The sequence below is a fragment of the Variovorax sp. Soil_C_12 genome (genome assembly GCF_057657375.1).
In genome coordinates, this window is sequence record NZ_JBDGIO010000014.1 from 112,591 (window position 1) to 167,532 (window position 54,942).

At 68.8% G+C, this 54,942-nt stretch carries 51 protein-coding genes and 1 pseudogene (2 of these 52 cut by a window edge); 27 read left to right on the forward strand and 25 right to left on the reverse strand.

Annotated elements, in window-relative coordinates; translation table 11 throughout:
• From AC3A6X_RS28785 to AC3A6X_RS28815, 7 genes are all read right to left on the reverse strand, one after another.
• A protein-coding gene (locus AC3A6X_RS28785; RefSeq protein ID WP_487845358.1) for a GAF domain-containing protein crosses the window boundary here: on the reverse strand, nucleotides 1-1,626 show its start. Its footprint begins 2,622 nt before the window's first position; 1,626 of the gene's 4,248 nt are visible here — the first part of the coding sequence; its start codon is at nucleotides 1,624-1,626; its stop codon lies off the left edge, out of view.
• Between the two features lie 118 nt (nucleotides 1,627-1,744).
• The gene (locus AC3A6X_RS28790; RefSeq protein WP_487845359.1) at nucleotides 1,745-3,196 is read right to left on the reverse strand and encodes a flavin-containing monooxygenase; all 1,452 of its coding nucleotides are present in this window, start codon (nucleotides 3,194-3,196) and stop codon (nucleotides 1,745-1,747) included.
• A 25-nt stretch (nucleotides 3,197-3,221) separates the two neighbouring features.
• A complete protein-coding gene (locus tag AC3A6X_RS28795; RefSeq protein WP_487845360.1) occupies nucleotides 3,222-4,253 on the reverse strand; it encodes a methionine synthase in 1,032 nt (343 codons plus the stop codon).
• A gap of 775 nt (nucleotides 4,254-5,028) precedes the next feature.
• Entirely contained in the window at nucleotides 5,029-6,264 is a 1,236-nt protein-coding gene (locus AC3A6X_RS28800) for a M20 family metallopeptidase (protein ID WP_487845361.1), read from the reverse strand.
• Nucleotide 6,265: 1 nt separating this feature from the next.
• Entirely contained in the window at nucleotides 6,266-8,068 is a 1,803-nt protein-coding gene (gene uraD, locus AC3A6X_RS28805) for a 2-oxo-4-hydroxy-4-carboxy-5-ureidoimidazoline decarboxylase (protein ID WP_487845362.1), read from the reverse strand.
• A 1-nt stretch (nucleotide 8,069) separates the two neighbouring features.
• Nucleotides 8,070-9,023, reverse strand: coding sequence for an allantoinase PuuE (puuE, locus tag AC3A6X_RS28810; protein ID WP_487845363.1), 954 nt, complete (start codon nucleotides 9,021-9,023; stop codon nucleotides 8,070-8,072).
• Nucleotides 9,024-9,032: 9 nt separating this feature from the next.
• A complete protein-coding gene (locus AC3A6X_RS28815; protein WP_106557178.1) occupies nucleotides 9,033-9,710 on the reverse strand; it encodes a GntR family transcriptional regulator in 678 nt (225 codons plus the stop codon).
• Between the two features lie 74 nt (nucleotides 9,711-9,784).
• On the opposite strand from AC3A6X_RS28815, the gene uraH reads away from it, so the two are divergent.
• The gene (gene uraH / locus AC3A6X_RS28820; protein ID WP_487845364.1) at nucleotides 9,785-10,147 is read left to right on the forward strand and encodes a hydroxyisourate hydrolase; all 363 of its coding nucleotides are present in this window, start codon (nucleotides 9,785-9,787) and stop codon (nucleotides 10,145-10,147) included.
• On the opposite strand, the gene AC3A6X_RS28825 is transcribed toward uraH, so the two are convergent.
• Nucleotides 10,132-10,665, reverse strand: a complete 534-nt coding sequence (locus AC3A6X_RS28825) for a hypothetical protein (RefSeq protein WP_487845365.1) — start codon at nucleotides 10,663-10,665, stop codon at nucleotides 10,132-10,134. The two genes, uraH and AC3A6X_RS28825, sit on opposite strands and share 16 nt — an antisense overlap.
• A gap of 53 nt (nucleotides 10,666-10,718) precedes the next feature.
• Here AC3A6X_RS28825 and xdhC point away from each other — a divergent pair, with 53 nt between their 5' ends.
• From xdhC to AC3A6X_RS28850, 5 genes are all read left to right on the forward strand, one after another.
• Complete coding sequence (xdhC, locus tag AC3A6X_RS28830; RefSeq protein ID WP_487845366.1) at nucleotides 10,719-11,534, forward strand: xanthine dehydrogenase accessory protein XdhC; 816 nt, start codon at nucleotides 10,719-10,721, stop codon at nucleotides 11,532-11,534.
• A 183-nt stretch (nucleotides 11,535-11,717) separates the two neighbouring features.
• Nucleotides 11,718-12,926, forward strand: a complete 1,209-nt coding sequence (locus AC3A6X_RS28835) for a urate hydroxylase PuuD (protein ID WP_487845367.1) — start codon at nucleotides 11,718-11,720, stop codon at nucleotides 12,924-12,926.
• Nucleotides 12,927-12,978: 52 nt separating this feature from the next.
• A protein-coding gene (locus AC3A6X_RS28840; protein ID WP_487845368.1) for an IS5 family transposase occupies nucleotides 12,979-13,742 on the forward strand; the annotation gives its coding sequence in 2 pieces (ribosomal slippage) (nucleotides 12,979-13,294 and nucleotides 13,294-13,742; 765 coding nt in all).
• 66 nt (nucleotides 13,743-13,808) lie between these two features.
• On the forward strand, nucleotides 13,809-15,137 hold the full coding sequence (locus AC3A6X_RS28845; RefSeq protein ID WP_487845369.1) for a glycerate kinase type-2 family protein: 1,329 nt from the start codon (nucleotides 13,809-13,811) through the stop codon (nucleotides 15,135-15,137).
• Nucleotides 15,138-15,392: 255 nt separating this feature from the next.
• Nucleotides 15,393-16,388 carry a substrate-binding domain-containing protein gene (locus AC3A6X_RS28850; RefSeq protein ID WP_487845370.1) on the forward strand — a complete coding sequence of 332 codons (996 nt, stop codon included), beginning with the start codon at nucleotides 15,393-15,395 and terminating at the stop codon, nucleotides 16,386-16,388.
• Between the two features lie 4 nt (nucleotides 16,389-16,392).
• Here AC3A6X_RS28850 and AC3A6X_RS28855 read toward each other — a convergent pair whose 3' ends face one another.
• The gene (locus AC3A6X_RS28855) at nucleotides 16,393-17,295 is read right to left on the reverse strand and encodes a LysR family transcriptional regulator (RefSeq protein ID WP_487845371.1); all 903 of its coding nucleotides are present in this window, start codon (nucleotides 17,293-17,295) and stop codon (nucleotides 16,393-16,395) included.
• 113 nt (nucleotides 17,296-17,408) lie between these two features.
• Here AC3A6X_RS28855 and AC3A6X_RS28860 point away from each other — a divergent pair.
• The 4 genes and pseudogenes from AC3A6X_RS28860 to AC3A6X_RS28875 all read left to right on the forward strand — a co-directional run.
• A pseudogene (locus AC3A6X_RS28860) lies at nucleotides 17,409-17,969 on the forward strand (aldolase/citrate lyase family protein); the annotation flags it as partial.
• 40 nt (nucleotides 17,970-18,009) lie between these two features.
• Entirely contained in the window at nucleotides 18,010-18,333 is a 324-nt protein-coding gene (locus tag AC3A6X_RS28865) for an HpcH/HpaI aldolase/citrate lyase family protein (protein ID WP_487845436.1), read from the forward strand.
• Complete coding sequence (locus AC3A6X_RS28870; protein WP_487845433.1) at nucleotides 18,330-19,361, forward strand: tripartite tricarboxylate transporter substrate binding protein; 1,032 nt, start codon at nucleotides 18,330-18,332, stop codon at nucleotides 19,359-19,361. Before AC3A6X_RS28865 ends, AC3A6X_RS28870 begins: the two co-directional genes overlap by 4 nt.
• Nucleotides 19,362-19,369: 8 nt before the next feature.
• Complete coding sequence (locus AC3A6X_RS28875; protein ID WP_487845372.1) at nucleotides 19,370-20,584, forward strand: CaiB/BaiF CoA transferase family protein; 1,215 nt, start codon at nucleotides 19,370-19,372, stop codon at nucleotides 20,582-20,584.
• Nucleotides 20,585-20,626: 42 nt separating this feature from the next.
• Here the strand turns inward: AC3A6X_RS28875 and AC3A6X_RS28880 are convergent, their stop codons facing one another.
• Entirely contained in the window at nucleotides 20,627-21,343 is a 717-nt protein-coding gene (locus AC3A6X_RS28880; protein ID WP_487845373.1) for a TetR/AcrR family transcriptional regulator, read from the reverse strand.
• Between the two features lie 108 nt (nucleotides 21,344-21,451).
• Here AC3A6X_RS28880 and AC3A6X_RS28885 point away from each other — a divergent pair, with 108 nt between their 5' ends.
• The 9 genes from AC3A6X_RS28885 (at nucleotide 21,452) to AC3A6X_RS28925 (ending at nucleotide 30,553) form a co-directional block, all read left to right on the forward strand.
• Entirely contained in the window at nucleotides 21,452-22,477 is a 1,026-nt protein-coding gene (locus tag AC3A6X_RS28885) for an HlyD family secretion protein (RefSeq protein WP_487845374.1), read from the forward strand.
• Entirely contained in the window at nucleotides 22,477-24,231 is a 1,755-nt protein-coding gene (locus tag AC3A6X_RS28890) for an ATP-binding cassette domain-containing protein (protein ID WP_487845375.1), read from the forward strand. Before AC3A6X_RS28885 ends, AC3A6X_RS28890 begins: the two co-directional genes overlap by 1 nt.
• A 76-nt stretch (nucleotides 24,232-24,307) precedes the next feature.
• The gene (locus tag AC3A6X_RS28895) at nucleotides 24,308-25,429 is read left to right on the forward strand and encodes an ABC transporter permease (RefSeq protein WP_487845376.1); all 1,122 of its coding nucleotides are present in this window, start codon (nucleotides 24,308-24,310) and stop codon (nucleotides 25,427-25,429) included.
• An 11-nt stretch (nucleotides 25,430-25,440) separates the two neighbouring features.
• Nucleotides 25,441-26,571, forward strand: coding sequence for an ABC transporter permease (locus AC3A6X_RS28900; RefSeq protein WP_487845377.1), 1,131 nt, complete (start codon nucleotides 25,441-25,443; stop codon nucleotides 26,569-26,571).
• A gap of 13 nt (nucleotides 26,572-26,584) precedes the next feature.
• Nucleotides 26,585-28,093, forward strand: a complete 1,509-nt coding sequence (locus AC3A6X_RS28905) for an efflux transporter outer membrane subunit (RefSeq protein ID WP_487845378.1) — start codon at nucleotides 26,585-26,587, stop codon at nucleotides 28,091-28,093.
• Between the two features lie 32 nt (nucleotides 28,094-28,125).
• A complete protein-coding gene (locus AC3A6X_RS28910; RefSeq protein ID WP_487845379.1) occupies nucleotides 28,126-28,509 on the forward strand; it encodes a hypothetical protein in 384 nt (127 codons plus the stop codon).
• 98 nt (nucleotides 28,510-28,607) lie between these two features.
• Complete coding sequence (locus tag AC3A6X_RS28915) at nucleotides 28,608-29,054, forward strand: SRPBCC family protein (protein WP_487845380.1); 447 nt, start codon at nucleotides 28,608-28,610, stop codon at nucleotides 29,052-29,054.
• Between the two features lie 6 nt (nucleotides 29,055-29,060).
• A complete protein-coding gene (locus tag AC3A6X_RS28920) occupies nucleotides 29,061-29,840 on the forward strand; it encodes a hypothetical protein (protein ID WP_487845381.1) in 780 nt (259 codons plus the stop codon).
• Nucleotides 29,834-30,553 carry an aspartyl/asparaginyl beta-hydroxylase domain-containing protein gene (locus AC3A6X_RS28925; RefSeq protein WP_487845382.1) on the forward strand — a complete coding sequence of 240 codons (720 nt, stop codon included), beginning with the start codon at nucleotides 29,834-29,836 and terminating at the stop codon, nucleotides 30,551-30,553. The genes AC3A6X_RS28920 and AC3A6X_RS28925 overlap by 7 nt, the downstream gene beginning before the upstream one ends.
• 15 nt (nucleotides 30,554-30,568) lie before the next feature.
• On the opposite strand, the gene AC3A6X_RS28930 is transcribed toward AC3A6X_RS28925, so the two are convergent.
• The 5 genes from AC3A6X_RS28930 to AC3A6X_RS28950 all read right to left on the reverse strand — a co-directional run bounded on the left by AC3A6X_RS28930 (nucleotide 30,569) and on the right by AC3A6X_RS28950 (nucleotide 36,748).
• Nucleotides 30,569-31,009, reverse strand: a complete 441-nt coding sequence (locus AC3A6X_RS28930; protein ID WP_487845383.1) for a CBS domain-containing protein — start codon at nucleotides 31,007-31,009, stop codon at nucleotides 30,569-30,571.
• Between the two features lie 44 nt (nucleotides 31,010-31,053).
• On the reverse strand, nucleotides 31,054-32,109 hold the full coding sequence (locus AC3A6X_RS28935; protein WP_309963716.1) for a 2-oxoacid:ferredoxin oxidoreductase subunit beta: 1,056 nt from the start codon (nucleotides 32,107-32,109) through the stop codon (nucleotides 31,054-31,056).
• The gene (locus AC3A6X_RS28940) at nucleotides 32,106-33,962 is read right to left on the reverse strand and encodes a 2-oxoacid:acceptor oxidoreductase subunit alpha (protein ID WP_487845384.1); all 1,857 of its coding nucleotides are present in this window, start codon (nucleotides 33,960-33,962) and stop codon (nucleotides 32,106-32,108) included. The genes AC3A6X_RS28935 and AC3A6X_RS28940 overlap by 4 nt, the downstream gene beginning before the upstream one ends.
• 121 nt (nucleotides 33,963-34,083) lie before the next feature.
• Entirely contained in the window at nucleotides 34,084-35,916 is a 1,833-nt protein-coding gene (locus AC3A6X_RS28945; RefSeq protein ID WP_487845385.1) for an FAD-dependent oxidoreductase, read from the reverse strand.
• Nucleotides 35,917-36,058: 142 nt separating this feature from the next.
• Nucleotides 36,059-36,748 (reverse strand): winged helix-turn-helix transcriptional regulator, encoded by a 690-nt coding sequence (locus tag AC3A6X_RS28950; RefSeq protein ID WP_487845386.1) that lies wholly within the window; start codon nucleotides 36,746-36,748, stop codon nucleotides 36,059-36,061.
• 110 nt (nucleotides 36,749-36,858) lie between these two features.
• On the opposite strand from AC3A6X_RS28950, the gene AC3A6X_RS28955 reads away from it, so the two are divergent.
• Nucleotides 36,859-37,734 carry a class I SAM-dependent methyltransferase gene (locus tag AC3A6X_RS28955; RefSeq protein WP_487845387.1) on the forward strand — a complete coding sequence of 292 codons (876 nt, stop codon included), beginning with the start codon at nucleotides 36,859-36,861 and terminating at the stop codon, nucleotides 37,732-37,734.
• Between the two features lie 22 nt (nucleotides 37,735-37,756).
• On the opposite strand, the gene AC3A6X_RS28960 is transcribed toward AC3A6X_RS28955, so the two are convergent.
• The 3 genes from AC3A6X_RS28960 to AC3A6X_RS28970 form a co-directional block, all read right to left on the reverse strand.
• On the reverse strand, nucleotides 37,757-39,517 hold the full coding sequence (locus AC3A6X_RS28960; protein WP_487845388.1) for an adenylate/guanylate cyclase domain-containing protein: 1,761 nt from the start codon (nucleotides 39,515-39,517) through the stop codon (nucleotides 37,757-37,759).
• A gap of 68 nt (nucleotides 39,518-39,585) precedes the next feature.
• Entirely contained in the window at nucleotides 39,586-40,725 is a 1,140-nt protein-coding gene (locus AC3A6X_RS28965) for a patatin-like phospholipase family protein (RefSeq protein ID WP_487845389.1), read from the reverse strand.
• A gap of 14 nt (nucleotides 40,726-40,739) precedes the next feature.
• Nucleotides 40,740-41,687, reverse strand: coding sequence for a LysR family transcriptional regulator (locus AC3A6X_RS28970; protein WP_487845390.1), 948 nt, complete (start codon nucleotides 41,685-41,687; stop codon nucleotides 40,740-40,742).
• Nucleotides 41,688-41,808: 121 nt separating this feature from the next.
• On the opposite strand from AC3A6X_RS28970, the gene AC3A6X_RS28975 reads away from it, so the two are divergent.
• The 4 genes from AC3A6X_RS28975 to AC3A6X_RS28990 are packed head-to-tail and all read left to right on the forward strand — an operon-like array spanning nucleotide 41,809 to nucleotide 45,356.
• On the forward strand, nucleotides 41,809-42,969 hold the full coding sequence (locus AC3A6X_RS28975; protein ID WP_487845391.1) for a CaiB/BaiF CoA transferase family protein: 1,161 nt from the start codon (nucleotides 41,809-41,811) through the stop codon (nucleotides 42,967-42,969).
• Between the two features lie 11 nt (nucleotides 42,970-42,980).
• Nucleotides 42,981-43,970, forward strand: a complete 990-nt coding sequence (locus AC3A6X_RS28980; protein ID WP_487845392.1) for a hydroxymethylglutaryl-CoA lyase — start codon at nucleotides 42,981-42,983, stop codon at nucleotides 43,968-43,970.
• Nucleotides 43,967-44,347 (forward strand): VOC family protein, encoded by a 381-nt coding sequence (locus AC3A6X_RS28985; RefSeq protein ID WP_309963731.1) that lies wholly within the window; start codon nucleotides 43,967-43,969, stop codon nucleotides 44,345-44,347. The genes AC3A6X_RS28980 and AC3A6X_RS28985 overlap by 4 nt, the downstream gene beginning before the upstream one ends.
• Before the next feature lie 40 nt (nucleotides 44,348-44,387).
• Complete coding sequence (locus AC3A6X_RS28990; protein ID WP_487845393.1) at nucleotides 44,388-45,356, forward strand: Bug family tripartite tricarboxylate transporter substrate binding protein; 969 nt, start codon at nucleotides 44,388-44,390, stop codon at nucleotides 45,354-45,356.
• A 30-nt stretch (nucleotides 45,357-45,386) separates the two neighbouring features.
• Here the strand turns inward: AC3A6X_RS28990 and AC3A6X_RS28995 are convergent, their stop codons facing one another.
• The gene (locus AC3A6X_RS28995; RefSeq protein ID WP_487845394.1) at nucleotides 45,387-45,707 is read right to left on the reverse strand and encodes a hypothetical protein; all 321 of its coding nucleotides are present in this window, start codon (nucleotides 45,705-45,707) and stop codon (nucleotides 45,387-45,389) included.
• Nucleotides 45,708-45,877: 170 nt separating this feature from the next.
• A complete protein-coding gene (locus AC3A6X_RS29000) occupies nucleotides 45,878-47,722 on the reverse strand; it encodes a tannase/feruloyl esterase family alpha/beta hydrolase (protein ID WP_487845395.1) in 1,845 nt (614 codons plus the stop codon).
• Between the two features lie 195 nt (nucleotides 47,723-47,917).
• On the opposite strand from AC3A6X_RS29000, the gene AC3A6X_RS29005 reads away from it, so the two are divergent.
• Nucleotides 47,918-48,409, forward strand: coding sequence for a PTS sugar transporter subunit IIA (locus tag AC3A6X_RS29005; protein ID WP_487845396.1), 492 nt, complete (start codon nucleotides 47,918-47,920; stop codon nucleotides 48,407-48,409).
• A gap of 45 nt (nucleotides 48,410-48,454) precedes the next feature.
• Here the strand turns inward: AC3A6X_RS29005 and AC3A6X_RS29010 are convergent, their stop codons facing one another.
• The gene (locus AC3A6X_RS29010; RefSeq protein WP_487845434.1) at nucleotides 48,455-50,572 is read right to left on the reverse strand and encodes a TonB-dependent siderophore receptor; all 2,118 of its coding nucleotides are present in this window, start codon (nucleotides 50,570-50,572) and stop codon (nucleotides 48,455-48,457) included.
• A 195-nt stretch (nucleotides 50,573-50,767) separates the two neighbouring features.
• Between AC3A6X_RS29010 and AC3A6X_RS29015 the strand changes: the two genes are divergently transcribed.
• On the forward strand, nucleotides 50,768-51,187 hold the full coding sequence (locus tag AC3A6X_RS29015) for a surface-adhesin E family protein (RefSeq protein ID WP_487845397.1): 420 nt from the start codon (nucleotides 50,768-50,770) through the stop codon (nucleotides 51,185-51,187).
• Between the two features lie 20 nt (nucleotides 51,188-51,207).
• Here the strand turns inward: AC3A6X_RS29015 and AC3A6X_RS29020 are convergent, their stop codons facing one another.
• On the reverse strand, nucleotides 51,208-51,465 hold the full coding sequence (locus AC3A6X_RS29020) for a hypothetical protein (protein ID WP_487845398.1): 258 nt from the start codon (nucleotides 51,463-51,465) through the stop codon (nucleotides 51,208-51,210).
• 116 nt (nucleotides 51,466-51,581) lie between these two features.
• On the opposite strand from AC3A6X_RS29020, the gene AC3A6X_RS29025 reads away from it, so the two are divergent.
• Nucleotides 51,582-52,997: an 8-oxoguanine deaminase gene (locus tag AC3A6X_RS29025; protein ID WP_487845399.1), complete on the forward strand. Its 1,416-nt coding sequence runs from the start codon at nucleotides 51,582-51,584 to the stop codon at nucleotides 52,995-52,997.
• A 36-nt stretch (nucleotides 52,998-53,033) separates the two neighbouring features.
• Here the strand turns inward: AC3A6X_RS29025 and AC3A6X_RS29030 are convergent, their stop codons facing one another.
• The 3 genes in view from AC3A6X_RS29030 to AC3A6X_RS29040 are tightly spaced (each overlapping or abutting the next) and all read right to left on the reverse strand, a layout consistent with a single transcriptional unit that may run on beyond the window.
• Nucleotides 53,034-53,636 carry an SCO family protein gene (locus tag AC3A6X_RS29030; RefSeq protein ID WP_487845400.1) on the reverse strand — a complete coding sequence of 201 codons (603 nt, stop codon included), beginning with the start codon at nucleotides 53,634-53,636 and terminating at the stop codon, nucleotides 53,034-53,036.
• The gene (locus tag AC3A6X_RS29035) at nucleotides 53,633-54,103 is read right to left on the reverse strand and encodes a c-type cytochrome (protein WP_487845401.1); all 471 of its coding nucleotides are present in this window, start codon (nucleotides 54,101-54,103) and stop codon (nucleotides 53,633-53,635) included. Before AC3A6X_RS29035 ends, AC3A6X_RS29030 begins: the two co-directional genes overlap by 4 nt.
• A protein-coding gene (locus AC3A6X_RS29040) for a galactose oxidase early set domain-containing protein (RefSeq protein ID WP_487845402.1) crosses the window boundary here: on the reverse strand, nucleotides 54,103-54,942 show its 3' portion. It continues 1,068 nt past the right edge of the window; 840 of the gene's 1,908 nt are visible here — the last part of the coding sequence; its start codon lies off the right edge, out of view; it ends in the stop codon at nucleotides 54,103-54,105. The genes AC3A6X_RS29035 and AC3A6X_RS29040 overlap by 1 nt, the downstream gene beginning before the upstream one ends.

Here is a 54,942-nt window from a genome sequence, read left to right on the forward strand (position 1 = left end):
CTGCCTGGTTTCGTTGAACAGGCGCACGTTCTCGATGGCGATCACCGCCTGGTCGGCGAAAGTCTGCACCAGGGCGATCTCCGCCGGCGCAAAAGGCCGCACCTGGTTGCGCAGCAGCGCGATCACGCCGATCGATTGGCCGTCGCGAAGCATCGGCACCGCCAGCACCGTGCGAAAGCCATTGCGCGCCTGGAGCTCGCGCACGTCCGGATATTCGGTGTCGAGCAGGGGAGCGACGTCTTCGACATGCACGCGGCGGCGCTCCAGGAACGCACGGCCGGCGATCGAGCTGGTGCGCAGCGGCAGTTCTACGCCCACCGAGTCGTTGTACGCCGGCCCATAGCTCGTCATCGCGCGCAGTCGCCGATCGACGGCCAGCCATACCCGGCTGCCGTGGGCGTGGCACAGCATGCCGGCACGCTCGGCCACCGTGTCGAGCACAGGCTGCACATCGGTTGGCGAGTCGCTGATGACGCGCAGCACGTCGCTGATCGCGGTCTGGTAGTCGAGGGACTCGCTCAGCTCGGCAGTGCGTTCCTCGAGTTTGTGCAGCGCCTCCTGGGTCGCGTTGAACAGCCGGGCGTTCTCCAGCGCCACGCCCGTGCTTGCCGCCACTGTTTCGAGCAGCCGGACCTCGTTGCTGCCGAAGGCGTATTCGCGCTCGTGGTTCTGCAGCACCATGGCGCCCAGGGCGCGGTCGCTGCCGATGATGGGGACGGCAACGATCGAATGCGCCCAATCGGTTCCCGGTGCCGGGCGCATGCCGAGCCGCGTTTGTTCCTCGCGCGTGTTGATCACGCCGGTGCTGCGGGCGCGGAGAATCCGTTCCGCCGCTTCGCCCGGCTTCAACGGGCGCGCCGGCGGCAGCGGCAGCGGCACGTTGTGCTCGTAGCGGTACAGCGCCTGGACCGTGTCGGTCTTGTCGTCCCACCACATGATGTTCACGTCGCCGGTGGCAAACACTTCCCGCAGCTTGTCACCCACCAGGTTGATGATGGCCTGAAATTCCAGCCCGGCCGCCATGCCCAGCTGGATGCCGTTGATGACCGTGAGTTCGCTGGCGCGCTGCGCGAGCTCGGCCGTGCGCTCGGTCAGCTTGCCTTCCAGGCCTTCACGGCAGCGGATGTTGACCAGGGCCACGCAGGCCTGGTTCGCGAGCATGGCCAGCAGGTCGCGATCCGCATCATGGAAGCGGCCGACCGCGCCTTCGATGTCGGCGTAGAGGTAGCCGATCAGCTTGGGCCGCGCGATCAGCGGAGCGATCAGGCACGAGCGCTGGGCGGCGGGCTCGGCGCCATCGGGCCCGTGCCGCAGGCTTGCAGCGCGGGTGCGGCGGGTTTCGACGAGCCAGGGTCCGATGGCGGCAAGCAGGCCGGCGGCGTCTTCGCCCGGCGGCAGCATCGAGGCGACGATGCGCTGGCCATCGTCGGAGTCGAGCACCAGCAGCACGCGCTGCGCGCCGCTGAGCGCGGTCGCCTCGCCGATCAGGAGCTCGTGCAGCTCACGCTCGCTGCGCACGCCACCGAGGCGCAACCCGGCGCGGACGAGGCGCTCCAGGGGTTCGCGCCGGTGGGTGTCGGCGCGCGGCGCGTGCATCGAGGGTGGCCGGGATCGGGACCTTGCCATGGGGCACCTGCCTCCTGCGATCGGGGTGGACCGGGGGTGATGCGCGAGTGGCGCACACGGAGTGCAGTCTACGGCGAAGCGGCGAGCGGTTGTGAGGTCTCGAGGCCGGTGCTGCAAGTCAGGCCGAGAAGCGCATCACCCCGTCATCCAACGCCGCGAAGCGCAGGCTCATCAGGTCGGACAGATAGTCCTGGTTCAGTTTCCACGGCCTCTTCGCGCCCTGCCTGGGCAACTGGTCCATCGCGCGCTGGAAGTAGCCCGACGAGAAATCGGTCCAGGGCGCGAGCGGCAGGGCGCGCGGGTCGAGATGCGGCCGGCACTGTCGCGCGCCGGTGCGCTGCATGTGCCGCAGCAATCGGCACACGAAGACACTGGCCAAGTCTGCCTTCAGCGTCCACGAGGCATTCGTGTAGCCGAAGATCGACACCAGGTTCGGCACGTCGCCGAACATCAGCCCCTTGTAGCTGACCAGTTCCGAGCCGACCAGCGGCCGGCCGTCGACGCTGAACTCGAACGCGCCCAGCGGCCGCAGCTTCAGGCCGGTGGCGGTGACCACCAGGTCTGCCTCCAGCTCAGCGCCGCCCGCGAGTTGCAGACCGCGTTCGGTGAAGCGCTCGATGCGGTCGGTGACGATGCTCGCCCGTCCCGCGCGGATGGCCTTGAACAGGTCGCCGTCGGGCACCAGGCACAGGCGCTGCTCCCAGGGGTTGTAGCGGGGCGTGAAGTGCGTGGCGATGTCGTAGTCCGGCCCGAGCTGGCGGCGCACCAGCTTGATCATCATCGACCGCGCCGCCTGCGGGCGACGCCGACACAGGCGGAAGATGTACATCGCGAGCAGCAGATTCTTCCAGCGCGTGATCGCATGCCCCGCCCCAGCGCCCGCGACGCGCTGAAGCCAGCGCGCCACCGGATCCGCCGACGGCCGCGAGAGCACGTAGCTCGGCGAGCGCTGCAGCATGGTCACGTGCGCGGCCCGCTCGGCCAGCGCGGGAACCAGCGTGACCGCGGTGGCGCCGCTGCCGATCACCACCACGCGCCGGCCGGCGTAGTCGATGTCGGCGGGCCAGTGCTGCGGATGAACGATGCGGCCGGCGAAGCGCTCGCGGCCTTCGAACTCGGGCGTGTAGCCCTCGGCATCGTCGTAGTAGCCGATGCACATCAACAGAAAGGTGCAGCGCAGGCGCAGCGGCTCGGCGGCATCGCGCTCGATGTCCACGGTCCAGGCGGCTTCGGCGGACGACCACGCAGCCCGGCGCAGCCGGTGGCCGAAGCGGATGCGATCCTCGATGCCGTGCTCGCGCGCGGTGTCGCGCAGGTACTGGAGGATGGCCGGCCCTTCGGCGATGGCCTTGTCCCCGGTCCACGGCCGGAATGAATAGCCCAGCGTGTACATGTCGGAGTCGGAGCGCACACCCGGGTAGCGAAAGAGGTCCCAGGTGCCGCCGAGCGCCTGGCGCGCCTCGATGATGGCGAAGCTGCGGTCGGGGCATCGCTTCTGCAGGTGGCAGGCGGCGCCGATGCCGGACAGGCCGGCGCCGACGATCAGCACATCGACGGTTTCGTCGGCCATGCGGGCGCTCCCGGGCCGTGGGGCTTCAGCCGTAGCGCCGGCGCGCGAGCGCGGCGCCCTCGGCCAGCGCCTGCAGCTTCTTCAGCGCGATGGCCCGGTCCATCGGCGCGAGGCCGCAGTTGGTGCAGGGCAGGAGCCGCTCCTTCGGCACGTGCTGCAGCGCCTTGCCGATGGTGTCGGCCACTTGCTCGGGCGTCTCGACCTCATCGCTCGCCACGTCGATGACACCGACCATCACGTCCTTGCCCTCCAGCAGGCGCATGAGCTGCGGCGGCACGTGCGAGTGGAAGCACTCCAGGCTCACCTGGTCGATGCGGCTCTTCGCGAGCGCCGGAAACACGGCCTCGTACTGGCGCCACTCCTCGCCGAGCGAGGCCTTCCAGTCGATGTTGGCCTGGATGCCGTAGCCATAGCAGATGTGGACCGCGGTGGTGCATCGCAGCCCCTGCGCGGCGCGTTCGAGCGCCCGCACGCCCCAGTCCGCGGCCTCCTTCAGGTAAACGTTGAAGGCCGGCTCGTCGAACTGCACGATGTCGATGCCGTCGGCTTCGAGGGCCAGCGCCTCCTGGTTCAGCAGCTCGGCGAAGGCCATCGCCAGCGCCACCCGGTCGCCGTAGTGGCGGTCGGCCACGGTGTCGACGATGGTCATGGGGCCCGGCAGGGTGAACTTGGTGCGGCGCTGCGTGTGGGCGCGCAGCAGCTGCGCCTCCGCGGCATGCACGCGGCCCGCGAGGCGCAGCGGCCCCACCACCTGCGGCACCATCGCGTCGTAGCGGTTGTCGCGGATGCCCATCTTCACCTTGTGCTCGAAGTCGATGCCCTCGACCCGTTCGAGAAAGCCGTGGACGAAATGCTGGCGCGACTGCTCGCCGTCGCCGATCACGTCGAGGCCGGCATCTTCCTGGGCCTTGATCCACAGCAGCGTGGCGTCGGCCTTGGCCTGGGCGAGCTCGGCGCCTTCGGGCTTCCAGGTCGGCCAAAGCTTGCGGGTTTCGGCCAGCCAGGCGGGCTTGGGCAGGCTGCCGGCGATGGTGGAGCTGAAGAGGGGTCGGGACATGAGGGCACCTCGCGGAGGATGACGGTGCGAGGGTAAGTCAATTCCGGATGACCAGCGCGCTGGCCCGTCGCCGGGCTGCTTGTTCAACAGGCAATCCGGCCGCAGGCCTTGCGGGACAAGGCTTGCGCGAGTTGTTCCGGCGCTTTTCCACAAAGTTGTCCCCGGTTCTGGGGGACAGCAGCGCACTTGCGTGGTGGACGTCTGCTTGCGCGCTGCAAAGGCGCCCACGGGTCCGCTGCGGCGCGCCGCTGTGGCGGTCGTCGCTTCGCGCCGACTTCCCTGCGATGCTCACGCAGCCGGCCTGCCGCAGAACTCCCTGCGTTCACTTCGTTCCAAGCGCTGGACAAGTAGTGCCGTTATCCCAGCCGTCCCCAAGCGCTGAATGCGTGGGGCCGGGGCCGGTTTTGGTGTCGGTCTTGGTGTCGGGTTGGGATTGGGTTGGGGTTGGTATTCAGGTCAACCCCAACGTGTCCTCCGCGGAAGGTGGTCTGCGGGCCGGGCGAATTCTGGGGCGGTGAGGAGCGCAGCCTGGGGGCGGGCGCGCCTGCCGAAGGACAGGCGCGCTTCGTTGTCTAGCTCGCCGCGGCTGTTTGAGCGTAGCGCGCCGAAGGAGCGCGTAGCGAGTTCCGCGGCGCCGCCCCCGGGCGAGCACCGCAACGGAGTCGGCGCGACGCGCCGACCGCCCCAGTATGAGCCTGGACCGCAGACCGCCTTCCGCGGCGCGCAGGCTGCATCAACACTTGCGCGCCAATGCAGCTTCACCGATGAGTCCGCCTCAGGCCAACAGATCCTTAAGCGTACGCGCGATGACCTTGGTCGCGCGCCGCAGGTCTTCCAGCACCACGCGCTCGTCGCTGCGCTTGGCGTGCGACTCGAGCACGCTGCGCGGGCCGGCGCCGTAGATCACGCCGGGAATGCCTGCCTCGCCGTAGAGCCGCACGTCGGTGTACAGCGGCGTGCCCATGGCCTTGATCGGCTCGCCGAAGACCTGGTGGCCGTGCTTCTGGATCGCCTCGACCAGCGGCTTGTTGCCCGGCAGCGGCTTCATCGAATTGGCCAGCAGCAGGCGCTTGATCTCGACGGTGATGCCCGGCAACTGCGCGGCGGCGTCGGTGATCACCTGGCGGATGGTGGCCTCGACCTCGGCCGGATGCTCCTCGGGGATCATGCGGCGGTCGAGCTTGAAGACCACCTTGCCGGGCACGACGTTGGTGTTGGTGCCGCCCTCGATGCGGCCCACGTTGAGGTAGGGGTGCGTGATGCCCTCGACCTTGGACGTGACCTGCTGGTAGAGCGTGTTCTGCGCATAGAGCGCGTTGAGGACGTGCACCGCGCCCTGCAGCGCATCGACGCCGGTGGTGGGCACGGCCGCGTGCGCCATCTTGCCGTGTACCGTCACCTCCATCTGCAGGCAGCCGTTGTGCGCCGTCACCACCTCGTAGCTGAAGCCGGCCGCAATCATCAGGTCGGGCTTGGTAAGGCCTTGCTCGAGCAGCCAGCCCGGGCCCAGCAGGCCGCCGAACTCCTCGTCGTAGGTGAAGTGCAGCTCGACGCTGCCCTTCGCCGGCTTCGCCACCGCCTCGAGGGCGCGCAGCGCGAAGGTGAAGCTCGCGAAGTCGCTCTTGCTGACCGCCGCGGCGCGGCCGTAGAGGCGGCCGTCCTCGATCTCGCCGCCGTAGGGGTCGTGCGTCCAGCCTTCGCCGGGGGGCACCACGTCGCCGTGAGCATTCAGCGCCACTGTCGGACCGGCCTCGCCGTACTTGCGCCGCACGATCAGGTTGGTGATCGATTCGAGACCGTAGTCCTTCACCTCCTGCGCCGGCACCGGATGCTTCTCGGCCACGAAGCCGAAGGTTTCGAGCAGCTCGGCGGTGCGCTCGGCATGCGGCGCGTTGTTGCCGGGCGGTGTGTCGGTGGGCACGCGCACCATCTGCTGGAGGAAGCGCACCTCCTCGTCGAAGTTGGCATCGATCCAGGCGTCGAGCTTGTCGTAGTCGGTGGTCGTCGTCATGTCAGTGCGCCTTCTCGTTGGCCAGGTTGTCCAGCAGCAATTGGAAGGCTTCCACCGCCAATTGCATGTCGTTGTTGGTGCTCGATTCGAGCGGGTTGTGGCTGATGCCCGAATTGATGCCGCGCACGAAGAGCATCGCCTGGGGCATCACTTCGTGCAGTTTCATCGCGTCGTGGCCGGCGCCGCTGGGCATGCGGTAGAGCGGCACGCCGAGCGCATCGACCGCCTGCTCCCAGCGCTGCTGCCAGGCCGGCGCGCTGGGCGCGGCCGAGGCCTTCATGCTTTCCTCCAGCGTGTAGCGCACGCCGCGGCGCTCGCAGATGGCCTTGAGCTCGGCGATCACGTCGGCCGCCAGCGCGTCGCGTTGCGGGTTGTTGGGTGCGCGCATGTCCAGGCTGAACTTGCAGCAGCCCGGCACCACGTTGATGGAGCCGCTGGGCACTTCGAGCATGCCGACGGTGGCGACCGAGTCGCCGTCCTTCGCGGCGCGCTGCTCGGCGAAGAGGATCAGTTCGGCCACCGCGGCGGCGGCATCGCGGCGCCGGGTCATCGGCGTGGTGCCGGCGTGGCTGGCCATGCCGATCACCTCGCCCACGTAGCGCACGCCGCCGTTGATCGAGGTCACGATGCCCAGCGGGAGGTCGAGCTCGGTCAGCACCGGGCCCTGCTCGATGTGTACTTCGACGAAGCCCAAATACTTGGACGGGTCGCGCTGCAGCTTCGGGATGTCTTCCTCCTTCAGGCCGGCCGCCGCGCGCGCCTCGCGCATGGTGATGCCGTCGGCGTCCTTCTGGTCCAGCCACTTCGGGTCGAAGTGGCCGGTCAGTGCGCCCGAGCCCAGGAAGGTGGCCTTGTAGCGCTGGCCTTCCTCTTCCGCGAAGCCGACGACCTCGAAGGCATAGGGCAGGCGCCGGTTCTGGCGCTTGAGCTCGCGCACGCAGGCGATCGGCACGAAGATGCCCAGCCGGCCGTCGTACTTGCCGCCGTTGCGCACGGTGTCGTAGTGCGAGCCGGTGAGCAGCGTCTTGGCGCCGGGCGTCGCGCCAGTCCCCGGGACGAAGCCCTCGGCTTCGTAGCGGCCCACCACGTTGCCGACCGCATCGATCTGAACGCTGTCGAAGCCGGTCTCGCGCATCCAGCCCGCGATCTGCTGCGCGCAGGCGCGGTGCGCGTCGGTCAGATAGGTGACGGTGAGCTGGCCCTTCTCGGCATAGCCCGGGTCGGTGTGCTGCGACAGCTGTTCCTGCCAGTCCCACACGTCGTTGCCGAGCGCGGGCGTCACGCCGAACTTGTCGTCCAGCCGGATCTCCGCAATGCGGTGGATGTTGCGCAGCGCCTCGCCGCGCTCGAAGTCGGCGGGATGGTGCAGCCGGCGCTCGAAGGTGTCGATGATCTCGCGCTTGGAAAGGCCCGTGCCGCGCGGCCCGCGCACCGCGAGGATGAAGGGGAAGCCGAACTTCGCGTTGTAGTCGGCGTTGAGCTGCTGGATCTTCGCGAACTCCTCCGGCGTGCAATCCGTGAGGCCGGCCTTGCCTTGCTCGTGGGTCGACTCGGCCGTCAGCGTCTTGCTGACCATGGCCTTGCCCGCGAGCTCGGGGTGGGCGCGGATCAGGCCCAGCTGTTCCTCCTCCGTGGCCTTGGAGACCGCCTGCACCAGCGCATGCTTGAGATGCGCCAGCGAGCGGAACGGCCGCGCCGCGGCGGCGCGCTGCGCGATCCACGGCGAATGCTCGTAGGTGCCGTCGAGCAGGGCCGCGACCTGGTCGGGCGTGGCGGCGTTCAATTGTTCGATGCTCAGGGCCATGTCAGGCTCCCTTCTGGTCGGTGTAAGGATGCGCGGCCTTCCAGTGACGCGCGATGTCGAGCCGGCGGCAGACCCACACGCGATCGTGCTTCGCGATGTGATCCAGGAAGCGCTGCAGCGCCGTGATGCGGCCGGGGCGTCCGAGCAGCCGGCAGTGCATGCCGATGCTCATCATCTTGGGTGCCTCGTCGCCCTCGGCGTAGAGCGCGTCGAAGCTGTCCTTCATGTACTGGAAGAAGGGGTCGGCATGCGAGTAGCCCTGGGGCAGCGCGAAGCGCATGTCGTTGCAGTCCAGCGTGTAGGGGACGATGAGCTGAGGCACCACAGAGCCGTCGGTCTTCTGCACCTTCATCCAGAAGGGCAGGTCGTCGCCGTAGTAGTCGCTGTCGTACTCGAAGCCGCCGTAGTCGGCCACCAGGCGGCGGGTGCGGGGGCTGTCGCGGCCGGTGTACCAGCCCAGGGCCCGCTCGCCGGTGAGCTTTTCGATCGCTTCCATGCCCAGGCGCATGTGCTCGCGCTCGGCGGCCTCGTCCATGTTCTGGTAGTGGATCCAGCGCCAGCCGTGGCAGGCGATCTCGTGGCCCAGCTCCTTGAAGGCGGCCGTGAGCTCGGGATAGCGCTCCAGCGCCATGCCGACGCCGAACACGGTGAGCGGCAGGCCGCGCTTCTCGAACTCGCGCAGGATGCGCCAGACGCCGGCACGCGAGCCGTACTCGTAGATGCCCTCCATGCTGATGTGCCGGTCCGGGAAGCTCGCCGGGTTGAACATCTCGGAGAGGAATTGCTCCGAACCCGCGTCGCCATGCAGCACGCAGTTCTCGCCGCCTTCCTCGTAGTTGAGGACGAACTGCACCGCGATGCGCGCGCGCCCGGGCCACTGGGCATGGGGCGGGTTGCGGCCGTAGCCGACCAGGTCGCGCGGGTAGGGCAGGGTGGTGTCGTAGATGGTGCTCATGGAAGGGTCTCAGGCGGCCAGGGCGACCGAGATGTCATGGGTGGGGACCTTGCGGTCGAAAACGAGATTGGCCTCGACGTTCAGCAGGTGCTCGGTCATCAACCGCACCGCGCGCTCCTCGTCCTTCGCGGCCAGCGCCTTCACGATGTCGGCGTGCTCGTCGTTGGAGTGCTCGGCCGCCGTCGCGCTCTGGTACATCAGCGTGATGAGGGCGCAGCGCGAGATCAGCTCGCCGAGGATCTGCGCCAGCACCTGGTTGCCCATCAGCTCGGCCATGCGGACGTGGAAGTCGCCCAGCAGCTCGGTGCGCCCCGAGATGTCTTCCCCCGAGACCGCGGCCTTCTCGAGCGCCACGTGCTCCTTGAGCGCCTTGATCTTCGCCGGCGTGACGTTGCGCACGAACTCGCGCGTCATCTCGGCCTCCAGCATGCGGCGCACGGCGAAGACCTGCTTGGCCTCGTCGACCGCGGGCGCCGCCACGAAGGCGCCGCGTGCGGGCTCCAGCCGGATCAGCTTGTTCTGCGAGAGCTGGAACAGCGCCTGCCGCACCAGGGTGCGCGAGACGCCGAAGTGATCGGCCAGCTTCTGCTCGGCCAGCTTGCTACCCGGCTGCAGCCGGTGCTCCACGATGGCCTTGGTGAGCGCATCGACGATCGCGCGGGTGGTGGTCGAATCCATGGTTTTCATGATAGACCCAAAGCCGAGAAGTGTATACACTTTTGTCGACCGGAATTTCCCCAATGCCTTGAAGGAGCATCACCATGGGCCTCAGCACCCACGTCCTCGACACCATGCACGGCGGCCCCGCGGCCGGCATGGAGGTCGCGCTTTACACCACCGACGGCACCGGCGAGGACGCGCGCGCCACGCTGGTCCGGCGCTTCACGCTGAATGCGGACGGGCGCAGCGACGGTCCGCTCTACGGCGACGGCGCGCTGAAGACGGGCACCTACCGCCTGGTGTTCGACGTGGCGGGTTATTTCAAGTCACGCGGCGTGACGCTGCCCGAGCCGAACTTCCTGAACCGCGTGACGCTGGACTTCGGCGTGGCGAACGCCCACCAGCACTACCACGTGCCGCTGCTGGTCAGCCCCTGGAGCTACTCCACTTACCGCGGGTCCTGAAACTGCGAGAGCTGTCCTTCGGTCAGCGTGTCGAGCTGGAAATGCCCGCTCTTGTCCCACAGCCAGGTGTCCGTCCAGGTCAGCTTGCCGATGCGGCTCGCGGCCGGGTAGGGCGCGGCCGCCAGCACGGTGCGCTCGATCTCGGCGATCACCTCGGGCGCATGCTTGGGCGCTCGCATCCAGTTCATGCTGGTCACGCGGCCGTTCGCGTCGAGGCTGACCGAGAGCGTGCCGATGGCGTAGAGCAGCGGCGGCAGCTTGCCGGCGTAGATACGGTTGCCGTTGCGTGCGTAGATATGGCGGGCGGCGTCCTGCTTGTACTCGCGCGGCGTGCCGGCGTTCGAGGGGCGCGGAGTGGCGCCGGCGCCCTGGGCCGGCACGGCCGTCGCGTCGCTGAGCTGGCCGGGCACGGAGCCCGTCGATCCTGGAAGTCCGCCGCAGCCGACGAGGCCCAGGGCTGTGGTCAAGGCGGCCGCGAAGGCGCGGCGAAGGGGCGTGGCAAGCAGCGTGAAGGTCATGCGGAGATTTATACCGTGGCAGCATGGCCCTGGAGCAACCGGAGGTATCGCGGATGAACGGCCTGGTCGACGAACTGCTGGCGCGCCTCGCGCGTGGCGAGGAGGGCGTGCTGGTGCGCGTCGTGCGCACGCAGGGCTCGGCGCCGCGCGAGGCCGGCACCTGGATGGCGGTGTGGGCCGAGGGCCTCACCGCCACCATCGGCGGCGGGCAGCTCGAGTACCAGGCCACCGACGAGGCGCGCGGCTGGCTCGCGGGCGGCGCGGCGATCGAGGGCGTGCGCCGCTACCCGCTGGGCCCGACCCTGGGCCAGTGCTGCGGCGGCGTGGTCTTTCTTTCGTACCAGCGCATCGCGGCGGCCGATGCCAAGTCGCTGCAGACCGAACTGCTGGCGCACCTGGAACCGGTGGCCCTCTTCGGCGGCGGCCATGTGGGCGCGGCGCTGGCGCGGCTCCTGTCCACGCTGCCCTTCAAGGTGCGCTGGATCGACAGCCGCGACGGCGTGTTCCCCGATGCGCTGCCGGCCCAGATCGAGACCGAGCATTCCGACCCGGTGCAAGACGCGGTGGCGCAGCTGGAGCCCGGCTCGCGCGTGCTGATCATGAGCTTCAGCCATGCCGAGGACCTGGACATCGTGATCGCCTGCCTCAAGCGCCTGCGCGCGCGCGAAGACCTGCCCTACGTGGGGTTGATCGGCAGCAAGACCAAGTGGGCCACCTTCGGCCACCGGCTGGAGGCGCGCGGCTTCACGGCGCAGGAGCTGGCGCGCATCACCTGCCCGATCGGCGTACAGGGCATTACGGGCAAGGAGCCCGAGGTGATCGCGGTGGCCGTGGCGGCACAGCTTTTGCAGAGCCTGTACCGCGTGTGAGGGCGGATCAGGGTTTTCCTGCAAGCCTGCGCCGCAAAAAATCCTCGAATCCATCGCCAAAAGTGTATACACTCCAGTCCACAAGCCGCAGCGGAGCGAGGCCTTTTCAGGGGCCTGCGTTCGCGGCCCTTTCTCTGCTTACAGCGCCCGCAGTGGTGAGCAGTCCAAACCAAGGTTGAGCACATGGAAAGCTACTACCTCGACTGGGCCAATCTGCTGCTGCGCTGGGTCCACGTCATCACCGCCATCGCGTGGATCGGCGCCTCCTTCTACTTCGTGATGCTGGACAACAGCCTCGAGAAGCCGCAGGACCCCGAGTCCCTCGACAAGGGCGTCGGCGGCGAGCAGTGGGCGGTGCACGGCGGCGGCTTCTACAACATGCAGAAGTACGCGCTGGCGCCCAAGAAGCTGCCGGACCACCTGCACTGGTCCTACTGGGAAAGCTACTCCACCTGGATCACCGGCTTCGCGCTCTTCACGATGTCCTATCTGTGGAACGCGAGCACCTACCTGATCGACAAGTCCAAGATGGACTGGCAGCCCGGCGCCGCCATCGGCGTGGCGCTGGCCTTCTTCGTCGTCTTCTGGATGGTCTACGACGCCATCTGCCAGATCTTCGGCCAGCGCAAGAACGGCGACACCATCGTCGGCGTGCTGGTGGCGGTCTTCATCGCCTTCGCCACCTGGCTGGCCTGCCAGTGGTTCGCCGGCCGCGCCGCCTTCCTGCTGGTGGGCGCGATGATGGCCACGACCATGAGCGGCAACGTGTTCTTCTGGATCATCCCCGGCCAGCGCAAGAACGTGCAGGCGCTGCGCGAGGGCCGGCCGGTCGACCCGATCCACGGCGCGCGCGGCAAGCAGCGCAGCGTTCACAACACCTACTTCACGCTGCCGGTGCTGTTCGCGATGCTGAGCAACCACTACAGCTTCACCTACACGCACAAGTACAACTGGATCGTGCTGCTGCTGATCATGCTGGGCGGCGCGGCGATCCGGCAGTTCTTCGTGGTGCGGCACCGCTTCAAGCTGGGCAATGCGGGCAACCCGCTGCCCTACGCGATGGTCGGCGTCGTGGTGCTGGGTTTGTCGATCGTCTGGATGCGGCCCGAGCCCGCCGCCGCGCCGATGGCCAGCGCCGCCGCGTCGCAGAAGGTGGCCTTCGGCGACGTCAAGAAGGTGCTGGAGCAGCGCTGCTACATGTGCCACGGCGCCCAGGTGCAGATGAAGAACGTGCGCCTCGACACGCCCGACCAGGTGGCCGCGCATGCGCAGGGCGTCTACCAGCAGGCGGTGGTCACCAAGATCATGCCGATGAACAACTCCACCGGCATGACCGATGCAGAGCGCGCGCTGATCGCCAAGTGGTTCGAGGGCGGCGCGAAGACCAACTAGGGCGTGTTAACACTAATTGAGTTGACCATGGATGACGAGAGATACTTCATGCATGGAGATCACTCAAGCCCAGTTTGCCCAGATCGAGCACTGCTTGCCGCTGCAACGCGGCAATGTCAGTCTGTCGAATCTGAGTGTGTTGAACGCCATCCTGTATGTCGCCGAGCACGGCTGCAAATGGCGCGGCCTGCCCAAGCGCTTCGGCAACTGGCACACCATCTATACGCGCATGAACCGCTGGTCCAAAAGCGGCGTGTTGGACCGTGTATTCGAGGAGCTTCAAAGAGCCCAGGTGGTGCGCATCCGCATCGAGGCGGTGTCGCTGGACAGCACCATCGTGAAGGTGCATCCAGATGGCACGGGGGCGCTAAAAAAAACGGCCCCCAGTCCATCGGCAAATCCAGAGGCGGGTGGAGCACCAAGATTCATATGGTTGCCGCGGATGCTCGAACGGCCGTAACGTTTTCCTTGTCGCCTGGCCAGGCGCACGATGCACCTGCCGGGCGTGCACTGCTCAGCCGCCTGGGCGCGCCGGATCGGCCGCTTCATCTGCTCATGGACCGCGCCTACGAAGGCAACGAGACGCGGCAGCTCGCGCTCGATCTGGGCTTTATCCCCGTCGTGCCGCCTGTGAAGACGCGAGTCGAACCTTGGGAGTACGACCGCGAGATGTACAAGCGCCGCAATGAGGTGGAGCGACTGTTCCGGCGCCTGAAGGGCTATCGCCGCATCTTCTCCCGCTTCGAGAAGCTCGACGTGATGTTCGTTGGCTTCATCAGCTTCGCGCTGATCGCCGACGGGCTTCGTTTGTGTTAACAGGCCCTAGCACGCTCGGGCGCCGCGGCAGGCCGTGGACAATCGGGCAACGGAGACCGAAACCCCATGAACGCATCCCAAGCCCTGCCCGATCCCCACGCCGCGCCGCGCGACTTCCTCGAACAGCTCTACCGCATCGCGGTCCGGCGCGCGCTGCCGCTGGACAGCATGGGCGCACACCTGCCCCAGCCGCCCAAGGGCCGCACCCTGGTGCTCGGCGCCGGCAAGGCCGGCGGCTCGATGGCGCAGGCGCTGGAGGCCCTGTGGCCGGCCGATGCGCCACTTTCGGGCCTGGTGGTCACGCGCTACGACCACATCCCGCCGCGGCCCGAGGGGCTGGCAAAGCGCATCGAGATCGTCGAGGCCGCGCATCCGGTGCCGGACGAAGCCGGGCTCAAGGCGGCCGAGCGCATTCTTGCGTTGACGCATGGCCTCACGGCCGACGACCTGGTGCTGTGCCTCATCTCCGGCGGCGGCTCGGCGCTGCTCACGCTGCCGGCCGAAGGGCTGACGCTGGCGGACAAGCAGCGCATCAACAAGCAACTGCTCGAATCGGGCGCGCACATCGGCGAGATGAATTGCGTGCGCAAGCATCTGTCGCGCATCAAGGGCGGCAGGCTGGCCGCCGCCTGTGGTCCGGCGAAGGTGGTGACGCTCACCATCAGCGACGTGCCCGGCGACGACCCGGCCGTGATCGCCAGCGGCCCCACCGTGCCTGACGCGACGACTTGCGCCGATGCGCTGGCCATCCTCGACCGCTATCGCATCGAAGTGCCGCCGGCCGTGCGGGCGCAGCTCGACAGCGGCGCGCTCGAAACGCCCAAGCCCGACGACGCCATCTTCAAAGGCCATGTGACGCACCTGATCGCCACGCCGCAGCAGTCGCTCGAAGCCGCGGCCGCAGCAGCGCGCGCGGCCGGCATCGAGGCCCACATCCTCAGCGACGAGATGGAAGGCGAGTCGCGCGAGGTCGGCAAGGTGCATGGCGCGCTGGCGCGCGCGGTCGCGCTGCGCGGTGCGCCCTTTGCGAAGCCCTGCGTGATCCTGTCGGGCGGCGAGACCACGGTCACCATCCGGCCGCGCCAGCCCGGCCAGGCCAAGGGCCGCGGCGGCCGTGCCGGCGAGTTCTGCCTCGGCCTCGCGGGCGCACTGGCGGGACAGGAGAAGGTGTGGGGCCTGGCCGCTGATACCGACGGCATCGACGGCGTGGAAGACAACGCCGGCGCCTTCGTCACGCCGGACACCCTGGCGCGCGCCGAGGCGGCGGGCCGCAAGTTGGCGGATCACCTGGATCGCAACGATGCCTATGGGTACTTCGATGCGATCGGGGATCTGTGCGTGACGGGGCCGACGCATACCAACGTCAACGACTTTCGGGCGTTGCTGGTGCTGTAGCCGCCGGCTGGCGGCACGACGACAGGAAAGAATTGTGACGCGCGCTGCATCGCGCAGAAGCCACAGTTGAATCCGCCCTGATTGTGGTGACATTTCGCGGCGACAGGCCCGAGGATCGCGCAAACGATTGATCGAGTGCGTTCACAATTCGCGCGCTCATTGATCGGTTAACTGCAACGCGCGCCAGCGAAATCCGCTTCCCCGAACACGCCCCGCGAGCTATCGTTTCGGCCCAACTACGTGGGAGCGATAGAGATGATTCAGAAGGCATTGGCCGCATTCATGGCCGTGGCATTCATGGTGGCCGGCAGCAGCGCAGCCGCTCAGGACAAGAAGACCATCGTCACGGTCGTCAAGGTGAGCGGCATTCCCTGGTTCAAGCGGATGGAAGAGGGCGTCAAGGCGTTCGGCGAGTCTTCGCCTGGCGTCAGCACCAGCCAAGCCGGGCCGTCAGAAGCTGTCGGCGCGCCGCAGGTCAAGCTGATCGAAGAAGTGATCGCCAGAAAGGTCGACGCGATCGCCATCGTGCCGACGGACCCAGCGGCCATCGAAGAGGTGGCAAGGCGGGCCATGCAGAGCGGCATCGTCGTGGTGACCCACGAGGCCGACAACCAGAAGAACACCATGGCCGACATCGAGGCCTTCGACAACGCCGCCTTCGGCGCCGGCCTGAACGAGCGCATGGCCCAGTGCATGGGCCACGCCGGCAAGTGGACGTCCTTTGTCGGCACCCGCGGCAGCCGCACCCATGTGCAGTGGACCGATGGCGGTGCGGCCAACGCCAGGAAGCACGCAGGCATGCTTCTGGTGGATGCCCTGAACGAATCCAACGACGACGCGGACAAGGCGTACGAAAAGGCCAAGGAAATCCTGAAGAAGCACCCCGACATCAAGGGCTTCCAGGGCTCGGCGTCGAGCGACGTCGTCGGCATCGGCCGCGCTATCGAAGAGGCCGGGCTGCAGGGCAAGACATGCGTCTACGGCACGGGCCTGCCCAGCCGGACGGCCAGGCTGCTCGAATCGGGCGCGGTGAAAGGCATCGGCTTCTGGGACCCGAAGAACGCCGGCCTCGCGATGAATCGGGTGGCGAAGCTGCTGCTCGACAAGAAGCCCATCACCGACGGGATGGACCTGGGCGTGCCGGGCTACGACAAGGTGATCGTCAGAAAGGGGGCGGGCGGCGGATTACTGATCATCGGCAAAGCCGACGTGATTGCCGACAAGAGCACCTACAAGTCCTACCCCTTCTGAGCATTCAACGCCCCCCACGCCTCGCCCGCCCCGCAGCCACCGGAAACAAGGCCATCGCCTCCTCCCGCATCGCCTCCACCAGCCGCAGCCTGAGCGAGGCGCGCGACCAGATCAGTCCGACACGCCGCGGCTCGAAGGGCAAGGGCAGGGGGATGCGCACCAGGTTGAGTCCTTCGGGCCAGGGCCGGATCCAGTCCGGCACCAGCGAGATCCCGAGCCCCCGGTCGACCATCACCGCGATGGGCCCCAGCGCATTGAGCTCGAAGCGCTCGCGCGGCTTGATGCCTGCCTTGCGCAGGTACTGGTCGGCCAGCCGGCCGCCCCATTGCGTTCGGTCGTAGCGAATGAGCGGCTGGCTCATCAGGAGTTCGTGCGGGTCGGCGTTCGCCCATTTGGCTGGCGCCAGGACCACCAGCGGCTCCTCGCGCAACAATTGCCAGCCCAGGGTCTTGGGCAATGCCACCGGCGACTGCAGGACGATGGCCGCGTCGAGCTCGCCGCGCTGCACGGCCGGGTGCATGTCCACCGAGTAGCCGGGCTGGACATACACGTTCACGCCCGGGTAGCGCTTCACCAGCGCGGCCAGGATGTCCGGCACCATGCCGAGCAGCGCATTGGTGCCGGCGCCCAGGCGCAGGTCGCCCGAGAGCGTCGCGTCGTTGGCGACCGTGCGCAGGTCGGTCACCTGGGTCAGCCGCTCGCGGGCGCGCTCGACGATGCGGTCGCCCGGCTCCGTCGGCGTGACCGTGCGGCCCATGCGCTTGACCAGCGGCGTGCCCATCTCGCGCTCCAGAGCGCGCACCTGTTGGCCCACGGCTGCCGGCGTGAGGTTGAGCCGGCGTGCGGCTTCAGCCATCGAGCCGTGCTCCACGACGGCCACGAAGCTCTTGAGGAAGTCGGTGTTCAAGGCGCGCCCTTTGGAAAAATAAAGAAAAACTACCTTCTGAAGATAGCACCAGCCGGTTTTTTCTTTCGATTTCGGCGCGCAGACTCTGCTTCAATTCTTGAGGAGAAAACACAATGCGCAGCAAGCTTTTCATCCCCGGCTCGCGTCCGGAGCTCTTTGCCAAGGCCTTGTCGGGCCCCGCCGCCGCGTTGTCCTTCGACCTCGAGGATGCAGTAGTCGAAGAGCGCAAGGTCGAGGCGCGCAGCCAGGTGAGCGAACTCCTGCGCTCGCCGGCGGCAGAGGCCACGGGCAAGACGCTGATCGTGCGGGTCAACGCCATCGACACCGCGCATTTCGAAGCCGACGTGGCCGCTGTCGCGTGTGATGGCCTGCACCTGTTGAACCTGCCCAAGGCCGAGTCCGTCGAGCAAGTCCGGGCCGCAATAGCTGCGCTCGAGGCGGCCGAGCGCGCCAACGGCGTCACCCGGCCCGCGCGGCTGTTGCTCAACGTGGAATCGGCGCGTGGCCTGCAGCAGGCCGCTGCCATGGCGCAGGCGCACACGCGCGTGGCCGGCCTGCAGCTGGGCTTGGGGGACTTCTTCGAGCCGCTGGGCATCATGCGCCGCGACGCGGCCAATGTGCATGCCGCGATGTTCGCGATGCGCATGGCGGCGGCACAGGCTGGTGTTTTCGCATACGACGGGGCCTTCCCCGACGTGCACGACGCGCAGGGCTATGTGGCCGAAGCCAGGATGGCGCCGGCTCGGCTATATCGGCAAGAGCTGCATTCATCCGAGCCAGGTATCGCTGGCGCACCAGGTGTTTCGCCCGTCGCAGACGGAAATCGAGCGCTCGCAGCGCATCGTCGAGGCGGCGCGCCACGCGCAAATCCGCGGCGCTGGTGCCTACATGGTGGACGGGCAGATGGTGGACGGCCCCTTCGTGCGCGGTGCCGAGAGCGTGCTCGCGCATGCACGACGGCTCGGGTTGCTGTCCGAGCGTGGCGCGTCGGCCGATGTGCCAATGCGGTTCGCAAATTGGAAACTGGAGACTGCATGAGGCGCGCGCGCCCCTTGCCTGGCCCCTTGCCTGGCCTCTTGCGCCCTTCCCCCTTGCGCCGGCGCTGCATCGCAGGTGCACTGGCAACGCTGCTTGGCGCCGCGCCCTTCTGCGCCGTTGCGTTGGCGCAGGAGGCGTGGCCCTCGCGCCCGATCACCGTGGTCGTGCCTTATCCGGCCGGCGGCTCGAACGACGTTTTCGCGCGCGCAGTGGGAAGGCGCCTGTCGGAAGCGCTTGGCCAGCCGGTGCTGATCGACAACAAGCCCGGCGCGGGCGGCACGCTGGGCACCGGCATCGTGGCCAAGGCGCCGCCCGACGGCTACACGCTGGCCGCCGTGTCCTCCAGCTTCGTCACGAACGCCGCGGTACAGCCGCGCCTGCCCTTCGACCCCGTCGAGAGCTTCGCCCCTGTCGCGATGATGGCGAAGGGGCCCTTCATCGTCGCGGTGCGCTCCGACCTGCCCGCGAATACGCCCGCACAGCTGCTGGCGCTGGCCAGGCAGCAGCCCGGCAAGCTCAACTACGCCTCCTCGGGCCCGGGCAGCACCAACCAGTTCGCGACCGAGCTGCTGAAGGCCAGCGCGGGTGTGTTCATCACCCACATTCCCTACCGCGGCATGGCGCCCGCAACCACCGATCTCATGGGCGGCAGTGTCGACTTGCTGATCGCGAGCGGCTCGTCGCTGCAGCCGGCACTGCGCTCGGGCAAGGCGCGCGCGATCGCAGTCACGAGCGCAAAGCCTTCGCACACGGCGCCCGATCTGGTGCCGATGGCCGAGGCCGATCCGGGCTACAGCTTCGCCGTCTGGTGGGGCATGCTGGCGCCGGCCGGCACGCCGCCCGGGGTGGTGCAGCGCCTGAACAGCGAAATCAACAGGATCGTCGACGGACCAGAAATGAAAGCCTTTCTGCTGCGCGAGGGCGCCGAGCCCGCGGGCTTGACGCCGGCGCAGTTCGCCGCGCAGATCCAGCGCGAAATCCCCTACTGGCAGAAGGTGGCCAAGGACACGGGCATCTCGCCCGAATGACACGCCCGATGACGACCCACCAGGCAGAAGAGGCGCAGCAGCGCGGTCCGCTCACCGGCATCCGCGTGCTCGACCTCAGCGCTTACATCGCCGGGCCCTACGGATGCACGCTGCTTGCGGACATGGGAGCCACCGTGCTCAAGATCGAGCCGCCCACCGGCGACAACCTGCGCAAGTACCCGTCCACGCTGGATGCCGAGAGCCGCGCCTTCATCGGCGTCAACCGCAACAAGAAGGGTCTCGCGCTGGACCTGAAGAAGCCCGAGGGCCTGGAAGTGCTGCACCGTCTGCTGGCGCAGGCCGACGTGCTGGTCCACAACTTCAGGCCCGCCGTGCCGCCGCGGCTGGGCATCGACTACGAACAGTTGCGCGAGCGCTACCCCGCGCTGGTCTATTGCGCGGTGACTGGTTATGGCGAGGAGGGCCCGCTCAAGGACAAGGCCGGCTACGACCAGGTGCTGCAGAGCATGACCGGCATGTGCGCCATGCAAGGCAAGGCGGGCGGGCCGCCGGAGATTGCGTACGGCTCGGTGGTGGACTATTACGCCGCCTCGATGCTGGCCATGGGCGTGAGTGCGGCGCTTGTGGAGCGCGCACGCAGCGGGCGCGGGCAGTACGTGGGGGTCTCGCTCCTGCGCAGTGCGCTGGCCATGCAGTCGGCACGCCTGGTGTGGGCGGAGGGTGAGAAGCGCGAGGTCTCGCGCGACATGCGCTCGGGAGGCGTGAGCGGCCTGCATCCGACGCGCGAGGGCTACCTGTACCTGTCTGCCAACACCGCGCATTTCTGGGCCGCGTTGTGCGAACGCACCGGCCTGCACGCGTTGGCGGTCGATCCGCGCCTGGACACGGTGCGCAAGCGCGCGCAGCATGCGCAGGAGATCGTGCCGCAGCTGCGGTCCGCGCTTCAGCGGCACAGTGCGCTGGAATGGGAAACGATCTTCGGCGAGGCCGTTCCCTGCGCAGCGGTGCGCGCCGTCGAGGACATGTTCTCGCACGAGCAGGTGCTCGCCGAGCAAATGGTGGCGGAGTTCAGCCATCCGGAAGTGGGGGGCTATCGCGGCTTCGCCAAGCCCGTCAAGTTCGGCAGCACGCCGGGGCCGAAGCCTTTTGCGTCGCCAGGCTTCGGCCAGCATGCGGCGGACATCCTGGCTGCGCATGGCTATGAAGAAGAGGAAATTGCGCGGCTGCGTGCGTTGGAGGTGTTGCCGGGGCGGATGGTGTGAGGCGTGTGCGCACCGGCGCGCCTTCTTCAAGCGCCCGGTGGCTCACCCCCGCCCTCTCCCAGAGGGAGAGGGAGCAGGAGTCGCCCGATGCGCCTTCGCCATCGCCTCCAACCCCGCCAGCACATAGCGCATCAGGTCCTCGAACATCACCTCGCTGTCCTTCGCCATCGCGGGCAGCACCTTGCGCGGTATCTCCTTCGGTGCCACCAGCATCACGATGCAGGGCAGCACCGAGAACACCAGCGCGCGCTGGACGGCAGGATGGTCCGGCGGCAGCTCCAGGATCTGCGCGATCAGCCCGAGCAGCAGCTTCGCCTTGGGCTTGACCGCCTTCTCGACCAAGGCCGGCGCCAGCGCCCCCGGCGACATCACCTCGCGCAGTACCACGCGAAAGCCCCAGGGTGCGCTCTCGCGCGAAGAGGGCGCCAGCATGTGACCGAGCAGCGCGCGCAGCTTGTCGCGCGGATCGCCGAGCGCGCGCGTCATCTCGACCAGTTCGTCCACGCTCACGATCTGCCGGTGCGCCTCGATCAGCACCTCCTCGTACAAGGCCTCGCGGCTGCCGAAGTGGTAGTTGATCGACGCCATCGGCGTGCCGGCGCGCTCGCAGATCTCCTTGCTGGTGGCGTCGGCATAGCCGCGCTCGGCGAACACCTGGCCGGCGGTCTGCAACAGTAGCGCGCGGGTGGCGGTGCCGTCCGGACGCGGTGCGCGCGCAGTGCGCGCGGCGGGAGATTTCTTGCGAGAGGCTGTGGGCATGGCGAGGGAAAGGGATCGTCCGGAACTCGGGATTAGTTTGAATTTAAATTCAAATTCGTTAAGATCCAGTCTACTGCATCGACGACACCCTGGCGAGAAAGCCCATCCATGAACAAGAAACCCCTCATCCTCGGCGGCATCGTGATCGTGGCGGCGCTCGCAGCGGCCGCGTGGTACTTCAACCGCCCACCCGCGGACGCATCGAGCCTCGTGCTTTACGGCAATGTCGATCAGCGCCAGGTCTCGCTGGCCTTCAACGGCAGCGATCGCATCGGCAAGCTCGACGTGGAGGAGGGCGACCACGTCAAGGCCGGCCAGGTGCTCGGCGAGCTCGACACCCGCACGCTGAAGCTGCGCGCCGCGCAGGCCCAGGCGCAGATCGGCGTGCAGGAGCAAGCCCTGCTGCGCCTGAAGAGCGGCAGCCGCCCGGAAGAAGTCGCGCAGGCCCGCGGCAGCGTGGCCGCCGCCCAGGCCGATGCCGACTTGGCAGCGCAGCAGCTGGAGCGCTTGCAGGGCATCCGCCAGACCACGGCCGGCCGCGCCGTCAGCCAGCAGGACCTGGACAGCGCCCTGGCCCGCCGCAAGGTCGCGCAGGCGCAACTGGAGAACGCGCGCAAGGCCCAGCAGCTGGTGGTGACCGGCCCGCGCAAGGAAGACATTGCGCAGGCCCAGGCCCAGCTCGAGGTGGCGCGCGCCGAGCTCGCGCTGCTGAACCGCCAGCTCGAGGAGGCCGAGCTGCGCGCCCCCATCGACGCCGTGGTGCGCGCCCGCCTGATGGAGCCCGGCGACATGGCCTCGCCGCAGCGTCCCGTCTACACGCTCGCCATCACCGACCCGAAATGGGTGCGCGCCTATGTGGCCGAGGCCGACCTCGGCCGCGTCAGACCCGGCATGGCCGCCACGCTGAGCATCGACAGCCAGCCCGGCCAGCCCTTGTCCGGCAAGGTGGGCTACATCTCCTCCGTCGCCGAGTTCACGCCCAAGACCGTGCAGACCGAGGAGCTGCGCAGCAGCCTGGTCTACGAGATCCGCGTGCTGGCCGATGACAAGGAAGATCGCCTGCGGCTGGGCATGCCCGTGACCGTGCGCCTCTCGCTGGGCGGCAACGCGACGCCCGTCGCCGCGGGGCGCTGATGAATGCCGCCATGCCCGCGCTCGTGGGCCACGGGCTGCACAAGCGCTTCGAGCTCAAGGGCACGAAGCACACGGTGCAGGCCCTCGCCGACGTGTCGCTGGACATCCCCGCCGGCACGCTCAGCGCGCTGGTCGGCCCCGACGGCGCCGGCAAGACCACGCTGCTGCGCCTCGCGGCCGGCCTGATGCGCGCCGACCAGGGCACGCTGCAGGTGCTCGGCATCGACGTTGCGGCCGACCCGCAGGCCGTGCAGGACCGCATCAGCTACATGCCGCAGCGCTTCGGCCTTTATGAGGACCTGAGCGTGCAGGAGAACCTCGACCTCTACGCCGACCTGCACGGCGTGCCGAAGAAGGAGCGCACCGAGCGCTATGCGCGCCTGATGGAGATGACCGACCTCGGCCGCTTCACCGCGCGCCCCGCGGGCAAACTCTCCGGCGGCATGAAGCAGAAGCTGGGCCTGGCCTGCACGCTGGTGCGCTCGCCCCAGCTGCTGCTGCTCGACGAGCCCACCGTGGGCGTGGACCCGCTCTCGCGCCGCGAGCTGTGGGAGATCGTGCAGCAGCTGGTCGACGACGAGCGGCTCAGCGTGATCGTCAGCACCGCCTACCTCGACGAGGCGGAGCGGTGCTCACGGGTCTTCGTGCTGCACGAGGGCCGCCTGCTCGCGCAGGGTGCGCCGCAGGCGCTTCGCGACAAGGCGCGCGATCTCTGCTTCATCGCGAAGCCGCCGCAGGGCACGCCCGCGCGCACCCTGCAGGCGAAGCTGCTGGACGCGCCGGCCACCATCATCGATGCCGTGCCGCAGGGCGGCGAGGTGCGCCTGATCCGCCAGCCCGCGGCTGACGCGCAAGCGCTGGCCGCGTTGCTCGACGGCGCCCCCTGCGAGCCCGTGCCCGCACGCCTGGAGGACGGCTTCATGGTGCTGCTTCGCGCCCAGCAGCAGCAGAAGAGCGCGGCACCGAGCGCGACGGCCGCCGGCGTGACGGTCCCGGGCGATGCCGACGAAACCGTGATCGAGGTCAAGGACCTGGTGCGCACCTTCGGCGACTTCACCGCCGTCGCCAGCACCAGCTTCAGCGTGCGCCGCGGCGAGATCTTCGGCCTGCTGGGCCCCAACGGCGCGGGCAAGACCACCACTTTCCGCATGCTGTGCGGCCTTCTGCCCGCGAGCAGCGGCTTCCTGCAGGTGGCCGGCGTCAACCTGCGCCATGCGCGGGCGCAGGCGCGCGCACGCATCGGCTACGTCTCGCAGAAATTCGCGCTCTACGGCAACCTCACCGTGCAGGAGAACCTCGAGTTCTTCGGCGGCGCCTACGGCCTGCGCGGCGCGCGACTGCGCGAGCGCATGCAGGCCGTGCTCGAGCAGTTCGAGCTGCGGGGCCAGGAGCAGTCCGCCAGCGGCCTGCTGCCCGGCGGCTTCAAGCAGCGCCTGGCGATGGCCACCGGCCTGCTGCACGAGCCCGAGATCCTGTTCCTCGACGAGCCCACCAGCGGCACCGATCCGCTCGCGCGGCGCGAGTTCTGGCGCCGCATCACCGCGCTGGCCGAGGCCGGCGTGACGGTGATCATCACCACCCACTTCATGGAAGAAGCCGAGTACTGCGACCGCATCGTGATCCAGGACGCCGGCCGGCTGCTCGCCATCGGCACGCCGCAGGAGGTGCGGCAGCAGGCGGGCCGCGCGCCGGACATGGAAGAGGCCTTCATCGGCATCGTGACCCAGTCGCGCGAGCGGAGGGCTGCGGCATGAGCAGCGTTCAATTCAGGAGCCCTGACTTGCTCCCTCTCCCGCTTGCGGGAGAGGGAGCAAGACCGGAGCCTGGCCAATGAGCGGATTCCATACACGCCTCGCCGCCCTCACGCGCAAGGAAACGCGCCAGCTGCTGCGCGACCCGAGCAGCATCGCCATCGGCGTCCTGCTGCCCATCATCCTGATCCTGATCTTCGGCTTCGGCCTCTCGCTGGACGTGAAGAACGCACCCCTGGCGGTGGTGATGGAGGACAGCTCGCCCACCGCGATGGACGCCATCGCCGGCCTGCAGCTCACGCCCTACATCTCGCCCGTGATGCTGGGTTCGATGCACGACGCCGAGCTGCTGATGCGCGAGCGCCGGGTCGACGGCATCGTGCGCGTGCCCGGCGACTTCTCGCGCCGGCTGGCGGCCGGCGATGCGCGCATCCAGTTGCTGGTGCACGGCGCCGACGCCGGCCGCGCCAGCATCGTGCTGCGCTACGCGACGGCAGCGCTGCAGCAGAACGCGCAGCGCCAGGCCGACCGCGGCCAGCCGGCAGCCGCCATCGGCCGCGTGAGCGTCGAGCAGCGCCTGTGGTTCAACACCGCCAACACCAGTACCTGGTACCTGGTGCCGGGGCTGATCGTGCTGATCATGACGCTGGTCGGAGCCTTCCTCACGGCACTGGTGATGGCGCGCGAATGGGAGCGCGGCACGCTGGAGGCGCTGTTCGTCACGCCCGTGCGCCCGGTCGAGATCCTGCTGGCGAAGATCATTCCCTACTTCGGCGTCGGCATGGTCGGCCTGGCGCTGTGCCTGCTGGCCGCGCGCTTCCTCTTCGAGGTGCCGATGGTCGGTTCGCTCGCGCTGCTGGTGCTGTGCGCCATGCTCTACATGCTGGTGGCGGTGGGCATCGGGCTTGTGATCTCCGCGGTCACGCGCAACCAGTTCCTGGCCAGCCAGGTCGCGCTGCTCGCGAGCTTCCTGCCCTCGCTGATGCTGTCGGGCTTTCTCTTCGACCTGCGCAACGTGCCCACCGCCGTGCGCGTGGTGGGGCAGGTGCTGCCGGCCACCTACTTCATGGAGCTGATCCGCACGCTCTTCCTGGCCGGCGACGTCTGGCCGCTGGTGCTGCGCAACGGCGCCATCCTCATCGCCTATGCCGTGCTGCTGCTCGGCGTGGCGCGTGCAACGACTCGCAAGACGCTCGACTGAGGCCGACCGCCATGAACGCTTCCCTCGTCGACACCGTGCTGCGCATTCTCAACCTGTGCCGCAAGGAATTCCTGGCGGTCCTCAAGGACCCGGCCAGCCGCGCCATCCTGATCGTGCCCGCGCTCATGCAGAGCCTGCTCTTCGGCTATGCCGCCACCTACGACCTCAACCAGGCCGATTACGCGCTGCTGGACCAGAGCCACAGCGCGGCCTCGACCGCACTGGTCGCGAGGCTGGACGGCACAGGCGTCTTCCACCGCGCTGCGACACTGCGCACGCCGGCGGACATCGAGCGCGTCATCGATGCGCAGGACGCCCTGTTCGTGCTCCACATCGGCCCGCGCTTCGAGCAGCAGCTGCAGGCCGGCGAAGAGGCTGCCGTCCAGCTCATCGTCGATGCACGCAACTCCAACACCGCCGGCTCCGCTGCCGGCTACGTGAGCGCGGTGGTGGCCGACTTCAACGCGCAGTGGCGCCTGCAGCACGGCGGCGCGCAGGCGCCGGTGCGCATCGACTCGCGCGCCTGGTACAACCCCAACCTCGAGACCCGCTGGATCCTGATGCCCGGCATGATCGCCGCGCTCAGCATGCTGCAGACCCTGCTGCTCACCGCGCTCTCGGTCGCGCGCGAGCGGGAGCAGGGCACCTTCGACCAGCTGCTGGTCACGCCGCTCACGCCCACCGAGATCATGATCGGCAAGGCCGTGCCGCCGGTGCTGATCGGGCTGGTGCAGTCCACCATCGTGCTGGGCGTCACCTTGCTGTGGTTCAAGGTGCCGATGGCCGGCTCCTTTCTCACGCTCTATGCGGGCCTGCTCTGCTTCACCATCGCCAGCGTGGGCATCGGGCTGTCGATCTCGGCGGTGTCGGCCAACATGCAGCAGGCCATGCTGTACACCTTCGTGCTGATCATGCCGCTGATGCTGCTGTCGGGCCTGACCACGCCGGTGCGCAACATGCCCGAGGCGCTGCAGATCGCAACGCTCGCCAACCCGCTGCGCTTCGCCATCGACCTGGTGCAGCGCGTGTACCTCGAGGGCGTGGGCCTGCTCACCGTCTGGCACAACCTCATCCCCCTGGTCGTCATCGCGGCCATCACGCTGCCGCTGGCGGCCTGGCTGTTCCGCCACCGTCTTGTCTGAAAGAGAGCGCGACATGAAGAAACCGCAACGCTCCTCCACCTTGATGTTCCGCTGCGCGCCCCTGCTCGCAGCGTTGATGCTGGCCGGCTGCGCCGTCGGGCCGGACTTCAAGGCGCCCGCGCCCGAGGCGCCGGCCGATTTTTCGGCCTGGCATGGCGGCTCGGCCGAGCTGCTCGATGCGCAGGCGCGCGATGCAGAAGGTACGCCCCTCGGCTGGTCGGCCTTCGGCGACCCGGTGCTCGATGCGCTGATGGCGAAGACACTCGCCGCCAACCACGACCTGCAGACCGCCGCGCTGCGCTTTGCCCAGAGCCGCGTGCAGCGGCAGCAGGCCGAGGCGCAGCGCGGGCCGCAGCTCAATGCCAGCGCCGCCGTCGCGCGCCAGCGGCAGAGCGAGGTCGGCTCCGGCACGCGGCTGATCGATGCGCTCAACCCCTCGAACCGCGAGCAGCTGATCGGCGCGCTGAGCGAGCCGCACAACCTCTACCAGGCCGGCTTCGATGCCTCGTGGGAGCTCGACCTCTGGGGCCGCGTGCGGCGTGCCGTCGAGGCGGCCGATGCCGACGTCGCGGCCTCTCAGGCCATGCTCGCGCAGGTGCAGCTGGCCGTGCAGTCGGAGCTGGCGCGCAACTATTTCGAGCTGCGCACGGCGCAGCGGCAATTGCGCATCGCGCGCGCCGACATCGCCGCGACCGAGGAGACGCTGACGCTCGTGCGGGCACGCGCCGACGGCGGCCTGACGACCGATCTCGACGTGCGGCGGCAGGCGGCCCAGGCGGCGGATCTGCGCGCGCGGCTCCCGCAACTGCTGACCCAGGAAGCGCAGGCCGGCAACCAGATCACACTGCTGCTCGGCGAACGGCCCGGCGCGCTGCAGGCGCAGCTCGCGGCGCCTGCCGACGGGCCTGCAGGTGCCTTGCCCGACCTGTCACCAGGCCTGCCTTCCGAGGTGGCGCTGCGCCGCCCCGACATCCGCCGCGCGCAGGCGCAACTGCATGCGGCCACCGCGAACATCGGCGTGGCCGTGGCCGACCTGTACCCGCGCATCACGCTCGGCGCGAATTTCGGCTTCGAGTCGGTGGGAAGCCGCAACTTCGGCGAGTGGGGGAGCCGGCAGTGGTCCATCGGGCCGAGCCTGCAATTGCCGATCTTCGATGGCGGAAGGCGCCGCAGCACCCTGACCCTGCGCGAGCTGCAGCAGCAGGAAGCGGCCGTGGCCTACCAGCAGACCGTGCTGAAGGCCTGGCACGAGATCGACGATGCGCTGAGCGCCTATGCCGCAGAGCGGCAGCGGCATCTGCAGCTCGCCGACAAGGAGCGGCAGAGCCGGGATGCGTGGGAGCTGGCGCGGGTGCGCTACGCGCATGGGCTGACCGATTTCCTGGTGCAGCTCGACGCGCAGCGCACGTTGCTGCAGGCGCAGCGGGACCAAGTGGACAGTGGAGGGCGGCTCGCGATGGATCTGGTGATGCTGACCAAGGCGCTGGGCGGGGCCGGGGACCCGAACCCCGTGCGGCCCTAGTGCGATCGGCTCTCTGGCATGCTGCCTCTTGCATGAACCTGGACCCCTTCGTCAGCGTCGATGGAATCCTCTTCTCGGTCTCGCGCGAGGAGATCGTGAAGACGCGAGGCCAGCCCGTGAGCACAGGCCGGAACGGCGTCGGGCTGAACGAGCTCGACTACCAGTCGGTGGTCTACCGGTTCCAGGACGGCGGGAGGCTGGAAGAGATCACCCTGCAGGCGCGGGTGGTGAACTTCGGCAATGTCGCGGTGCCCTTCGATGCGCTGGCGTCCTTCGTGCGGCGTGAGGATCCGGGCGTGTTCGAGCGGGCGGGCTTTGTCGTCAGCCCGCGCTTCGGCCTGGCCTTCGATCCGGATGAGCCCTTGTGGGTGACGGCGCTTGCGGCGCATTGCATCGATGACTGGCGGGCTCTGTGAAGCGCATCCTCTGGCAGGATTCGCGGTTTCCTGGTCCTTGCGCTGCAGTGGGATCATTCGTAGGCTCCCAGACTTTCGGAATCGAAAGGAGTATTTCCATGGGCACCAACACAGTCAGACTGCATCGAGTCATTGCCGCGAAACCGGAAAAGATCTATCGGGCCTTCCTCGACGCCGACGCCAAGGCGCGTTGGCTGCCGCCCAATGGCTTCACGGGGAAGGTTCACAGCATGGATGCCAAGGTGGGCGGCAAGTACAAGATGTCGTTCACGAACTTCACCACGGGCAAGAGCCACGCGTTCGGTGGTGAATACCGCGAGCTCGTGCCCAATGAACGGCTGCGGTACACCGATGTGTTCGACGATCCGAACCTGCCCGGAGAGATACAGGTCACGGTCACGCTGAAGCAAGTCTCGGTCGGTACCGAGCTGAACATCGTCCAGGAAGGACTGCCTGACGTGATTCCCCTGGAAGCGTGTTATCTGGGCTGGCAGGAGTCGCTGCTGAACCTGGCGAGGCTGGTCGAACCAGAGATCAACGACTAGCCCCGGATGACCACCCTGTCCCCTTCGCCGCATCATGTGCGAGACGTCCTTGTGTCCTACTTCTGGAGCGGCGATGCCATCCGCAGTCGAAGCGTGAGCGATGTCGTGCTCTCAGGCACCGTCGATGTGCCTGTGCCGCCTGCAAGGCTGTCGGCGGATTGGGAAAGGGAGACATCGATGCGCCTGGGCCTGGAGCCCGGGGACGTCGAGCCATTGCCGTTGGCGCGAGCGCGTGCGCGCTGGCCGGATTACAGGCAGTGCGTACGCGCGGTGTCCGATTGGACGCGCACGCTTGGCCTGCAGGAGGTGCTGGCCTCCAGCGACGTCGCCCTTATGGCTTGCCGAGGCGCGAAGTACCACCACGACGGCGCGCACTATGGCGGCGCGGTCTTTTGCAATCTCTTCCTGAGCGAGGACAAGGGACTGGACTTGCACTTTCCCGCCGCAGGTCATCGAATTCCCCTTGCCAGGGGCACCGCCGTGATCTTCGATACGGGCCAGCCGCACGCCGTCATCAGGCGCCACAGCAGCAGCTTCGATGTGGCCGACTTCGGGCCCGACCAGGATTGCACCCAGGTGTTCCTGACCTGGGAGCTGCCTGTCGAACATGCCGATGTCGGGCGCGTGCTTGGGGTCGACTTCGACATCGACCCTTCGCCCTCGTTGCAACTCGATGAAGAGCAGGTCTGGTTGAACGGCGCACAGGCTCGCGTATGCCCGGATTCTGGTCGTTGGTTCTCAACCAACGGATCGATGAAAGTCACAACCCCAAGAAGCCCATGCTGAGGAACCTGCCCGCCCGCATCCTGTTCCGCACGCTCATGGCCGCCGAGCGCATGAACAGGCGCCATTCCCTGCTCGGCGATCAACCCTTCTTCGCGTCCGGCGACCTGCCCTGGCCCCGGCTTCTGGAGGCTCGAACCCCCGAGATCCGCGCCGAACTGGACGCCTTGCTCAAGGACGTCCAGAGGCTCCCGAGCTTCCAGGACATTTCGCCGGAACAGGCGACGCTGACCAGCGACGCCGGCTGGAAGACCTTCTTCTTCAAAGGCTACGGCGTCGACTTCCCCAAGAACATGCAGCGCTGCCCGCGCACCGCCGAGGCGCTGGCGCTCATTCCCGGCATGAAGACCGCCTTCTTCTCCATCCTCGCCCCCGGCAAGGTCATTCCCGAGCATCGGGGCCCCTACAACGGCGTTCTCAGGTATCACCTCGGCCTGCGCGTTCCGGCATCGGACGAGACTTGCGCCATTCGCGTCAACGGGATCCTGAGGAACTGGTCCGAAGGCGAGTCGCTGGTCTTCGACGACACCTTCATGCACGAGGCCTGGAACCGGACGCCGCATTGGCGCATCGTTCTTTTCGTGGATTTCCTGCGGCCCTTGCCGCTCGTGCCCCGCCTGGTCAACAAGCTCATGATGGAGGTCATGCAGCGCACGGCCTTCGTGAAGGTCGCGGTGAAGAACCAGGCGCGGTGGGAAGACGGGTTCTACAGCTAGCGCGCCGCCAGGGGTCTACCCCAACACGTCATTCACCTGCGCATTGAATTCCGCCTGCCCCAACGCCACCCCGATCTCCCTCGGCAGCGCATCCCGCACCGAAAACACCCCCAGGATCTTCTTCCCCGACACCAGCGGCAGGTGCCGGAACCCCCGCTCGAGCATCAGCACCACCGCATCCGACACCAGCGTCTCCGGCGACACGCAGATCGGGTTGGGCGTCATCACCTCGCGCACCGCCGTGTGATCCGGATCGAGCCCCTTTGCCAGCACCCGCGTCATCAGGTCGCGCTCGGTGAGGATGCCCAGCAGGATGTCCGGGGGCTCCATGATGAGCACGCTGCCGCAGTTGGCGCGGGTCATCACGCCTGCCGCATCGCGCACGCTGGCGTGCGGGCCCAGGCTGAGCACGTGCTTGCGCGATATGGACTGAAACACAGTACGTTCTTCCGCCATGGCCCATCCTCCAGCAAAAGCGGCATGTTGCGACGAGGCCGCGCTTAGCGCAAGGAGGCGTTGAGTTTTTCAAGCGCCGCGCCGCCGGGGCAGAGCTCGCCGGGCCCCAGCTGGTTGAGCGGCCGGGCGCTGGTGTTGAGCGCCGTGTGCAGATCGGTCGCCAGCGGGTCGACGTAGAGCAGCCCGGTCACCACCTCGCCCATCTCCTGGTGCCGCTGCATGTACGCCATGGCGGCATGGCGGTCTCCGGGGTTGTAACCCGCGTGCAGGCTGCGCAGCCGCAGCAGGGTGCCGTCGTGCTGGCGCACATCCATCACCTCGCCGGGCGCCATGTCCACGCTGATCTCGTCGCGGCTGTGGATGAAGTCGATGCGGCTCACCGCCTCGTTGTGTTCGCGCACGTAGTCGTAACTTTTGGTACTGCCGGGGTGGTTGTTGAAGGCCACGCAGGGGCTGAGCACATCGATGAAGGCGGCGCCGCCGTGGCTGATGGCGCCCTTGATCAAGGGCACGAGCTGCGCCTTGTTGCCCGAGAAGCCGCGTCCGACGTAGGTGGCGCCGAGCTGCAGCGCCATGGCGACCAGGTCGACCGGGCTGTCGGTGTTGATCGCGCCCTTCTTGCTCTTGGAGCCCTCGTCGGCAGTGGCGGAGAACTGGCCCTTGGTGAGCCCGTAGACGCCATTGTTTTCGACGATGTAGGCCATTCGCACGCCGCGCCGCATGGCGTGGGCGAACTGGCCGAGGCCAATGGAGGCCGAGTCGCCGTCGCCCGAGACGCCCAGGTAGAGCAGGTCGCGGTTGGCCAGGTTGGCGCCGGTCAGCACGCTGGGCATGCGGCCGTGCACGGTGTTGAAGCCGTGCGAGGCGCCGAGAAAATAGTCCGGCGTCTTGGAGCTGCAGCCGATGCCCGAGAGCTTGGCCACGCGGTGCGGCTCGATGTCCAGCTCCCAGCAGGCCTCGATGATCGCGGCCGAGATCGAGTCGTGGCCGCAGCCGGCGCACAGGGTGGAGATCTTGCCCTCGTAGTCGCGGCGCGTGTAGCCGACCTTGTTGGTGGCCAGCGTGGGGTGGCGCAGCTTGGGCTTGGCCAGGTAGGTCATGCGGTCTCCTTGGTGTCGCTGCCGGCGCCCGGCGCCTGCTTGCGCACATGCCCAGCGATCGCCTCGGTGACGAAGCGCGCCGTGATGGGCGTGCCGTCGAAATGCAGCACGCGCACCAGCCGGGCCGGGTCGATGTCCAGCTCGTTGATCAGCAGGCTGCGCATCTGGGCGTCGCGGTTCTGCTCGACCACGAAGACCTGCCGGTGCCCGGCCAGGAACTGCACCACGCTCTCCGGAAAGGGAAAGGCGCGCAGCCGCATCGCGTCCAGGTGGATGCCGCGGGCCTCGAGCGCTTCGAGCGCCTCGTGCATGGCCGGGCTGGTCGAGCCGAAATAGATCACGCCCAGGTCGGTGGGCTGCGCGGCCGGCCGCAGCACGGGCTGCGGCACCATCGTGGCGGCGGTCGCGAACTTCTTCAGCAGCCGCTCCATGTTGTAGATGTAGTCGGGCCCGCGCTCCGAGTAGCGCGCGTAGGCGTCGCGGGTGGTGCCGCGGGTGAAGAAGCTGCCCTTGGTCGGGTGCGTGCCGGGCAGGGTGCGCCAGGGGATGCCGTCGCCGTCCACGTCCTTGTAGCGGCCGAAGTCGCGGCCTGCTTCCAGCTCCTCGGCCGTCATGACCTTGCCGCGGTCGTAGGCGCGGCTCTCGTCCCATTCGAAGGGCGCGCACAGGCGCTGGTTCATGCCGATGTCCAGGTCGGTCATCAGGAACACGGGGGTCTGCAGCCGGTCCGCCAGGTCCAGCGCGGCGGCGGCGTGCTCGAAGCACTCGTGCGGGTCCTCCGGGAACAGCAGGACGTGCTTGGTGTCGCCGTGCGAGGCGTAGGCGCAGCACAGGATGTCGGCCTGCTGGGTGCGGGTGGGCATGCCGGTGGAAGGCCCGCCGCGCTGCACGTTGATGAGGGTGACGGGGATCTCGGCGAAATAGGCCAGCCCGATGAACTCGGCCATCAGCGAGATGCCCGGGCCCGAGGTCGCGGTGAAGGCACGCGCGCCGTTCCAGCCGGCCCCCACCACCATGCCGATCGAAGCCAGCTCGTCCTCGGCCTGCACGATGGCGAAGCGGTTCTGGCCGGTGGCCGGGTCGACGCGGAACTTGGCGCAGTATTTCTGGAAGGCCTCGGCCACCGAGGAGGAGGGCGTGATCGGATACCAGGCCGCGACCGTGGCGCCGCCGTACACGCAGCCCAGCGCCGCGGCGCTGTTGCCGTCGACGAAGATGCGCTTGCCCACGCGGTCGGCGCGCCGCACCCGCAGGCCCACCGATGCGTTCAGGTGCTCGCGCGCGAAGTCGCAGCCCAGGTGCAGGGCCTGCACGTTGGAGGCCAGCAGCCTTTCCTTGCCCCTGTACTGCTCGCCGAGCAGCTTCTCGACCACCTCGGGCTCGATGCCCAGCAGGATGGCCAGCGCGCCGACGTAGACGATGTTCTTGAACAGCTGGCGCTGGCGCGGGTCGTGGTAGACGGCGTTGCAGATCTCGGTCAGCGGCATGCCGATGACGCGGATGTCCTCGCGGAACTTCGAGGGGGGCAGGGCGCGCGTGCTGTCGTAGAACAGGTAGCCGCCGGGCACCAGCTCGGCCACGTCGGCGTCCCAGGTCTGCGGGTTCATCGCGACCATCATGTCGGTGCCGCCGCGCCGGCCCATGTAGCCGGCTTCGGACACGCGCACCTCGTACCAGGTCGGCAGGCCCTGGATGTTGCTCGGGAAGATGTTGCGCGGGCTCACCGGCACGCCCATGCGCAGGATGGCCTTGGCGAAGAGCTCGTTGGCCGAGGCGGAGCCGGAGCCGTTGACGTTGGCGAACTTGATGACGAAGTCGTTGACGGCTTCGATGGAAGGCGTGGCGCTCGCCATGTCTTGTGTTCCGCGGTCCTCCATGGGAGGCTTCGCGCCTCTGGGCGGAAGTGTTGCGCTCATGGGGTAACCTCCGCGCTGCGCGCTGCGGTGCTATTCGACTTGGGAGCGGCCCGGCGTCTCATGCCGGCACCCCCTGCTTCGGCGCGACGTGCGCATCGCGGGATTGCGGTCCCGCCGGCGTCATCTTGATCAAAAACTTCTGCATGTCCCACGCGCCGGTAGGGCAGCGCTCGGCGCACAGCCCGCAGTGCAGGCAGACGTCCTCGTCCTTGACCATCACCCGGCCGGTCTTGAGCCCGCCGGACACGTACAGGTCCTGCGCCAGGTTGAGCGCCGGTGCCTTCAGCCGTTGCCGCAGGTCCGCTTCCTCGCCATTGGTGGTGAAGCTGATGCAGTCCATCGGGCAGATGTCCACGCAGGCATCGCACTCGATGCACGCGACCTCGGTGAACACGGTCTGCACATCGCAGTTGAGGCAGCGCTCGGCCTCCTTGAAGGCGGTGGCGGCGTCGAAGCCCAGCTCCACCTCGACCCGGATGCTGGCCAGCGCCTTCTCCGCCTTGGCCCAGGGCACCTTGTAGCGCAGGTCGTTGGTGATGTCGTTGTCGTAGCTCCACTCGTGGATGCCCATCTTCTGCGACATCAGGTTGGTCATGGGGGCAGGGCGCAGCTGGATCGACTCGCCGTGCAGCAGCCGGTCGATCGACACCGCGGCCTCGTGCCCGTGGGCCACGGCCTCGATGATGTTCTTGGGGCCGAAGGCCGCATCGCCGCCGAAGAACACATGCGGCACGGTGGATTGGAAGGTGCTCTTGTTCAGCACGGGCAGACCCCACTTGTCGAAGCCGATGCCGCTGTCGCGCTCGATCCAGGGGAAAGCGTTCTCCTGGCCCACCGCCACCAGCACCTCGTCGCATTCGAAGAAGGCCTCGGGCTCGCCGGTGGGCACCAGCGAGCGCTGGCCCTGTTCGTCGTACTGTGCCCGGACGATCTGGAACAGCATGCCCACCAGCTTGCCGCTTTCATGCACGAAGGCCTTGGGCACATGGAAGTTGATGATGGGGATGCCCTCGTGCTGCGCATCCTCCTTCTCCCACGGCGAAGCCTTCATCTCCTCGAAGCCGCTGCGCACGATCACCTTCACGTCCGTGCCGCCCAGGCGGCGCGCCGAGCGGCAGCAGTCCATGGCGGTGTTGCCGCCGCCCAGCACGATGACGCGCTCTCCGATGCTGGTGATGTGGCTGAAGGAGACGGAAGCCAGCCAGTCGATGCCGATGTGGATGCGGGCCGCGGCCTCTTGCCGGCCGGGCAGGTCGAGGTCGCGCCCGCGCGGGGCGCCGCAGCCGACGAAGATCGCGTCCCAGTCCTGCGCCATCAGGGCCTTCATCGAGTCGATGCGCTCCCCGCCGCGGAACTCGACGCCGAGGTCCAGGATGTAGCCCGTCTCCTCGTCGATCACCGACTCGGGCAGGCGAAAGTGCGGGATCTGCGTGCGCATGAAGCCACCGGCCTGGGTGCCCTCGTCGAACACCGTCACCTCGTAGCCCAGCGGCGCCAGGTCGCGCGCGACGGTGAGGGAGGCCGGCCCCGCGCCGATGCAGGCGATGCGCTTGCCGTTGCGCGGCTCGGGCACCGGCATGCGCGCGCGCACGTCTTCCTTCATGTCGGCGGCCACGCGCTTGAGCCGGCAGATCGCCACCGGCTCGGGCTTCTGCGCGTTGCTCTCCTCCACCCGCCCGCGCCGGCAGGCCGGCTCGCAGGGCCGGTCGCAGGTGCGCCCGAGGATGCCCGGGAAGACGTTGGAAACCCAGTTGATCATGTAGGCGTCGCCGTAGCGGCGCTGCGCGATCAGTCGGATGTACTCGGGGACGGGGGTGTGCGCCGGACAGGCGTACTGGCAATCGACGACCTTGTGGAAATAGGCCGGGTTCGCGATATCGGTTCGCTGCAAAGCTTTGTCTCCTTGCTGCCGCCCGGGGCCCTCGTGGGTGGGCCGATGCGGGCTTTTCCGCCAGTATGCGCCGCGTGCGGCGCAAAGGGGGCTCGGTGAAAGCCCTCAGCGTGTCATGGTCCCGCAACGGGCGAAGGGCGCGTCAGACCCGCACCGCGGCCCGCGTCTCGGCGAAGGCGCTGCGGCCCAGCCAGCGCCACAGGTCGCGGGCATCGCGCGCTCCACCGGTGAGACGCACGCGCCGCTCGCGGATCTGGTCCTCCGCCTCGCGGTCGCCGGTCCAGATCTCGGTCAGCGCGAGCACGGTCGATTCGACGACGAGCGTCGGCTCGTCGCCCGGGTTGTCGCGGCAGAGATCGGCCGTGCCCTGGTCGATCACCAGCCACCAGCGCCGCTCGCCCTCGGGCGCATCGGTGAAGCGGAAGTGGACCACGATGCAGCGCCCGGGCGGGCATTCGTCCAGGTGCACGAAGCGGCGGATGTCCCACATCAGGAAGCCCGCGTCGAGCTGCCCGCGCTTGAGGCGGCTGCCGATCCAGCGTGCGCCCCAGTGGCCCAGCGCCATCACGATGGGGCGCAGCTCCTCGCCGGCACCGGTGAGGTGGTACTCGGCCGACGTGCCCGTGCCCTGGACGCGCTTGACCACGCCGACCTCCTCGAGCTTGCGCAGGCGCTGCGCGAGCAGCGAGCCCGACATGCGCGGCACCCCGCGCCGGATGTCGTTGAAGCGCGTGCTGCCGCACATCAGCTCGCGCACCACCAGCGGCGTCCAGCGCTCGCACAGCACCTCGGCGCCGCGCGCGACGGTGCAGAACTGGCCGTAGTCGATCATGGCGCCAATCTAGCTGCTTGCGCGCTCCGAGGCCAGTACAGATTCTGGACTGGCGAGGCGAGCTCCACGCGGCCATCCTTGCGGCACCACCACACCTCAAGGAGAGCACCATGAGCACCGTCGCCACCCCGCCTGTCTTCGACCCCGCCGCCTTCAAGACCACCACCCGCGCGCAATGGCAGGCCGCGGCCGAGGCCTGGCACCGCTGGGGCCCCTTCCTCGGCCGCTGGCTCGGCGCCGCGACCGACACCATGTTCGATCTGGCACACATCGGGCCGGGCTCGCGCGTGCTCGACGTCGCGGCCGGTGCGGGCGAGCAATCGATCGCCGCCGCGCGGCGCGTGGGCGCGGCGGGCCATGTGCTCGCCACCGATATTGCGCCTGCGCTGCTGGAACGCGCCACCGCCGATGCCAGGGCCGCCGGGCTCACGAACCTCGAGGTCCGCGAGCTCGACGGCGAGGCACTCGACACTTTGCCGGCCGCCAGCTTCGATGCCGTGATCAGCCGCGTCGGCCTGATCTATTTTCCCGACCAGCAGCGCGCGCTGGCCGGCATGCGGCGGGCGCTGCGGCCGGGTGGGCGAATCGCGGCAGTCGTCTATTCGACGCCCGAGCGCAACGCCTTCTTCTCGATCCCCGTGAAGATCATCCGCGAGCGCGCCGGGCTGCCGCCGCCGCTGCCGGGGCAGCCCGGGCCTTTCTCGCTGGGTGGCGAGGGCGTGCTCGAGGCCGCGTTCGCCAAGGCGGGGCTGCGGGAGATCGAGGTGCGCAAGGTGTCTTCGCCGGTGCGGCTGCCGAGTGCGGCGGAGTGCGTGCGCTTCGAGCGGGAGTCCTTCGGGGCCCTGCACCAGATGATGATCGGGTTGAGCGAGGAGGAGCGGGCGCGGACCTGGGAGGCGATAGAGGTCGCGCTGCGGGGCTTCGAGACCGCGGAAGGGTTCGAGGGGCCGTGCGAGATGCTGGTGGGGGCGGGCACGGTGTCCTGAACGGCCCGGCCGCCCTGCCGTTTCAAGCCACCAACCCGGCCTTGCGCAGCCCCGCCACGAAGCGCTCGAGCGGCGCCGGGCTGGTGTAGGGCAGGACGCGCAGCGTGAGCTCGATTGTGTAGCCGGGATGCAGGGCCATCAGCTCGCGCCAGATCCGGCCGGCCTCGTCGTGGCGGCCGGTGTGGCCGTAGAGCGAGGCCAGGTAGGCGCGCGTGACGTCCGACCCCGGCATCTGGATCAGGCGGCGCTTGAAACTCACTTCGGCCTCGGCGTCGTGCCCGAGGGCGAATTGAGCCCGCCCCTGCGCGTGCCGCCACAGGCTGAACTCCGGGTCGAGGCGCAGGGCCTTCGCGAGCGCTTCGACCGCCTCCGCGTGCCGCCCGGAGAAATCCAGGATGATGCCCAGCGTCCCATAACTCTGGGCGGAGTTGGGGTCGAGCGCCACCGAGCGCCGCGCGGCGCTCTCGGCCTCGTCCAGCCTGCGCAGCCACATCAGCGCGTTCGACATCGCGTGATGCGACATGGGCTCGGCGGGGTCCAGCTCGCAGGCCTTGCGCGCCACCGCCAGGTTTTCCTCGAGGTCGTCCGCCGTCCTGCCGTTCCAGGCGTTGGCGTACTCGACGCCGCGGGCGATCGCCAGGTAGGCATAGGCCTGCGCCAGCTCCGGGTCGATCGCCAGTGCGCGCTCCAGCATCTCGCGCGTCTCGACCAGGGCCGGTTCCGTGAACTGCACGATGCAGCTCTTCGCGCGAATGAGATAGTCGTAGGCCTCGCCGTTGACCTTGCCGCGATCGTGCCGGCGCGCCTCCTCGTTGCCGGTGAGACGCACCTCCAGCGTCTCCACGATCTTGCGCGTGACCTCGTCCTGCACCAGGAAGATGTCCTCGAGGTCACGGTCGTAGCGGTCCGCCCAGACATGCCCGCCAGATTGGGCATCGATGAGCTGCACGTTGATGCGCACCCGCATGCCGTGGCGCCGCACGCTGCCCTCGAGCACGTGCCGCACGCCCAGCTTGGCCCCCACGTCCTTGATGTCGACGTTCTGCTTCTTGAAGGTGAAGGTCGAGTTGCGTGCAATCACGAACAGGCCGGAGATCTTGGAGCAGTCGGTGATGATGTCCTCGGTGATGCCGTCGGCGAAGTACTCCTGCTCCGGGTCGCCGCTCATGTTGGTGAAGGGCAGCACGGCCAGCGAAGGCCGGTCCGGCAGGCGCAGTGCCGGAGAGTTCGAGCGCGCGGGCGGGGGCGCCGGCTCGGCAGGCTTCAGCTGGAAGGCATGGACCAGGTGCGCGATGTTCTTCATCGGCTGCTCGCCCTGGTCGACGAAGCTGGCGACGATCCGGTCGCGCACGGCTCCGTACACGGCGTCGGACACGACGATGCCGCCCGCCTCGGCCACCGCGCACAGCCGCGAGGCGATGTTCACGCCGTCGCCGTAGACCGTGCCGTCCGCCTTCTCGATGACGTCGCCCATGTGGATGCCGATGCGAAAGAGCATGCGCCGGTCCTGCGGCACGCCGCCGGTGGATGCGCCCAGCTGCTGCTGGACGGCGATGGCGGCCGTCACCGCGCCCGCTGCGGTCTCGAACACGGCGAGCACAGAATCGCCGGCCATGTCGATCACGCGGCCGTGGCCGGCCTCGATGCGGCTGCGGAAGACCGCGCGGGCGGCATCGAGCGCGGCCACGGTGCCGCGGTCGTCGCCGGCCATCAGGCGGGAATAGCCCACGGCGTCCGCCGCGAGGATGGCCAGCAGGCGTTGTTTGAGATCAGCCGAGTTCACCGATGCCAACTCCATGGGGAACAGACGAGTCCACTAGAGCCGCTGCATATTACGCTCCTCGCGGGCGCTCAGCGGTGCTCGATCACACCCTCGATCGGGTCCACCGCGGCTGTCTGCCATGGCGCCTGCGCGATCATGCGCCGCGCGTCGGCCAGGCCCGCAGCGCGGCGGTCCCGCACGGTCGCCGCGGTGAAGTCGATGTCCTTGGTCTGGTCCTCGCCGGCCAGCGGCGGCGCCACCAGGTGCACCACGTGCATGAGGGTGCCGCAGCCGTAGGCGGCCAGCTCCGCCACCTCCGGGTCGGCGCGCCGCGCGGCCGGGATCTTCTTCTGCAGCTCCCGGATCACGTGGCGCAGCCGGTGGATCTGCTTCTGGCGCGCGATGTGGCTGTCGGCCCGGCTGGCGTACTGGATGTCCTTCTGGCGCGCCATCACCTCGAGGATCGACTGCGGCTCCGGCGCGGCCTGCTGCCACATGTTGACGGCGAAGATGAGCGAGTCGCGGCGCGGCTTGTCGTCGAGCACGGCCTCGAGCGGCGTGTTGGAGTAGATGCCACCGTCCCAGTAGGGCTGGCCGCCGATGCGCACGGCCGGAAAGGCCGGCGGCAGGGCGCCGGAGGCCATCACGTGCTCGATGCCGAGCTGCTCGTCGCGGGTATCGAAGTAGCGCATCTCGCCGCTGCGGGCGTTCACCGCGCCCACCGTCATGCGCATGCGGCACAGGTTCAGGTAGTCGAGGTCGAGCAGCTCGTTCAGCGTCTCGCGCAGTGGCGCGGTGCTGTAGTAGGAAGCAGCCTCGATGCCGAGCGGCGCGGCCGGCCCGCGCAGCGCGTACAGGTTGGGCGTGAAGAAGTCCGGAATGCCGCGCACCAGGGTCGCCATGTTCGACAGCAGCCGGCCCAGTTCCGGCCATGCCGGCAGCTCGGGCCCGGCGGTCAGGGCCTGGATCTGCGTCCAGAAGCGATCGAGCCGGTCGAGCCGCCGCTCAGGCGGGTTGCCCGCGATCAGCGCGGCGTTGATGGCGCCGATGGAGGTGCCGATGACCCAGTCGGGCTCGATGCCCGCCTCGTGCAGCGCCTGGTAGACGCCGACCTGGTAGGCGCCCAGCGCGCCGCCACCCTGGAACACCACCACCACCTGGCCGGGCAGGGTGCGCTTGGCCGCGGGCGCGGGCGGGCCGTTCGTGCGTTGCCTTCTTGGGTTCGCCATGGCTCCTTCTCCGATCAGGTCGCTGCCGCGCGTTCCGCACCGGGCCGGTGGTCGTCGCCCGAGGCCGCGAGGTGCCGCAGCAACAGGCCCGCGGCCGGCGACAGGGCCTCGCCGGTCTTGGTGGCCATCAGCAGCCGGCGCACCGCCCAGGCGTCCTTGAGCCGCACGACGCGCAGGTCCAGCACGCTGACCTGCGCCGAGCAGGCCGCCAGCGGCACCACGCCGATGCCCAGGCCGGCCGCGATCATGTGGCACATCGCATCGAAGCTGCGCACCTGCACCCGCAGCCGCATCGGAACGCCGGCCTGCTCGGCCGCGCGCGAGGTCAGCTCGAGCAGCGAGCTGCTGCGGTTCAGGCCCACGAACTCGTAGGCCAGGCAGGTCTTGAAATCGACCCGCTTCAGGCGCGCCAGGGGATGCTGCCTGGCGCACAGCACCACCAGCTCGTCGGTCTGGAAGGGCGCGATGTCCAGCCCGTAGGCCGGCGTGTTCTCGGCGAACACGCCGACGTCGGCCAGGCCGTCGACCAGGGCGCGCACGATGTCGCCGCTCAGCTGCTCCTCGACCTCGACGCGGATGTCGGGATGCCGCTCCAGAAAGGTTGCGAGCGCCGCCGGCAGGAACTCCGTGAGCGCCGACATGTTGGCCCACAGCCGCACATGGCCGCGCACCCCGGCCGCGTAGTCGCCCAGCTCGCTGCTGAACTGCTCGAAGCCCTGGAACAGGCGCATCGCGTGCTGCATGGCCACGTGGCCGGCCGGCGTCAGCGCAATGCCCTGGGCGCTGCGCTCCAGCAGCTTCGAGCCGGTGGCGCCTTCGAAATCGGAAAGGCGCCGGCTCGCCGCCGAGAGCGCCAGGTGGCAGGCCTCGGCGCCCTTGGTGATGCTGCCCGATTGCGCCACCGCGCAAAACAGGCGCAGGGTGACGAAGTCGATGCGGGCCGGGTTGATCGTTCGGGCCATGGGGCGATTCTAGGGAGGGCCTTCGCATTTTGCGAAGCCCTTCTGCCGTCAAAGCAATTCCGCAAAGGCCGCCGCTTTTCTACAGTGAAGGCCATTCCACTCAAGAGACAAACGCAACGCCATGAACGCACTCGAAGGCCTCAAAGTCCTGGAACTCGGCCAGCTCATCGCCGGCCCCTTTGCCGGCAAGACCCTGGCCGAATTCGGCGCCGACGTGATCAAGGTCGAGCCCGCCGAGGTGGGCGACCCGCTGCGCAAGTGGCGCATGCTGCGCAACGGCAGCTCGGTGTGGTGGGAAGTGCAGTCGCGCAACAAGCGCTCGGTCTGCCTGGACCTGCGCAGCACCGAAGGGCAGGCGGCGGTGCGCGCCCTGGCGCTCGAGGCCGACGTGCTGATCGAGAACTTCAAGCCCGGCACGCTGGAGGGCTGGGGCCTGGGCTGGGAGCAGCTGCATGCCCTCAACCCGAAGCTGGTGATGCTGCGCATCTCGGGCTACGGCCAGACCGGCCCTTACCGCGACAAGCCCGGCTTCGGCGTGCTCGGCGAATCCATGGGCGGGCTGCGCTACCTCAGCGGCGAGCCGGGCCGGGTGCCGGTGCGCGTGGGCATCTCGCTGGGCGACACGCTGTCGGCGCTGCACGGCGTGATCGGCGTGCTGATGGCGCTCTACCACCGCGCGGCCCACGGCGGTGAAGGCCAGTTCATCGACGTGGCGCTCTACGAGTCGGTCTTCAACGTGATGGAGAGCCTGCTGCCCGAGTACGACGCCTTCGGCGCGGTGCGCGAGCGCGCCGGCAGCGCGTTGCCGGGCATCGCGCCCACCAACGCCTACCGCTGCAACGATGGCCACTACGTGCTGGTGGCCGGCAACGGCGACAGCATCTTTCGCCGGCTGATGCGCGTGATCGAGCGCCCCGACCTGGAGGACGACCCGGCGCTGCGCCACAACGACGGCCGCGTGGCGCAGGTCGAGATGCTCGATGCCGCCATCGAGGCCTGGACCGTGCAGCGCAGCCGCGACGAGGTGCTGGCCGCGCTCGATGCGGCCGGCGTGCCGGTCGGGCGCATCTACACGGTGGCCGACATCGCGAGCGACCCGCAGTACCTGGCGCGCGAAATGATCATCGAGGCGCCGACCTCCGATGGCCGCACGCTCAAGGTGCCGGGCATCGTGCCCAAGCTCAGCGCCACGCCGGGCCGCATCGCGCATCCGGCGCCGCGGCTGGGCCAGCACGACGATCAATTGCAGCCCGGCGCCGGCTGGCCCGCGCGCACTCACTGAAAGGACTTCACATGAACACCGGCAACGGCACGCGCCTCTTCGTCAACGAGGTCGCCACCCGCGACGGCTTCCAGATGGAAAGCCGCTTCATCCCCACCGAGGACAAGATCGCGCTGGTCGACCGCCTGAGCGGCCTGGGCTACGCCAAGATCGAGGTCACCTCCTTCACCTCGCCCAAGGCCATCCCGGCGCTGCGCGACGGCGAGGAGGTCATGGGCCGCATCGCGCGCCGCCCCGGCGTGGTCTACACCGCGCTGGTGCCCAACCTGCGCGGCGGCGAGCGCGCGCTGGACAGCCGCGTCGACGAGTTCAACATCGTGATGTCGGCCAGCGAGACCCACAACCTCGCCAACCTGCGCATGACGCGCGAACAGTCCTTCGCGCAGCTGGCCGAGGTGATTGCGCTGGCGCGACAGGCGAAAGTGCCGGTGAACGTCTCGCTGTCCTGCGTGTTCGGCTGCCCGATGGAGGGCGAGGTGCCGCTCGCGGGCGTGCTGGGTTGGATCGACCGCTTCGCCGCGCTGGGCGTGGCCGGCATCACCCTGTGCGACACCACGGGCATGGCCTATCCGACGCAGGTGCAGCAGGTCTGCGCGAGCGCGCTGGAGCGCTTCCCCTCGCTGGACTTCACCGCGCATTTCCACAACACCCGCGCCATGGGCCTGGTCAACACGGTGGCGGCGGTGGAGGCCGGCGTGCGCCGCTTCGACATGTCGCTGGGCGGCATCGGCGGCTGCCCCTATGCGCCCGGCGCGACCGGCAACGTCGCGACCGAGGACGTGATCCACATGCTGCAGTGCATGGGCTACGACACGGGCATGGACCTGGGCGGCCTGATCGGCGCCGCGGCCCAGCTCGAAGCGCTGGTGCAGCACGAACTGCCGGCGCAGGTCTCCCGCGCCGGCCATCGCCTCACGCGCCATGCGCCGCCGGCGGATTTCAGCGAGATCGTCGAGCGCGCCAAGGCGCGTGGCGAAGGCAGGAAGGAGCTGCAAGCATGATCGACCATCTGGACCACCTGGTGCTGACCACCGCCGACGAGCCCGCCTGCGTGCGCTTCTACGTCGAGGTCATGGGCATGACGCTCGAGACCTTCGGCGAGGGCCGCAAGGCCTTCCGCTTCGGCAACCAGAAGATCAACCTGCACCTGAAGGGCCACGAGTTCGAGCCCAAGGCGCAGGCGCCGATGCCCGGCGCGCTGGACCTCTGCTTCATCGCCGCCGTGCCGCTGGACGACGTGATCGCGCGCCTCGCCGAGAAGCAGGTGCCCATCATCGAAGGCCCGGTGATGCGCACCGGCGCGACGTCGCGCATCCGCTCGGTCTATGTGCGCGACCCGGATCTCAACCTCATCGAGATCTCGGAGCTGAAGGCCTGAGCTCACCCATACCCGATTTTTTTTGAAAAGGAGACAACACATGAAACTCGCCCACAGTCTGCTCGCGGCCTGCGCCGCATTCGCCGTGATGGCCTCGCACGCCGACACCTTTCCCTCGAAGCCCATCACCTTCATCGTCCCCACGGCGCCGGCCGGCTCCACCGACATCATGGCGCGCCTGGTCGGCGATCCGCTGTCGCGTGCGCTCGGCCAGCCGGTCGTGGTCGACAACAAGCCGGGCGCCAGCGGCAACATCGGCACCGAGGCCGTGGCCCGCGCCGCGCCCGATGGCTACACGATCCTCATGCAGTACTCCGGCTATCACGTGGGCAACCCCGCGCTGTTCCAGCAGATGAAGTGGAGCCCGACGAAGGACTTCGTGCCGGTCGCGCTGGTGATGCGCGCGCCGCACGTGGTGGCGGTCAGCGGCAAGCTGCCGGTCAACTCGATGAAGGAGCTGATCGAGTACGGCAAGAAGAAGGGCGACGGCGGCCTCAACTACGCCTCCTCCGGCAACGGCTCGATCCAGCACATCGCAGGCGAGCTGCTGTCGCGCCAGGCGAAGCAGCCGATGACCCATGTGCCCTACAAGGGCTCGGGCCCGGCGATCAACGACCTGATCGCGGGCAATGTCGACATGTTCATCACCACGCCGCCCTCGGTGATCGGCCACATCGCGAGCGGCAAGCTCAAGGCGCTGGCGTACACGGGCACCCAACGGCATCCCTCGATGCCCAATGTGCCGACGTCGGCCGAGGCCGGGCTGCCCGGCTACGAGGTGGATTCGTGGTTCGCGGTCTTTGCGCCGGCGAAGACACCGCCGGAAATCGTCGCCAAGCTGAGCAGCGAAATCCGCAAGATCGTCGAGAGCGAGAGCTTCCGCAAGAAGGTGGACGACCAGGGCGCCTTCGCCGTCTACATGGACCCGCCCGCGCTGGGCAAGTTCGTGGACCAGGAACTGGCGAAATGGTCGAAGGTGATCAAGGCGGCCGACATCAAGGCCGACTAGGGACTCAGGCGGCGCTGCGGCCGCCGGTGATCAGAGGGCGGCGCCGGCCTCGGCGATGAACTTCAGCAGGTCGTGGTAGCCGGGGCCGAACTCCTGCGTGTCCACGCCGGCCAGCAGTTGCAGGCTCTTGGCCCGCGCCGTGCCGTCGATGCCGCGGGTGGAGCGCACGCTCAGTTCGGGATTGGCGTCGCCCTCGTCACGCTCGGACTCGCACACCACCACGATAGCGCCCGCGCACATCGCCAGGTCACCGCGCCGGAACAGGCGGCGCGCATCGGCCGGCCGAAAAACCAGCCGGGGCGCGCGGCGCGGGGCGGTGGTGGGCGATTGTGCGAAGGTGATCTTGGCCATGGAAGTGCTCGTGGAACGAAGCGGTGCTGTGATGGCGCCAATGGTCTCGCAAAAAGTGATGGGAGAGGAGATTCCCCTAGGCGGGAAGGTCGCCAAACTGTGGCATTAGTCGCCACGGGGTGCAACAAATCATCCGGCATAAGGCTGACGGCGTAATCGTAAGTTCTCATTCAGGAGCAAACGTACGACGCCGCCAGCCGCGGATCGCCGCCGGTCAGCGTGGCCTTGGTCGGATACAGGCACAGCGGTCGCGAACTGGCCGGCGAGGTGCCGGTGGCCGGCGCCGAGACGTCGATGCGCTCGGGCGAGTTGCCGCTTTCCACCCACAGCGTCAGCGCCAGGTAGAGCTGGGCGTTGGTCGGCAGCGGCGGGTTCGCGGCCGGGTTGGTGGTGCCGTTGCCGAAGGTGTGGCCCATGCCGGGCACCAGGAACAGCCGGTAGAAGTTGCGAGCCACCGTATCGCCGCCCGCCCGCGAGGCGAGCCGGGTGTAGTAGTTCACGGTGCCCTGCGGCGGGATCAGCGTGTCGGCGAGGCCGTGGTAGACCAGCATCTTGCCGCCGCGCGCGGCGAAGCGGTCGATGTTCGGGTCGTCGGTGTTGATGTTGGCGAAGGCGGCCTGCAGGGCAACACCTTGGTCGAAGGCGTTGGAGAGGTTCGCGTACGACAGGGTCGTCCATCGGTTGATGCCGTTGCCCGTCGCGTTGATGAAGGAAGGCGTGGCCCAGGTCGGGTCCTGCAGTTCCAGAGCCACCATGTCGGTCGCGAGGGTGTTGGGCGTCGCGCCGCCCAGCCCCGTCAGGCTGGTGCCGCGCGTCAGCCCGTACCAGCGCTGGTTGGCCGACGTGGCGGGCGAGGTCGCGAAGCCGTTATCCGCCGAGGGGGAGGGCACCGAGCCGTTGCTGGTCTGCCCGTACCAGATCTTGTTCATCGCCAGGGCCTGGGCGGCCGTGACGCAGCTGCCGGCCGGTCCGGTGCCGCCGCTGCTCGGGCACAGCACGGCGGTGTCCAACTGCGGGTCGTAGCGGCATTGCGAGGGGTCGGGGATGTAGCCGAGGTGCTGGCTGTTCACCACGTCACAGGCGTTGATGGCGGCATTGCCCATCAGCGTCAGTTGGGCTGCCGTCAGCGGCACGCCGCCGAGGTCGCGCTGGTAGACGATCTGCGGGTACAGCCCGGCGGTGGTGAACTTCGTCCAGTTGATGGCCGGCGCGCCGGCCAGGATGCCGTCGAAGTCGGCCGGGTTCGCCTGCGCCTCCATGTGGCCCTGGCGGCCGCCGGTGGAGAAGCCGTTCCAGTAGGAAAAGCGGGGTGCGGTGCCGTAGAAGGCGGTCGCCAGCGCCTTGGTCTTGACGGCCATCTCGTGGATGCCGCGCTGCGCGAAGTCGTTCCACAGTGCCGTGTTCACCGTGCCGTCGGGCTTCATCGCGAAGGAGCCGCCGTTGGCGGTGTTGGCGTGGCCGGTGTCGGTGCTGGCCGAAACCGCGCCTTCCACCATGGCGGTGTCGGCCGGCGTGCCGGCGGGATCGCCCGTGACGCCGGCCAGCGCCGTCAGCGAGGTATGCACGCCGCCGGCCCAGCCGCCGCCGCCCTTCACATGCACGCGGCCGTTCCACTTCGACTCGCCGGGCAGCCAGACCTCGATGCCGATGCCTGGCGAGGTCGAGGGCGCGTCCGTCGGGCCCGGGTTGCCCGGCCCTACCAGCAGTTTCACCACGCAGAGGTCGGTGGTGGCGGTGGGCGTGGAGGGCGTCGGGGCGCCCGTCAGCAGCAGCGGATCGCCGGTCTTGAAAGACTTGACCAGCAGCACGCTGGTGTTGGCGTCGGGCTTGAAGCCGGACTTGATCGAGTCGTCGCAGGAGAGCCGGGTCTGGCCCGGCGGCGGCAGAACCACGCCGCCGCCTCCATGCCCGCCACCGCCGCCGCCGCCGCAGGCCGCGAGGCCGCCGGCCGCCGCGATGCAAGCCATGCGGCCCCATGTCGTCGCCCAGACCTCGAACCGGCTGTGTCCATGCATGACGTCCCCCTTTGCCTCGGCTGTCCGCCGTGGCCGGCGGCTGAGCGCCAAAGGGGTCTTGCGCTGCGAGAGGCGTGCGATGGGTAGGACGATGCCGCCGGCTGGCGAGCGGCGGCGGCCTACACACCGGAATGCCGGGTGTGAGGCGATTCAGTCGGAGCGAGAATGGGGCCGGCACAACGAGAGGACGACCGGATGAGCAAGGACATCGCGCAGATCGCTGCCTGGTTGCAACCGCAGGAGATCCTGTTCGACGTCGACGTCCGGGACCGGCCTCATGCGCTCGAGGTCGCGGCGGCGGCGATCTGCCGCGCCCGTGGGCTCGACCCGGCGCCGGTCGTTCGCGCGCTGTGGCGGCGCGAGCAGGCAGGCACGACCGCACTCGGCGACGGATTCGCGATTCCGCACGCCTGCATCGGCGGCATCGCACAGCCGACCACCCTGTTCATCCGCACCCGCCGTGCCATCGCCTTCCATGCGCCGGACGGCAAGCCGGTCTCCCAGCTGCTCGCCATCCTGGTGCCGGAGGAGGGCGCCAGGGACGATCACCTGCAATTGCTCGCGCTGGTCGCCCGGCTGTTCTCCGACAGCGGCTTCCGCGCGCAGCTCGACATGGCGTCGGATGCGGGGGCCACCGCGGACGCGTTCCGGGCCGGGATCGCACGTGTGGCTTCCGCGTCGTCGTAATGCTCACCTGGCCACGTGCGGGCGCGGCAATTCCGGCCGGCGCGGCTAGAAGTCGAACTTGGCGCTCACGCTGAGGGTGCGCGGGTCGCCGGGCTTGATGTAGTCCGCGTACTGGTATTCCCAGTAGCGCTTGTTGGCCACGTTGTTGATCGCCACGCGGAAGGTGGTGTCGTGGCCGCCGATGCGCGTGGCGTAGCTCGCGCCGATGTTCGCCACCGTGTAGCCGGGCAGCTTGATCTGGTTGGAGGCGTTGAGCATCGTGCTGCCGGTGTACTTCGCGTCCGCCGTCAGCTTGAGGCCCGGCACCTGCGGCACCGCGTACGACAGCTGCGCGGTGGCCACGAAGTTCGGCGCGCCCGCCACGCGGTTGCCGACGTTGTCGCTGCCGCGCCGGTAGGCGCTGTCGAGGTACATCAGGTTGCCGCTCAGCTGCCACTGCGATCCGAGCCGGCTGGAGGCGCCCAGCTCGAGGCCCTGGTAGACGGACTGGCCGTCCTGCACCAGGACGTTCTGGCTGTTCGCGTATTCGGCGCCGCGCTCGATGCGGAACAGGGCGGCCGTCGCGCTCCAGCGCTCGCGCTGGGTCTTCAGGCCCAGCTCGTACTGCCTGCTCTTCAGCGGGCTCAGCAGCTCGCGCGCATTGGCGTAGGTGAGGCCCACGCTCGCGCCCTGCTCCATGGATTCGACGTAGCTGGTGTAGAGCGTGGTGTCCGGCGCCGGCTTGAACATCAGGGCCAGCGTGGGCGTCACCACGCCGTTCTTGCGGTATTGCGAGGATCTCGTGCCGTCGAGGAAGCTGTAGCCGTTCTGCGCGTAGTCGGTGTTGCGCAGGCCGACCAGCGCCGACCAGCGCTGCGAGAACTTCAGCGTGTCGCTGGCGAAGATCGCGCGCTGCGTGATGTCGCTGTCGCGGTAGACCGAGAAGTCGGTCGAGCTGAAATAGCTGTTGAGATTCTGCGTGAAGAGATTGCCCGTGCCGATCGACTGGTAGATGGCGTTGCTGCTGTAGTCGTTGGTCTGCTTCTGCCACGAGGCGCCCAGCGTCAGCTGGTGCTCGACGGCGCCCGTGCGCACGACGCCCTGTGCCATCGCCTGCCACTGGTCGAAGCGGTGGCCCTCGCTGCTGTCGGAGCGAAAGTCGCTGTAGTTGCCGCTCGGGTCCAGCAGGTAGGCGATGCCCTCGTTGCGGCTGCGCGTGGCCTTGCTGTGGCTGTAGCTGGTGCTCAGGGTCCAGTCGGGCGAGAGCTTGTACTGGAGCCCGGTCGAGTAGAGCTGGAGCTCGGTGTTCAGGTGCTGCCCGCCGCCCACGAGCAACTGGTTGTCGCCCCGGATCGTGGTGGGCAGGCTGCTGCCGACGTAGCTGCCGGTATAGATCGAGGGGGTCTGGTCGGTGGCCTTGCGCTTCTGGTAGAGCGCGTCGAAGTTCCAGGTCAGGTCGCGCGTCAGCCGTGCGTCGAGCGCCAGCGACACCGAATCGCGGCGGATGCCGCCGTCGTTGAAGGCCTCGCCTTCCTCGTGCGTGGCGTTGAGGCGCAAGCCGAAGCGGTCGTCGGCGCCGAAGCGCCCGCCGAGGTCGACGTGCTCGCTCCAGATGTTGTTCGACTTGTAGCCGATGTCGATGCTGCGCACCGGCTGCTCGGTCGGCTTCTTGGTCACGTAGTTGACGATGCCGCCCGGCGTGCCGAAGCCGTACATGAAGCCGGACGAGCCCTTGAGCAGCTCGATCTGCTCGAAGTGCTCGTAGGGCAGGGTGATGGCATAGCTGAGGAAGGGTTTGCCGTCGATGCGGTAGGCGTTCTGCCAGTCCAGCGGCAGGCCGCGTACCGTGATGTAGCTGGCCCAGGCGCTGTAGGCGCCGCTGTTGTCCGACACCGAGGCGTCGAGCGCGAACACATCGCCCAGCTTCGACACCTGGCGCTCCGCCAGGTCCTCGCTCTTGATCACGGTGGTGGAGAAGGGGGTGTCGAGCTGCGAGCGCGCGCCCAGGGCGCCGCTCGTCACCTGCGCGTCGAGGTGCTGCGGGGAGTCGTCCTTCGGCGTGGCCGTCACGGTGACCGTGGGCAGGGCCTTGCTTTCGCCGGTGGTGACCTCCTGGGCACTGGCATGGCCGCCGTGGGTGGCCGCGCACAGCACGATGAGCGCGGTACGGGTCTGCAGGGCCAGGGTCGAACGCTTGAAGGGGGGTGCGAAGAGGTGTTCGGGATTGCGTTGCGCGGCTTGGGCGATGTTCTTGGGGGCGGCGTTCGACAATTTGAGGTCCTGGATTGCAAATGGGAACTATTCTCATCTGAAATCTGGTAGAAATCTTGGAGGCCTCACTAGAATCGACCGGTTTTCACAGAAAGAGGGATCTTCGGCGTGAGATGGTGGTTCGCGTGGCTCGGCCTGGTCGGTGCCAGCGCCGCGGCGGAGGCCAACTGGTTCACCGTGACGGGCAATCCTGACGATCCGGGGGTCAACACCGTCCAGGTCGACCCGGTGGCGATCAGCGTCACGGGCGATCGCCGGATGATGAACGTGCGCGTGAGCCGGTCGCAGGACCGCGCCAACTGGGAGGGCGTGCCCTACCGTTCCTACGACGCCCGTGTCCTCTTCGACTGCCGGGCGAAGAAAGCCGAGTACCGCTTCGCGCGCTTCTACATGGCGCCCCTGTGGCGGGGCGAGGTGCACAAGACGACCGACTATTCCGAGAATCCGCGGCCGATGCGCTTTCTCAGTGTCGACCCCAATCCCGCCGACCGCATCATCCGCGCGGCCTGCCACGCCGCGGCCCAGTAGCCGGGCCTGCCTGCCACCGCCTAGGGCGCGGCGTCGCCGGCGCCGTATCCATCGTCATCGACCTCGTCGCGCGGGCCCATCACCAGGTCTTCCGACAGCCCCTTGAGCGCCGCGAAGCCGGCTTCCAGCGCCTCGAGGTAGGTCGCGAAGCCCTTGCCCGATTCCATCAGCGGCTCGAATTCCATCGAGTGGTCGAAGGACTCGATCAGCACCCAGTAGAAGTCGCCTTCCTCGTGCTGGTCGACGGTCAGGGCGATGGAGAGTAGAGGGCGGGCCATCCGGCGATTGTCGAAAGCACGCGTGACAGTCGCAAGAATGCGCGTACCCGCAGGGTCTTGGCACCTGGGCACGGGCGGCAGAATGGGCGCTCGCCATTCCCACGGAGCCGCACGCCATGCAAGCACCCTCCCACCGCCCCCTGGTCCTGCGGCATGCCGAGGTCCTGCTCACCATGGATGCCGCTCGGCGCGAGATCGCCGACGGCGCGGTGGTGGTCGAAGGCCCGGCCATCGCTTGGGTCGGCGCCAGCGCCGAACTGCCGGCCGCCTACGCCGAGGCCCTGCGCGACGGCCGCGCCGAAGCCGTCGACCTGCAGGGCCATGTGCTGATGCCGGGCCTGGTCAACACCCACCATCACATGTACCAGAGCCTCACCCGCGCCGTGCCCGAGGCGCAGGACGCCGAGCTCTTCGGCTGGCTCACGAATCTCTACCAGCTCTGGGCCCGCCTCACGCCCGAGATGATCCGCGTCTCTACCCAGACCGCGATGGCCGAGCTGATGCTCTCGGGCTGCACCACGACCAGCGACCATCTCTACCTGTTCCCCAACGGCGCGCGGCTCGACGACTCGATCGAGGCGGCCGAGGCCATGGGCATGCGCTTCCATGCCGCGCGCGGCAGCATGAGCGTAGGCAGGAGCCAGGGCGGGCTGCCGCCCGATGAACTGGTGGAGAGCGAGCCCGCCATCCTGGCCGACAGCGAGCGCCAGGTCGACCGCTGGCACGATGCGAGCCGGCATTCGATGCGCCGCATCGTGCTCGCGCCCTGTTCGCCCTTTTCGGTCTCGCGCGAATTGATGCGCGACTCGGCCGTGCTGGCGCGCGAGCGCGGCGTTTCGCTGCACACGCACCTGGCGGAGAACGACAACGACGTCGCCTACTCGCGCGAGAAGTTCGGCATGACGCCGGCCGAGTACGCGCAAGACCTGGGCTGGGTGGGTCGCGATGTCTGGCACGCGCACTGCGTCAAGCTGGACGAGGCCGGCATTGCGCTCTTCGGCCGCACCGGTACCGGGGTGGCGCATTGCCCCTGCTCCAACATGCGGCTGGCCTCGGGCATCGCGCCGGTCGGTGCCATGCGCCGCGCCGGCGTGCCGGTGGGCCTGGGCGTGGACGGCAGCGCCTCCAACGACGGCGCCCATCTGCTGGGCGAGGCGCGCCAGGCCCTGCTGCTGCAGCGCGTGGGCCATGGCCCGGCGGCGATGACGGCGCGCGAGGCGCTGGAAATCGCCACGCTGGGCGGCGCCCGCGTGCTGGGGCGCGACGACATCGGTGCGTTGGCGCCGGGCATGTCGGCCGACCTGGTGGCCTTCGACCTGCGGGGCGTGGCCCATGCCGGCGCCTGGCACGACCCGGTGGCGGCGCTGGTGTTCTGTCAGCCGGGGCCGGTGGCGCTGAGCGTGATCGACGGGCGGGTGATGATCCGCGAGGGCGCTTTCCAGGATCTGGAGCTGCCGCCGCTGCTGGCGCGGCATCGCGAACTGGCGCGCAGCCTGTACGAGGCGGCACGGCATCCGCATGCGGCTGCCTGATCCCGGACGAGCGTCACGGGCGCGACGGCCCCGTGGCTACGGAATGCGCCGCAGCGCGGCCATGACCTCGATCGCCGGCGGCAGCTCGCTGGTGCGCCAGACCAGCCGGGCCTGGCCATCGAACACGTAGACCTGGCCGGTATGGCGGTCGCCCGCGGCCGGGCCCCCTTTGAACAGCGAGAGCATCGGGTCGAGCGCAGCCGGGGCAGGCGCCGCCGCGCTCCATGCAGGCCTGGCACCGAAGCGCCGCAGCCAGGCGCTCAGGGCCGCGGGGTCGTCGGCCAATGGGTCGATGCTGAGCGACAGCAGGCGCGCCGCCGTATCGCGCTCGGCCAGCAAGGCGGCCTGCAGCGCCGCGAACAAGGCGCCCTGGATCGGGCAGACCGTGCTGCAGCCGGTGAACATCAACTGGACCGCGGTCGGAGCGCCGCGCAGCTGCGCCGCGAGCGTCGGCGCCGCGCCGTCGTGGCGGCGCAGCGGCAAGGCCGGCGCCGCCACGGGCGGCATCACCGGGCCCACGGCGGCGTTGGCCCGGGCGGCCGGCGGCAGCCCCAGCCACGCCAGCGCGCCGGCGGCCAGCAGGCGGCGGCGCCCGCGGGAGGCCACCGGCGAACGGACCAGGGGGCGATGCGTGTTCATTCGACGGGCCCCTGCGTCAAGTAGTCCCACAAGGCCGCGCACTGGGCATCGTCGGCATCGAAGCGTGGCATGGCGCGGGGCAGCACGATGTGGGCCGGATCGACGCCGGTGCGCAGCGTGCGGCAGAAAGACGCCTGCTCGTAGGCGACGGGCGGGCCGCCCCGGCGCGTGTGGGCTTCGCGCAGCCGGCGCCGGTCGAGCGGCGGCGCGAAAGAGGAGGCCGCAGTGGCGGACGCACCCGGACCGGTGTGGCACTGGGTGCAGCGCGTCGCCGCGGCCGGCAGCGGCGCGCCGTGGCCGGAGAGCGTGCCGGCGAGCGGCTCGCTGCCGTCGAACAGGCGCGCGCCGCGCGCCACCGAGGCCGGCACGGCGGGCTCGCGCCAGCCGCGCCACGCCAGGCCCGCTGCCAGTGCGGTGGTGAGCGCCAGTGCCATCGGGAGCCCCAGCTTGCGAAGCAGGCCGGCCACTACCGGATGTTGATCGTGCGCGCCACGCTGGGCACGCCGCTGCCGTCCAGCGCGAACAGCATGTAGTTGCCCGGCAGTACCACGCCGCGATCGGCCGGAATGCTCAGCTGGTAGCTGCCTGCCGTCCCGGTGAAAGAGAGCGGGATGCGGCGCTGGTCGGTGTTGACCGAGTGGGTGGCCGAGGCCATGCGCATGAGTGCGAAGCTGGCCGCCGCGCGGTCGGTGCCCACGGCGACCTGGCTGCCCCAGGTGGCGGTAGCCGGCGCGGCCGTGATCGCAGGACGCGGCGCCGGCGAACCGTCGGGCGCCAGCAGGTAGGGTGGCGTGTAGATCTCCGCGTCCAGGTGGTCTGCAGGGCAGCCGCACAGCCCGCCGCCGGCCGCCAGCACGCGTGCATCCGGCAGCAGCAAGGCCACGCTGTGGTAGTTGCGCGGTTTCTGCATCGGCGGCAGGGTGATGAAGCTCTCGAACACCGGGCTCCACAGCTCGGCGGCCAGCACGCTGTAGGAGTCGGAGAAGGTCACGGGCTGCGTCTGACCGCCGATCACGAGCACCTCGCCGTTGGGCAGCACCACGCTGTTGACGAAGGTGCGGCCATAGGCCATGGGCGAGACCTTGCGCACCGTGGGCGGGTTCGGCGGGCCCGCGCCGATGTCGATGATGTAGGCGGTGTTGAAGGCGTTGCCGCTGTCGTGGTTGGGGGCGCCGCCGAACTTGAGGATCTTGTTGGCGTCGTACATCACCGCGCCGGCAGTCATGGCGTAGGGATCGTCGCTGCGCAAGCCCGCCTGCAGGATGGCACCGCTGCCGCGCGTGTCGATCCAGTGCATCGCGGCGGC

Excerpts from the sequence above, each read along its gene's own strand:
- AC3A6X_RS28790 (WP_487845359.1), bottom strand. The coding sequence starts at position 3,196 with ATGGCCGACGAAACCGTCGATGTGCTGATCGTCGGCGCCGGCCTGTCC.
- AC3A6X_RS28795 (WP_487845360.1), bottom strand. The coding sequence starts at position 4,253 with ATGTCCCGACCCCTCTTCAGCTCCACCATCGCCGGCAGCCTGCCCAAG.
- AC3A6X_RS28800 (WP_487845361.1), bottom strand. The coding sequence starts at position 6,264 with ATGACGACGACCACCGACTACGACAAGCTCGACGCCTGGATCGATGCC.
- uraD (WP_487845362.1), bottom strand. The coding sequence starts at position 8,068 with ATGGCCCTGAGCATCGAACAATTGAACGCCGCCACGCCCGACCAGGTC.
- puuE (WP_487845363.1), bottom strand. The coding sequence starts at position 9,023 with ATGAGCACCATCTACGACACCACCCTGCCCTACCCGCGCGACCTGGTC.
- AC3A6X_RS28815 (WP_106557178.1), bottom strand. The coding sequence starts at position 9,710 with ATGAAAACCATGGATTCGACCACCACCCGCGCGATCGTCGATGCGCTC.
- uraH (WP_487845364.1), top strand. The coding sequence starts at position 9,785 with ATGGGCCTCAGCACCCACGTCCTCGACACCATGCACGGCGGCCCCGCG.
- AC3A6X_RS28825 (WP_487845365.1), bottom strand. The coding sequence starts at position 10,665 with ATGACCTTCACGCTGCTTGCCACGCCCCTTCGCCGCGCCTTCGCGGCC.
- xdhC (WP_487845366.1), top strand. The coding sequence starts at position 10,719 with ATGAACGGCCTGGTCGACGAACTGCTGGCGCGCCTCGCGCGTGGCGAG.
- AC3A6X_RS28835 (WP_487845367.1), top strand. The coding sequence starts at position 11,718 with ATGGAAAGCTACTACCTCGACTGGGCCAATCTGCTGCTGCGCTGGGTC.
- AC3A6X_RS28845 (WP_487845369.1), top strand. The coding sequence starts at position 13,809 with ATGAACGCATCCCAAGCCCTGCCCGATCCCCACGCCGCGCCGCGCGAC.
- AC3A6X_RS28850 (WP_487845370.1), top strand. The coding sequence starts at position 15,393 with ATGATTCAGAAGGCATTGGCCGCATTCATGGCCGTGGCATTCATGGTG.
- AC3A6X_RS28865 (WP_487845436.1), top strand. The coding sequence starts at position 18,010 with ATGTGGCCGAAGCCAGGATGGCGCCGGCTCGGCTATATCGGCAAGAGC.
- AC3A6X_RS28870 (WP_487845433.1), top strand. The coding sequence starts at position 18,330 with ATGAGGCGCGCGCGCCCCTTGCCTGGCCCCTTGCCTGGCCTCTTGCGC.
- AC3A6X_RS28875 (WP_487845372.1), top strand. The coding sequence starts at position 19,370 with ATGACGACCCACCAGGCAGAAGAGGCGCAGCAGCGCGGTCCGCTCACC.
- AC3A6X_RS28880 (WP_487845373.1), bottom strand. The coding sequence starts at position 21,343 with ATGCCCACAGCCTCTCGCAAGAAATCTCCCGCCGCGCGCACTGCGCGC.
- AC3A6X_RS28885 (WP_487845374.1), top strand. The coding sequence starts at position 21,452 with ATGAACAAGAAACCCCTCATCCTCGGCGGCATCGTGATCGTGGCGGCG.
- AC3A6X_RS28890 (WP_487845375.1), top strand. The coding sequence starts at position 22,477 with ATGAATGCCGCCATGCCCGCGCTCGTGGGCCACGGGCTGCACAAGCGC.
- AC3A6X_RS28895 (WP_487845376.1), top strand. The coding sequence starts at position 24,308 with ATGAGCGGATTCCATACACGCCTCGCCGCCCTCACGCGCAAGGAAACG.
- AC3A6X_RS28900 (WP_487845377.1), top strand. The coding sequence starts at position 25,441 with ATGAACGCTTCCCTCGTCGACACCGTGCTGCGCATTCTCAACCTGTGC.
- AC3A6X_RS28905 (WP_487845378.1), top strand. The coding sequence starts at position 26,585 with ATGAAGAAACCGCAACGCTCCTCCACCTTGATGTTCCGCTGCGCGCCC.
- AC3A6X_RS28910 (WP_487845379.1), top strand. The coding sequence starts at position 28,126 with ATGAACCTGGACCCCTTCGTCAGCGTCGATGGAATCCTCTTCTCGGTC.
- AC3A6X_RS28915 (WP_487845380.1), top strand. The coding sequence starts at position 28,608 with ATGGGCACCAACACAGTCAGACTGCATCGAGTCATTGCCGCGAAACCG.
- AC3A6X_RS28920 (WP_487845381.1), top strand. The coding sequence starts at position 29,061 with ATGACCACCCTGTCCCCTTCGCCGCATCATGTGCGAGACGTCCTTGTG.
- AC3A6X_RS28925 (WP_487845382.1), top strand. The coding sequence starts at position 29,834 with ATGCTGAGGAACCTGCCCGCCCGCATCCTGTTCCGCACGCTCATGGCC.
- AC3A6X_RS28930 (WP_487845383.1), bottom strand. The coding sequence starts at position 31,009 with ATGGCGGAAGAACGTACTGTGTTTCAGTCCATATCGCGCAAGCACGTG.
- AC3A6X_RS28935 (WP_309963716.1), bottom strand. The coding sequence starts at position 32,109 with ATGACCTACCTGGCCAAGCCCAAGCTGCGCCACCCCACGCTGGCCACC.
- AC3A6X_RS28940 (WP_487845384.1), bottom strand. The coding sequence starts at position 33,962 with ATGGCGAGCGCCACGCCTTCCATCGAAGCCGTCAACGACTTCGTCATC.
- AC3A6X_RS28950 (WP_487845386.1), bottom strand. The coding sequence starts at position 36,748 with ATGATCGACTACGGCCAGTTCTGCACCGTCGCGCGCGGCGCCGAGGTG.
- AC3A6X_RS28955 (WP_487845387.1), top strand. The coding sequence starts at position 36,859 with ATGAGCACCGTCGCCACCCCGCCTGTCTTCGACCCCGCCGCCTTCAAG.
- AC3A6X_RS28965 (WP_487845389.1), bottom strand. The coding sequence starts at position 40,725 with ATGGCGAACCCAAGAAGGCAACGCACGAACGGCCCGCCCGCGCCCGCG.
- AC3A6X_RS28970 (WP_487845390.1), bottom strand. The coding sequence starts at position 41,687 with ATGGCCCGAACGATCAACCCGGCCCGCATCGACTTCGTCACCCTGCGC.
- AC3A6X_RS28975 (WP_487845391.1), top strand. The coding sequence starts at position 41,809 with ATGAACGCACTCGAAGGCCTCAAAGTCCTGGAACTCGGCCAGCTCATC.
- AC3A6X_RS28980 (WP_487845392.1), top strand. The coding sequence starts at position 42,981 with ATGAACACCGGCAACGGCACGCGCCTCTTCGTCAACGAGGTCGCCACC.
- AC3A6X_RS28985 (WP_309963731.1), top strand. The coding sequence starts at position 43,967 with ATGATCGACCATCTGGACCACCTGGTGCTGACCACCGCCGACGAGCCC.
- AC3A6X_RS28990 (WP_487845393.1), top strand. The coding sequence starts at position 44,388 with ATGAAACTCGCCCACAGTCTGCTCGCGGCCTGCGCCGCATTCGCCGTG.
- AC3A6X_RS28995 (WP_487845394.1), bottom strand. The coding sequence starts at position 45,707 with ATGGCCAAGATCACCTTCGCACAATCGCCCACCACCGCCCCGCGCCGC.
- AC3A6X_RS29000 (WP_487845395.1), bottom strand. The coding sequence starts at position 47,722 with ATGCATGGACACAGCCGGTTCGAGGTCTGGGCGACGACATGGGGCCGC.
- AC3A6X_RS29005 (WP_487845396.1), top strand. The coding sequence starts at position 47,918 with ATGAGCAAGGACATCGCGCAGATCGCTGCCTGGTTGCAACCGCAGGAG.
- AC3A6X_RS29020 (WP_487845398.1), bottom strand. The coding sequence starts at position 51,465 with ATGGCCCGCCCTCTACTCTCCATCGCCCTGACCGTCGACCAGCACGAG.
- AC3A6X_RS29025 (WP_487845399.1), top strand. The coding sequence starts at position 51,582 with ATGCAAGCACCCTCCCACCGCCCCCTGGTCCTGCGGCATGCCGAGGTC.
- AC3A6X_RS29030 (WP_487845400.1), bottom strand. The coding sequence starts at position 53,636 with ATGAACACGCATCGCCCCCTGGTCCGTTCGCCGGTGGCCTCCCGCGGG.